Below are 56,005 nucleotides of genomic sequence, written 5' to 3' on the forward strand. Positions count from 1 at the left end.
TGACGATTATCTGCCGTCAACAGCGGACGGCGATTTCATCTCGTCGCTGATGGTGCCGGTGTCCGAGCCGGGCAAGTTCGCCAACTGGATCGCGGCGCCGAAGGTCGGCATCGACAACAAGCCCGGCGATTTTGAATATGTGAAGATCGCGGCGTGATGACGCCGCAGCCATCGAGCCTCATCCTGAGGAGGCCTGCGCAGCAGGCCGTCTCGAAGGGCGAGGTTCGATGACCGCGCAGGACATCTCATGGTTCGAGACGCCGCGAGTGCGGCTCCTCACCATGAGGCTTAGGTGGATGCCATGAACGCTCCCGTCACCGACCTCATCAAACAGCATCTGATCGACCCGGAAATCTGCATTCGCTGCAACACCTGCGAAGAGACATGTCCGGTCGATGCGGTGACGCATGACGGCAACAACTATGTCGTCGACGCCAGCATCTGCAATCACTGCATGGATTGCATTTCGCCCTGTCCCACGGGTTCGATCGACAACTGGCGCGTGGTGTCGAAAGCCTATTCGCTGGAAGAGCAGTACTCTTGGGAAGAGTTGCCGAAGCAGGAAGAAGTTGCCGCAAGCTCAGGCGAGGGCGGCGCTGTCGAGGCGCTCGAAGATGAGGTTTTGAGACTGCTGGAAGAAGCCCGCAAGGGTCTTGGCGGTAAGCCGGTCGCGCCGCATTCCGCCAGCAAGCCGACGGTCAATCTCTACAATCGCGGCAAGCTGGCCGTCGCCACCGTCACCGGAAATTTCCGGCTCACCGATGCCAATGCGGATTCCGACGTGCGGCACATCATTCTGGATTTCGGCGATCAACCGTTTCCCGTGCTGGAAGGCCAGAGCATCGGCATTGTCGCGCCGGGAACCGATGAGAACGGCACGCCCCATGTGGCAAGGCTCTATTCCGTCGCAAGCCCGCGCGGCGGCGAGAAGCCGAACACCAACAATCTCGCGCTGACGGTGAAGCGCGAAGATAAAGGCGTCTGCTCGAATTACCTCTGCGATCTTCCGCGCGGCGCGAAGGTCGAAGTGACGGGTCCTTTCGGCGCGACCTTCCTGATGCCGGATGATCCCGCTGCGAACATCATCATGATCTGCACCGGCACGGGTTCTGCGCCGTTCCGCGGCTTCACCGAACGCCGCCGCCGCGCGATGCCCGACGCACCGGGACGTTTGCTGCTGTTCTTCGGCGCGCGGCGACCTGAAGAACTGCCGTACTTCGGTCCGCTGCAGAAGGTGCCGGAAAAATTGCTGGGCAAGTATTTCTGCTATTCACGCGTGCCGGATCAGCCGCGCGTCTATGTGCAGGATCGGATTCGCGGCGAGATGGCGCAGATCGCCGCCTTGCTGCGCGACGACAAGACCCATGTCTATATCTGCGGCCTGAAGGGCATGGAGACCGGCGTCGATGAAGCCTTCGCGGACGCCTGCCGCGCGGCCTCGATCGACTGGTCGTCACTCAAGCCGCGAATGCGCGAGAGCGGGCGTTATCACGTCGAGACGTATTGAATTTGCTTTAACCCTCTCCCCTTGTGGGAGAGGGTGGTGAAGTTGAGCGAAGCGAAACTGAGCCGGGTGAGGGGCCCTTATCTCACGTAGCGTTCAACCCCTCACCCGCCCTCGTTTCACTCGGGCACCCTCTCCCACAAGGGGAGAGGGGAAATAATCACTCCCCCGCCACCGGCAGGCTGAGATTGGCGTAGACGATGCCGCCGTCCACCGCGATCGAATTGCCGACCACATAGTCGCCCGCGCGGGAGGCGAGATAGATCGCGATGCCTGCCATGTCTTCCGGCCGGCCGATCCGCTTCGACGGAATGCGCTTGGCGACGCTGTCGCCATGGTCGCGCGCCGCGGTGTTCATGTCGGACTCGAACGCGCCGGGGCAGATCGCGGTGACATTGATGTTGTCGTGGATCAGCTTCGCGGCCATGCGGCGGGTGAGGTGGATCACCGCCGCCTTGCTGGCCTGATAGGAGTAGGTCTCGAGCGGATTGACCGAGAGGCCGTCGATGGAGGCGATGTTGATTACCTTGCCGGGCTTGTCCTTGGTGGCTGCGGCGCGCAGCGGCTTGGCCAGCGCCTTGGTCAGGAAGAACAGCGACTTGACGTTGAGGTTCATCACCTTGTCCCAGCCGGCTTCCGGGAATTCGTCGAAGTTTGCGCCCCACGCCGCGCCCGCGTTGTTGACAAGGATGTCGAGCTTCGGCTCGCGCTTGATGATTTCCTCGGCGAGCTTGTTGCAGCCCTCGACGGTGGACATGTCGATGGGCAGTGCGATGCACTCGCCGTCATACGCCGCAGTCAATTCCTTGGCGGTTTCCTCGCACGGTCCGGCCTTGCGCGCGGTAATGTAGACCTTCGATGCGCCGTAAGCGAGAAAGCCGCCGGCGATCATCTTGCCGATGCCGCGCGAACCGCCGGTGACGAGGGCGACGCGGCCCTTGAGTGAAAACATATCCTTGAACATGGTGCCTCCCGTTGTGTTGGCGGCGATATAGCGCCAGCAACACGCGGCGAGTCAAGGAATGGCGGGATTGCAGAACGTGTTTGAAACGTGCTTACGCCGCGTCGACCCGGCGGAAACCGTTCCACATTGCGGTCGCGGCCCCGGAAGTCAGCACCGACAGGAACCGCGCGTTCTGATAGTTGCCGTTCAGCGAGATGCGCGGCAGCGCTGTGAGATGTTCGGCGTTCTCGGTGAAGACCATCCCCGGGCGCGTGGTCACTGCTGTTGAGAATCCGAGTTCGCGCGCCATCGCGAATTCGCGCGCCGCGGCGGCGGTCCTGTCGCCGTAAGGGTATGCGAAATGGCGCGCGCTTTTCTGCAGGTGGCTTTCGATCCGCTCGCGGCTGATGCGCATTTCGCAGGCGGCATTGATGTCGCTTTCCCGCGAAAGGTTGCAATGGCTGATGGTGTGCGCGCCGATGGTGACCAGCGGATCGCCGGCGAATGACCGGAGTTCTCCCCAGGACATGCAAAGCTCTCGCGCAATCGCCGCGTCGTCGACGCCATGGCGCACGCACAGATCGCTCACCGCGCGCTGAACCTCGCCATCATTGGGCAGGGTGCGCAGCCAGTCGTGGATCTGGGCAAAGGCCCGTTGTTTGGCGGCTGCGTCTGCGGCATCAATCGTTTGAACCGCGCCGTCGCGCGTGATCTCGATTGCGTTTGTCCGGGCGATGACGCGCTCCAGCGCCACCCACCACAACCGTCCGGTGCCTTCGGCGAAATCGCTGGCGACATAGACCGTGAGCGGCGCCCTGAATTCGCGCATCACCGGCAGGGCATAATCGCGATTGTCGCGATATCCATCATCGAAGGTGAAGCAGGCGAAGCGCCGGGCGAAGTCGCGTTCGCTCATCCGGCGATGGGCTTCGTCCATCGACACGATATCGACGCCGAGCGAGCGCACATGCGTCAGCACCTCGCGCAGGAAACCTGGCGTGATTTCCAGATGCCGGTTGGGCTGAAACATATCGTCGCGGGCGGGGCGGACGTGGTGCAGCATGAAGATGGTGCCGACGCCTGCCAGCAGCGGCCGCAGCACATGATGCGCGCCGGTGTAGTACAGCGCATCGAGGCCGGCGCGGATGACGTTGTTGCGAAGCTGCTTCATGGCGATGGCGTTTACCGGTCGATGGCCCGGGCCGGTCATTCAGGGTCCGGCTTGAAGATGTGGCAGAAACGGCTGAAGAAACGGTTATCCGGATGGGTGAAACAGCCGCCATGGGGCGCAGCGGACCGGAGGCCCGATGCCGCCCTGCGGCACGGCCGGTTTGTTCATTTCCAGTTTGACACCTTGGCAAGGGTTTGTTTTGTCTGCATTCCGTCAGGCAAAGGTCCGGGATGAGCCGTTTAGCGAGTTGGGCACGGAAGTGGTGGCCGGGGTTGATTCCCCTTGTGCTGCTGTGGTTCGCCGCGATGTGGAACGGCACCGCGCCCCTCGAGGCGGACCTGGCCGCCCGCGCCACCGCCGCGCTGAAGGACACGGTGCTGGACAAGACCAGTATTTCGGCCTCTGGGCGGGACATCCAATTGTCCGCCGAAGCATTTTCCGAAGAAGGCCGCCGCAGTGCGACATCGCTGGTCGAAACGGTCAGTGGCGTTCGGCTGGTGAACGACAACACGCGCCTGGTCCCGGAAGCCAGACCCTTCGTGTGGTCGATCGAGCGCGACGTGGTGCGGGTAACCCTCAGTGGTAATGCGCCTTTGCCGGCGATCAAGTCCAAGCTGATGGATGCCGCCCGCGCGTCGCTCAAGGGGACGGAAATCTCGGATCAGATGACATTGGCCCGGGGTGCTTCGTCGAAATTCGACAATGCGGCGCTGCTGCTGATCGAGCAGGTTGGCAGGCTCAAGGACGGGAAGATCACCCTCAGCGATAGCAGCGTCAGTCTCACCGGCATGGCGCGGGAGCTTGGCAACCGCGAGGCGATACAGGCCGCGCTGAAGAACCTGCCCGAAGGATTTTCCGTCGCGGAGAATGCCATCAAGGCGCCGCCTTATGTTTTCCAGGCGAACAAGGACCCGGTCGCGAACACGGTGACTCTCGCCGGGTATGTGCCGGACAACAATGTGCACGCTGCGATCGTCGCGGCCGTCGGGCGCAAGTTCTTCTCCGAGAAGCTGGTGGACAATCTCAAGGCCAGCATCGGCGCCCCGCCGGGATTCCAGAACGCGGCCATTGCCGCGCTCGGGGCGCTGTCGCGGGTCTCCACCGGCTCGCTGGTGATGTCGGATCGCGAGGTCAAGCTGTCGGGCGATGCGCTGTATGCGGTGGCGGCCGACCAGATCAAGGGTTCGATCGGCGGGGAATTGCCGCAGGGCTGGACGGCCAAGGCCGAGGTTTCGGTCAAGCCGGTGGCCAGCGCGGTCGATCCCACGGTCTGCCAGCAATTGTTCTTCGAGCTTCTGGGCAAGGCCAAGATCAGGTTCGACTCCGGGAAGGCCACCATCGACAAGGACTCCATGGGTCTTCTCGACCGGCTGATCGAGACGGCGCTGCGTTGTCCCACGGCCAACATCGAAGTCGCCGGCCACACTGACAGTGATGGCGACAACACGGCCAACATGGCGCTGTCCGAGAAGCGCGCGCAGGCGGTCGCCGACTATCTGGTCAAGGCCGGCCTGCCGACAGATCGTCTGAGAGCGGTCGGCTATGGCAGTTCGCAGCCTGTTGCAGCCAACGATACGGATGAGGGCAAGGCGAAGAACCGGCGCATCGACTTTGTGGTGAAGTGAGCATGATCTATCTTGCGACATTCAACTGGGGCTGGATGCTGGCATCGGGCGTGCTCGGGCTGGCCATGGGCTGGATCGCCGTCGTGCAGCACGGCGATGGCTGGCCGGTCGTCACGCTGCGCAAATTCATCGTGCTGATCGCGGGTCTGGTTCTCGCCTCGGTGTTTCACCTCCTGCCGGGCCGCTTCGGGTACTGGCTGGATCTCGGTCTCGCCATGCTGGCGGCCTATGTCGCGGGCTGTGCCGTCGGCTCATGGCTGCGCAACCTCGTGGTGTCGCGGCCTGCACCGGCCGCAGATAGATGAGCGGACGTGACGCGCGTTACCGGAACGATTTCCTATCGGCGCGGGGCCGCGCAGGCCAGATCGCCATCAGCCCCGGCATGACGCCTTCGTGACGCATTGCGGCGCGGAACGAAACAGTATTCTTAATGTGACTTCCCGCCCGTGAATGCGTTCAATTCGGCGTTGCCGGCCTCGCGATTGCTTGGCCGGTCTGCTAGGACAGATGGTCGGGAACAGTGCTTGCTGAATTTTGAGGTCTGGATGCTGGAGACACTGCGCGGGGCCATCGCGTATATGCGCGAGAAGCAAATCCTGCACAAACTTGGTGTCGCGATCAGCATCGCGATCATCGCGACAGCCTGCTACATCCTCTATCACATGCTGCAGGGGCTCGATATCGACGACCTCTATTCGGCCCTGCGCGAGACCGAAGTCCGGACCGTCGTCCTCGCCGGGCTGTGCGTCGCGGCGGGCTACTTCACCCTGACATTCTATGACCTGTTCGCACTGCGCGCGATCGGCCGCACCAATGTGCCTTACCGGGTGGCGGCCTTCGCCGGGTTCACCAGCTACTCGATCGGCCATAATGTCGGCGCCAGCGTCTTCACCGGCGGCGTGGTGCGCTATCGCATCTATTCCGCCTGGAATCTGTCGGCGGTGGATGTCGCAAAGGTCTGCTTCCTTGCCGGCCTGACATTCTGGCTCGGCAATGCGGCAGTGCTCGGTCTCGGCGTCGCCTACCATCCGGAAGCCGCCGCCTCCATCGACAAGCTGCCGGTGTGGCTCAACCGCCTCGTGGCGATCTGCATCCTGGTCTGCCTCTGCGCCTATGTGGCGTGGGTCTGGATGAAGCCGCGCGAGGTCGGCCGCGGGAGCTGGTCGGTTTTCCTGCCCGGCGGTCCGCTGACCTTGCTGCAGATACTGATCGGCATTGTCGATCTCGGCTTCTGCGCGCTGGCGATGTACATTCTCGTACCCGATGAACCCCATGTCGGGTTTGTCGTTGTCGCGGTGATTTTCGTGTCGGCGACATTGCTCGGCTTCGCAAGTCATTCCCCGGGCGGGCTCGGCGTATTCGACGCCGCCATGCTGGTCGGGCTGTTTCAGTTCGATCGGGAAGAACTGCTGGCCGGGATGCTGCTGTTCCGGGTGCTGTACTATCTGGTGCCGTTTATTCTTTCTGTCATCTTGCTCTCGCTTCGGGAGCTTATTGTCGGCCTTCGGGCGAAACGGGTATCGGCGGCTCTGAAGCGGCTGGATGAAGCCGCCAAGCCGGGTCCGGGATCTCCCCGTGGATCGGGATCTCCGGTTTCGTAACGGGAACGGGCGTCCTCTTGTGCCGGAACAACGGCGCGCGAAACAGGTGTGACGCATGGCGATGACATCATCGAATTCGGGCTTCGCGCCATGGACGGATCGCTTGCGGCGGTCCGCGATCATTCTGATCGCCACCGCGCTCGGCCTCACCGCTTCAGTCGTGTTCGGCGGGCTGACATTGTCACAGGCCGGGCTGATCTTTGTGGTGATCGGTGGCGCTGCGCTGGTGCCCTGGCATCTGCACCAGTCCGTTCCCGCCAGCGAAGACATGATTGGCGCGCGGCCTGCGGAAACGCCGGTGGTGCAGGCGCTGGTCGGCGGCATGCCGGACGCCGCGGTGCTGCTCGACCGCGCCGGGCGTGTCCTGCATTTCAACACTGCGGCATCCCAGCTCGCGCCAGCCCTGCGCAAGAATGAACTGGCGCTGTTCGCGCTTCGCTCGCCTGAAATCATCGCGGCTCTGCGCGAGGCCATCGCCTCGCGCCAGCCGCAGCGCGCCAGTTATGTCGACCATGTCCCGATCGACCGCTGGATGGAGTTGATCGTCACGCCGGTGTCGTTGCCGACGGCCTTCGGGGGCAGCGAGTACTGCATTCTGATGACATTCCACGACCAGACCGCACTGCGCCGTGTCGAGGAAATGCGCGCCGACTTCGTCGCCAATGCAAGCCACGAATTGCGCACGCCGCTGGCGGCGCTGTCCGGCTTCATCGACACGCTGCAGGGGCCGGCGCGCGACGATCCGAAAGCGCGCGAACGCTTCCTCGGCATCATGCATGCGCAGGCGACGCGCATGGCGCGGCTGATCGACGATCTGCTGTCGCTGTCGCGGGTCGAACTGAGCGCGCATGTCCGGCCGGAGAAACTGGTCGATGTGGTGCCGCTGATCCGTCAGGTGGTCGATGGACTCGAGCCGCTGGCGAGCGAGCGCCAGGTGGCGATCGAACTTCAGCTCCCGTCATCGCCGGTGATCATCGCAGGCGATACCGAGGAATTGCTGCGCCTGTTTGAAAACCTGATCGAGAACGGACTCAAATACGGTGCGTCCGGCGGTCGTGTCGTGGTGTCGCTGACCGAGCCGGACGCGGACGATGCATCCGGCGAAATGCGTGTCGCTGTGCGCGACTTCGGTCCGGGCATCCCGCCCGAGCATCTGCCGCGCCTCACCGAGCGGTTTTACCGCGTCGACGTCGGCGACAGCCGCGCGCAGGGCGGCACCGGCCTTGGCCTGTCGCTGGTCAAGCACATCCTCAACCGTCACCGCGGGCGTCTTCAGATCGAGAGCGTGCCGGGTCAGGGCGCGACCTTCACCGCGTGCTTCCCTGCGATGAAAACGGAGAGCGCCGAGACGGCGGTTGCTGCAAAGGAATAGCGCGGAACGGCACGCCACGGTTTCGCCGCAGGATCGCAAAGCCGCCTTTTGCGGCGAAGTTTGCAACAAAAAAGCCTCATCGAATGATGAGGCTTTTTGCGTCTGATGTGATCGCGAAATTACTTGGCCGGACGCGATCCCCGGCGCCGGTCGCTGGCCGGCTGATAGGCGACGCGCGAGTGATGCGCGCAGTATGGGAGTCCGCCGAGCGCCTTGCCGCCACAGAAGAAGAAGTCTGCGCTGCCCGGATCGCCGACCGGCCAGTGGCAGGTGCTCTCGTTAAGCTCCAGCAGGGTCAGGCGCTGGCTCATCGGCACCACGTTGTCATAGGCAACCGGATCGGGCTCTGCTTCGACCTCGAAGGCATGGGCGAGAGCGGTATTGCCGCGTGACACCGGACGGCTGATGCGCATCATGTGCTGTGCGGGCCGCGCCTTGCGCTGCCGTGGTGCGGCCGAGGACGGGCTCTTGGCGCGGCCGGACAGGCCGAGCCGGTGGACCTTGCCGATGACCGCGTTGCGGGTGATGTTCCCGAGCTCGGCGGCGATCTGGCTTGCCGACAACCCGGCTTCCCAGAGCTTCTTCAACTGTTCTACGCGATCGTCGGTCCAGCTAATTACCGTCATCGCACTTTTCCTTTTGGTCTCGCGCCGGCCAATCCGGACCCGGCGCCGCGATTGCAGATCGTCCAAAATCCCTGTCGGCAGAATCCCTTAGCCCCCGCCGGTTGCATGAAAAGCAACCGGACGTTTACGCCTTACCGAAAGACAAGCGAGGATCAGAACAGCCGCACGAGATATCGTACCCAACGGAAGAGAGGCTACAATATGCCGTGACTCACGCGCAAGAGTCGGGCCTTGTGCGTCCACATGTTCCGGCTTGAAAGCAGATAAATCCGGATTTTTTACGATCCCGGATCGGGCGGTTTTTCCGCTCCGGCGCGCTCGCCGGAGGCCCGAAAACGCAAAAACCACCGGATATTGCGCCATCCGCGCTGCTCTGCCTGGCCTTCAATCCGGGGCCGTGGATTGACACCAATCCCCCCACCAATAGAATGGCCGCAGCGTGCCGCCTTCCATGGGCGGCACGTTTTGTTTCCGGGGCACGCAACCGAGCGAAGACGCTTCAGCGATCGCGATGCTGTTGGCCCCTCAGCCATCAATCAGGTCGCCATGAGCCACACCGCCAAGCCGCATCTCGACTCTCACATGTTGCCGGTTTTTGCCCGCGCGGATGTCGCTTTCGAGCGCGGTGAAGGGCCCTGGCTGATCGCGACCAACGGTGACCGCTATCTCGATTTTACGAGCGGCGTGGCGGTGAACGCACTCGGCCATGCGCATCCGCATCTGGTCGCGGCGCTGCAGGAGCAGGCCGCGAAGCTGTGGCATGTCTCGAACCTGTTCACGATCCCGGAAGGCGAGAAGCTGGCGACGCGGCTGTGCGACGCGAGCTTCGCCGACGTCGCATTCTTCTGCAATTCCGGGGCGGAAGCGATGGAAGCCGCTATCAAGATGGCGCGCAAGTTTCAGGCGGTGAACGGGCATCCGGAGCGCTATCGGCTGATCACGTTTGAAGGCGCGTTTCATGGCCGCACGCTGGCGACGCTCGCCGCAGGCGGTCAGCAGAAATATCTGGAAGGCTTCGGCCCGCGGGTCGACGGGTTCGACCAGGTCCCGCTCGGCGATCTCGAAGCCGTCAAGAAAGCGATCGGCCCGAACACTGCGGGTATCCTGATCGAGCCATGGCAGGGCGAAGGCGGCGTGCGCGCAGCCGATCCGTCATTCTTCCGCGCGTTGCGCCAGCTTTGCGACGACAACAAGCTCGTGCTGGTGTTCGACGAGGTGCAGACCGGCATGGGCCGCGTCGGCTCGCTGTTCGCGTATGAAAAGACCGGTGTGACGCCGGATATCATGGCGCTGGCCAAGGGCATCGCCGGCGGCTTTCCGATGGGTGCGTGCCTCGCCACCGTCAAGGCCGCCGCAGGCATGACGCCCGGCACGCATGGATCGACCTTCGGCGGCAATCTGCTCGCCGCTGCCGTCGGCAATGCGGTTCTCGACGTCATGCTCGCGCCGGGCTTCTTCGCGCATGTGCAGAGGATGTCGCTGCTGCTCAAGCAGAAGCTGGCATCGGTGGTCGATCGCTATCCGGGCGTCGTGAACGAAGTGCGCGGCGACGGTCTTCTGATCGGCATCAAGGCGGTCGTGCCTGCCGGCGACGTGATCAATGCCTTGCGCGACGAGAAGCTGCTGACGGTCGCCGCGGGCGATAACGTGGTGCGCTTTCTGCCGCCGCTGATCGTCAATGAAACGGAAATCGAGGACGCGGTGATGCGTCTTGAACGCGCCTGCACACGCATTGCCCGCATGTCCGCGCAAAGCGAGGCCGTGTAATGACAAAGCTGTCCAATCAGCCGCGGCATTTCCTCGATCTGTTCGATGTTTCGACGCAGGATCTGCGGACTATTCTCGACGCCAGCCTCGCGATGAAAAAGCGGCGCAAGGCCGGTGAGGTCTCCAGCAAGCCGCTGGCCGACAAGACGCTGGCGATGATTTTCGACAAGCCGTCGACCCGCACCCGCGTATCGTTCGATGTCGGCATGCGTCAGCTCGGCGGCGAAGCCATCATGCTGACCGGCGCGGAAATGCAGCTCGGACGCGGCGAGACCATCGCGGATACCGCGCGGGTGCTGTCACGGTTCGTCGATGCCATCATGATCCGGATTCTCAATCACGAGGCGCTGACCGAGCTCGCCGCCCATGCGACGGTTCCGGTGATCAACGGGCTGACCCGCCGCTCGCATCCCTGTCAGGTGATGGCGGACGTGATGACGTTCGAGGAGCATCTCGGACCGATCAAGGGCCGCACCGTGTCCTGGGTCGGCGACGACAACAATGTGCTGGCCTCATGGGCTCACGCCGCGGAGCGCTTCGGGTTCAACCTGCGCGTGGCGACGCCGCCGGAACTGGCGCCGAACAAGATGCTGAAGGACTGGATCAAGTCCACCGGCGCACCGGTGGTACTCGGCACCAAACCCGATGAGATGGTGCGCGGCGCCGATTGCGTGGTCACCGACACCTGGGTCTCGATGGGCGACAAGGAAGGCGAGCACCGTCATAACGTGCTGAGGCCGTACCAGGTCAACGAGAAACTGATGTCGCTGGCCAATCCGAATGCGATCTTTATGCATTGCCTGCCGGCGCATCGCGGCGAGGAGGTCACCGACGCGGTGATCGACGGGCCGCAGTCGGTCGTGTTCGACGAGGCGGAAAACCGCCTGCATGCACAGAAGGGCATTCTGGCCTGGTGCCTGCACGCCATTTGATGTGGCCGGTGTGAGACCGGGCCGGTTTCCGCCGATCCCTTTTTTGTGAGCCGAGGCTCCCTATATGGGAGCGATACCTCAGCTTGACCCGCCACCCCCTTGGGCCGAAGCTCGAACCGAAAGGTTCCGGGCTCTCATTCCAATTCGCATTCCTGACGAAAGTACGTCCGCTATGACTTCCGAAAGCCAAATCCGTGCCCCCTCCGCGACGCCGGTCGATGATGCGGTGCTGCCTTTCGAGGTCAGCGCGCTGGATATCCGCGGCCGCCTGACGAAGATGGGTCCGGCGCTCGACGAGATTCTGACCAAGCACGATTATCCGGCCCCCGTCAGCAAGCTGCTTGGCGAGGCCATTGTGCTGACCACGCTGCTCGGGTCGGCGCTGAAGTTCGACGGCCGCTTCATTCTGCAGACCCAGACCGATGGCCCGGTGTCGATGATCATTGTCGACTTTCAGTCGCCGGACCGTCTGCGCGCCTATGCCCGCTATGATGCCGCGAGGCTTCAGGCAGGACAGGATTCGGCGGCGCTGCTCGGTCATGGCCATCTCGCCATGACCATTGATCAGGGGCCGGACATGAGCCGCTATCAGGGGCTTGTGAAGCTGGAAGGCGGCAATCTGGAGGATGCGGCGCATGAATACTTCCTGCGCTCGGAACAGATTCCGACCCAGGTGCGGCTCGCTGTTGGCGAGGAATTTCGCGGCGGCGACGGCCCGAAGCATCGCTGGCGTGGCGGCGGCATGCTGATCCAATTCCTGCCGAAGGCGCCCGAGCGCGCGCGGCAGGCGGATCTGCACCCGGGCGATGCGCCGGAAGGCACCGCTGCTCATACTGTGGAAGAAGACGATGCATGGACCGAGAGCCGCGCGCTGTTCGGGACGATCGAGGACGTTGAACTGATCGACCCCGATCTGTCCGGTGAACGGCTGCTGTTCCGGCTGTTTCACGAACGCGGTGTGCGGGTCTATCCAGTGCAGCCGATCCACGCGCAATGCTCCTGCTCGCGCGATGCGGTCGCGAACATGCTCAAGAGCTTCTCGGCGAAGGATCGCGCCGACATGGTCGAGAACGGCAGGGTGGCGGTGACCTGCGAGTTCTGCAGTTCGACCTATGAATTCACACCGGAAGAGGCGGAAGCTGTTCCGGCGGCTGAATAAGCGACATTCTCCGGATCACGGAGAATGTCAGTTCAGCGTGCGCCTGATGTTCGGACTGTCGAGCGAAAAGGCGGGGATGTCGATCTCGAACGGCTCTCCGCTTTCGGTCACCATCTGGTAGCTTCCGGTCATGAAGCCGGATGGCGTCTGCAGCGGCACGCCGCTGGTGTACTCGAAGCGTTCGCCCGGCTCGAGCACGGGTTGTTCCCCGACCACGCCTTCGCCGCGCACTTCCTGACTGCGTCCCGTGCCATCGGTGATGATCCAGTGCCGGGTCTTGAGCTGGACGGTCTCGGGCCCTGAATTGACGATCACAATCGTATAGGCCCAGAAGAACCGGCCGTCCTCCGCCGAGGAGCGCTCGGGCAGGAAGGCTGGTTCAACGATGACTTCGATGTGCCTGGTCACGGCGCGGTACATGGCATCCGTCCATATTCGGATCATACAATAACAGACTCCCGATTTCTTGCGTAGGCGCGAGACACTGCATTTCGGAGGCGTCGTCTTTTCAGGGCCGCCTGTTCAGGCTACGAAACCGCCCGATTGTGGTTTCAACATTCTTGTGATCCAGCATTCCCGGGGGCGGCGTGTCCAATGGAATACCTGCAATTTGCCGGCCGCTCCGATCTTCCCTAGAATTGAAGCGCTGGCGGTGGAACTGGACCGGACGGAATGACGTTTGTGACGACCGAGATGACCGATCAGGCTGTTGCAAAGGCGCCCGCCGCCAAAGCTGTGGTTCTTCCCGTTGCGGCGGGGGAGCGCGAGCTGCGGCTCGATCTGTTTCGCGGCATGGCGCTGTGGCTGATTTTTGTCGATCATCTTCCCCCGAACATTCTGACGTGGTTCACGATCCGGAACTACGGCTTCAGTGACGCCACCGAGATTTTCATTTTCATCTCGGGATATACCGCCGCGTTCGTCTACAGTCGCGCGATGCTCGATCGCGGCTTCGTGGTGGCGAGCGCGCGCATCTTCAAACGGGTCTGGCAGATTTACGTCGCGCACGTCTTCCTGTTCACGATCTATCTCGCGGAAATTTCCTATATCGCGACCAAGTTCGACAACCCGCTCTATGCGGAAGAAATGGGAATTCTGGATTTTCTCAAGCAGCCGGACGTCACGATCGTGCAGGCGCTGCTGCTGAAATTCCGGCCCGTCAATATGGACGTGCTGCCGCTCTATATCGTGCTGATGATCTTTCTGCCGCTGATCATCTGGCTGATGCAGCGCAAGGCGGATCTTGCGTTGGGGCTCTCGGTCGTGCTCTACGCGCTGACCTGGGAGTTCGATTGGTATCTTCCAGCCTATCCGAACGGAACGTGGTTCTTCAATCCGTTCGCCTGGCAGTTGCTGTTCGTGTTCGGCGCGTGGTGCGCGCTGGGCGGCGCCAGACGCATGACGCGCATTCTGTCGTCGCCGGTGACGCTCTGGCTTTGCGTGGCCTATCTCGTTTTCGCGTTCTGCGTGACGCTGACCTGGCATGTGCCGCGGCTGAATGTGTTCATGCCGCGCTGGCTGGAAAGCTGGATGTATCCGATCAACAAGACCGACCTCGATGTGCTGCGCTTCATCCATTTCCTGGCGCTTGCGGCGCTGACCGTACATTTCATTCCCGCGAACTGGCCGGGCCTGAAATCACGCTGGCTGCGCCCCGTGATCCAGTGCGGTCAGCATTCGCTCGAGATTTTCTGCCTCGGCGTGTTTCTCGCATTTGCGGGACATTTCATTCTCGCGGAAGTCTCCGGCGGCGCGTGGATGCATTTCTTCGTCAGCGTGGCGGGCATCGTCATCATGTCGGCCGCCGCCGCGCTGTTTTCGTGGTATAAGGGCGAGGTCAGCAAGAGCGGCAAACGCGCGAAAAGCGCAGACGGCGATGCCGACCTCGCCGGAGGCGGGTCATGAAAGCAACATGGGCGACAAGCCTGTTGGCAATCCTTCTGATCGCCGCGCCGGCGCGCGCGGAGGATACGCCCGGCTGCGCGGTACCGGCTTATCTTCTCACCACCGAGAGCGTGCTCCCGAAAGTCGCCGACGCGATCAAGATGCGAAAGCGGCTGGACATCCTTGTGGTCGGCAGCGGATCGTCGGCGCTGCCCGGAGCCGACGGCGTCAGCATGTCGTACCCGGCCCGTACCGAGGCGGCGCTGCGCGAGCAGCTTGCGGGAGTTGCGGTCAACATCAGGACGGACCTGCGGCCCAAGAAGACGGCGGCTGAGGCCGCGCAGAACTTCGGTCAGATCATCGACAAGCTGCCGCCGGACCAGAAGCCTGATCTTGTGATCTGGCAGACCGGCACCGTGGATGCCATCCGCTCGGTCGATCCGGACGATTTCCGCACCGCGCTGGATACCGGAATCGAGGCTCTGCAGAAGGCCGGTCCCGACGTGCTGATGATGAATCTTCAATACAATCCGCGCATGGAGACGATGCTCTCGGTCGGTCCGTACAACGATACGATACGTGTCGCCGCACAGCAGCACGAGGTGCCGGTGTTCGATCGCTTCTCGATCATGCGGCACTGGAACGACGCCGGTGACTTCGATCTGTTCGGTTCGGTCCATGGCTACGGCATGGCGAAGCGGGTGCATGATTGCATCGGGCGCGCGCTCGCAGCGATGATTGTGGAAGCCTCGCGCATCAATCCGGCGGAGCTGAGGATTCAGCGTTGATCCGATCCTGTTTTCGCTGCGCAGTTCTTGCCGCGACGATCTGTGGTTTCGCCGCGCCCTATTCCGCCTTGGGGCAAACCAACCCGCTTGGCGCTGCGCCGCCCCAGAAGGGGCTCGCCACCAAGGCCATCGAGGCCGCGAAAGGCGCGGCCAGTGCGGCGGGAGACATTCTCACCCGTGTGCCATGTCTTCCGGCCAAGGGCCTGAACGATGTCCCGGGATCGCTGCCGCGTGTGGCGCGGCGGATCGCGGCTGACGAGCCGGTGACCATCGTGGCGTTCGGCTCGTCGACCACCGTGGGATACGGGACATCCTCGCCGGCCTATACCTATCCGAACCGTCTGGCGGATCAGCTCCGCCGCAAGTTTCCGACATCCGACATCACGATCATCAATCGCGGGATGGGCGGGCAGGATGCGCCGGAAATGATGAAGCGGTTCGATGCCGCCGTTCTCGCCGCCGATCCTGATCTTGTGATCTGGCAACTCGGGACCAACACCGTCGTCAAGGGCAATGAGAGCGATGTCGCTGCGACAGCGGCGCTGCTGGAAGACGGGATTGCGCAGCTTCAGGCACGCGGCGTCGATGTGGTCCTGATTGATCCGCAATACGTTCCGGCGGTGACCGCGAAAACCGAGAATGCCAGCCGCATGGTCAAGCTGCTCGGCGATGTCGCCAGGTTGAAGAACATTTCGGTGTTTCCGCGTTTTGAAGTCATGCGGCAATGGCACGAGGACGAGAAGCTGCCGTTCGACAAGTTCGTCATCGGGGACGGATTGCACATGAACGACTGGGGCTATGCCTGTTTCGCCCAGTTGCTGGGCGACACCATCATCAAGTCGGTCGGGCAGGTGAAGGCGGGGGTCAACATTCCCGGCAACATCATGACCTATCGGCCGATGTGAGATAAACAAGACTTCGTCATTGCGAGCGAAGCGAAGCAATCCACTCCTGAAAAAAGGAACGGGATTGCTTCGTCGCTCCTCGCAATGACGGCGGAAGACCTCACGCCTTCTCGAGCGCAGCGGTCAGGTCCTCGATCAGGTCGTCCTTGTGCTCCAGCCCCGCCGAAAAGCGGATGAAGCCTTCGCTGATTCCGAGTTCGGCGCGCGCTTCCGGCGTCAGGCGCTGATGCGTCGTGGTCGCCGGATGGGTGACGATGCTCTTGGAGTCGCCAAGGTTGTTGGAAATCCGCGCCAGCTTCAGCGCGTTCAGCGTGCGGAACGCCGCCGCCTTGCCGCCCTTGACCTCGAATCCGATCAGCGTCGAGCCGGCGCGCATCTGCTTCTTCACAATGTCCGCCTGTGGGTGATCGGCGCGGCCAGGATAAACCAGCCGCGAAATTTTTGGATGAACGGCCAGCGCATCCGCGATCGCAGCGGCGCTTTCGGTCTGCGCCTTCACACGGATGCTCAGTGTCTCAAGGCCCTTCAGCAGCACCCAGGCGTTGAATGGCGACATCGACGGGCCGGTCTGGCGCAGGAAGGTGTGGATGTGCTCCTGAATGAACGCATCCGACGACAGGATGACGCCGCCGAGGCAGCGGCCCTGACCGTCGATATGCTTGGTGGCTGAATAGACCACAACGTCGGCGCCGAGCGCGAGCGGGCTCTGCCAGATCGGCGTGGCGAACACATTGTCGACGATCAACCGCGCGCCGACGCTGTGCGCGATGTCCGCGACCGCGGCGATGTCCACAACATCGAGAGTCGGATTAGTCGGGCTTTCGAGGAAGCAAGACTTGGTGTTCGGCCGCACAGCCTTCTTCCACTGGTCGAGATCGTGGCCGTCCACCAATGTGGATTCAATGCCGTAACGCGGAAGCAGGTCTTCGACGACATAACGGCACGAGCCGAACAGCGCCTTCGCCGCAACCACATGATCGCCGGACTTCAGCGGCGCGAGAATGGCGGTGGTCACGGCCGCCATGCCGGTCGCGGTAGCGCGCGCGGCCTCCGCGCCCTCGAGTTCGATCATGCGCTGCTCGAACATCGAAACCGTCGGATTGGAGAACCGCGAATACAGGAATCCGGGGTCGGCGCCGGTGAAGCGCGCTTCGCACTGTTCGGCGCTGTCGTAAACAAAGCCCTGCGTCAGGAACAGGGCTTCCGAAGTCTCGCCATACTGCGAGCGCAGCGTGCCGGAATGCACGAGGCGGGTTTCAGGGCGGTAATTGCGGGTCGGGGACAGCGGCTTGCTTGAGGACGTATTGGCCGCGGGTGTTTTGGTCTCGGACATGTGGACTCCATCGTGACCATCTTGCGATGGGCACAAAAAAACCGGCCTGGAAAATCTTTCCACAAGCCGGGATCACACTGTCCCCGGCCTGTTTAGCGAGTTATTTAACGTGGCTGCAAGCCGGCCGGCTCAAATGACCACGGGATAAGTCATAGGCCTACTCCTGCATGGTCTTTCCGTCAAGCACCCCATCGGATAACCGATAAAATGCCTATTTTGCTGGATCAGCCGGTCACCGAGGACAAATCTGTGCCCTTCACCCTGCCAAGCGACGCGACAGGAATTCTGCCCGACCGCATGATCGCGGCGATGGCCGATGCCGGGCTGATCCTGCCCGAATATCCCTTTGTCGAAAGCCAGATTCAGCCGGCCAGCCTCGATCTGCGTCTTGGCAGCATGGCTTATCGCGTGCGTGCGAGTTTTCTGCCGGGGCCGGATATCACGGTGGCCGAACGCATCGACGAATTGAAACTGCACGAGATCGACCTGTCCGACGGCGCGGTGCTGGAAACCAACTGCGTCTATATCGTGCCGCTGCTGGAAAGCCTTGCGCTGCCGCCGAACATTCAGGCTGCCGCAAATCCGAAAAGCTCGACCGGCCGTCTCGACGTATTCACGCGCGTGATCGCCGACGGCACCCGGCGTTTCGACATGATCGCGCCGGGCTATCACGGACCGCTCTATGCCGAGATCAGTCCGAAGACATTTCCGGTGTTGCTGCGCGAGGGATCGCGTCTGTCGCAGATCCGTTTCCGCACGGGCCATCCGTTGCTCGATGGTGATGAACTCGAAGCGCTGCATGCCACTGAGCGTCTTGTCGACAGCGATGACGCCGATCTCACCGGCGGCGTTGCCGTGAGCGTCGATCTGTCCGGCGAAGGATCGGACGGCTTTGTCGGTTATCGCGCCAAGCGTCACACCGGCGTGGTCGATGTCGATCGCCGCGCGGGTTATGTCGTGAACGAGTTCTGGGAGCCGATCCGCGCCCGCGCGGATCGCAGCCTGATTCTCGATCCCGGCGAATTTTACATTCTCGCATCCAAGGAAGCGGTGCAGGTGCCGCCGGATTTCGCCGCGGAGATGGTGCCGTTCGATCCGCTGGTCGGTGAATTCCGCGTGCACTATGCGGGCTTTTTCGATCCCGGCTTCGGTTATGCGGGCGCGGGCGGGCAGGGCTCGCGCGCGGTGCTGGAAGTGCGCTCGCGCGAAGTGCCGTTCATTCTGGAGCACGGCCAGATCGTCGGGCGTCTTGTTTATGAGAAGATGCTGTCGCGTCCCGACGCGCTCTACGGTCAGCGCATCGCCTCCAACTATCAGGGGCAGGGCCTCAAGCTGTCGAAGCACTTCCGCGTCTGACCTATCGCCTTGCTGGGCGCGTCAGTTGTTTTGCGCGAGCCAGTCCAGAAATGCGGCAAGCTGCGGATTGCCGGCCTTCGCCTTCGGGTAAACCAGATAGAACGAGTTGCGTGTCTGCCGGACGTGTTTGAACGGCTGCACGAGGCGGCCCTGCGCCAGTTCGTCCGCCACCAGCGCCTCGATTCCCATCGCCACGCCGATATCGTCCAGCGCGGCCTGAAGCGCGATGGTCTGGTTTTCAAAGGTGATGCCGCGCGTGCTGTCGACACTCTTGGCGCCGGCTTCTTCGAGCCAGCGCGGCCAGTCCTCCGGGCGTGAGGTGGCGTGGATGAGCTGGTGATGGGCGAGATCGCGCGGATGCTTCAGCGGCATCCGGCTCTTCAGCCGCGCCGGACTGCAGATCGGAAACACCGTGATCGGGCACAGCTTCACCGATGCCAGACCTGGCCAGCGTCCGTTGCCGACCATCACCGCGGCATCGAAGGGATCACGGCTGAAGTCCACGCTGTCGAGCGAGGTGGTGAGCTGGATGTCGATCTCGGGATGCCGGTCATGGAAGCTGCGCCAGCGCGGAAGCAGCCAGCGGATCGCAAAACTCGGATAGGCGCAGATGGCGAGCGGCCGGCGGCGTTCCGGCGTTCGCGCCCGCTCTGTCGCGGTGGCGATCGTCTCCAGTGCGTTCTGGATGTCCTGCATGTAGGCGCGGCCTGCATCGGTCAGTTCGACCATGCGGTTGGTGCGCCGGAACAGCGGCGTGCCCAAATGAGTTTCGAGATTCTGGATCTGCCGGCTCACTGCGCCGGGCGTCACGCCGAGTTCGTCCGCAGCCTGCAGAAAACTCATCCGGCGAGCCGCGGCCTCGAACACCGGCAGGCTGGAAAGCGGCGGCAGTCGCCGGGCCATGGCGCGCTCCAATTGAGAAATTATCAACTGAAGCCTACCGAAATCTCGTTTGCCACGCCACCGGAAAGCTCTCACTTTGATGCAGGAACGGACGCGGCGCATAAGCCATGATCCCAAGCAGCAAAAAATCAGGAAACGCCCGGAGGGATTGCCCATGAACATGCCGCTCAAGGCGAGCGCCGCGCAGCTCATCGCGCCGGACACCACGGGCCAGAATTTCTATCGCAACGATCAGGCCTTGGCCGATCTATTGCAGATACATCTTCCCGCTGCGTTGTTCCGTCACATCGAGCCGCATCTTGATCGCCTCGGCGCGCTGGCGGGCGGTCCTCTCGACGAGTGCGCGCGTCTTGCCGACAAGCACGGGCCGGTGCTGCATCAGCGCGACCGCTTCGGCAACGACCGGCAGTGGATCGAATATCATCCCGCCTATCGCGAACTTGAACGGGCGGCTTACGGCGAGTTCGGCATCCATGCGATGTCGCATCGCAAGGGCATTCTCGGCTGGAGTGAGACGTATCCCGCGGTCGCCAAGCACGCCTTTACATTCCTTTTCAATCAGGCCGAGTTCGGCATGGGCTGTCCGATCAATGTCACCGATGGCGCGGCGCGGTTGTTGTCGCGCTTCGGCGACGACGCGCTGAAGGCCAAGTATCTCGACGGCCTGACGCAGACCGACATGGCGAAGCTGACCCAGGGCGGTCAGTTCATGACCGAGAAGGAAGGCGGCTCCGACGTCGGCAAGCTGACCACCACCGCCGTGCAAGAAAGCAATCACTGGCGGCTCACGGGCGAGAAATGGTTCTGCTCGAACGCCGATGCCAAGATGGTGATGCTGCTGGCGCGGCCGGAAGGCGCGGTCGGCGGCACGCAAGGCGTCGGCCTGTTCCTGATGCCGCGCGAACTCGATGACGGCTCGCCGAACCATTACCGCATCGTCCGTCTCAAGGACAAGCTCGGCACCCGCTCGATGGCGTCCGGGGAAATCAAGCTGGAGGGCGCAATCGCGTATTCGGTCGGCCGTCTCGATCGCGGCTTTGTGCAGATGGCCGAGATGGTCAACTGGTCGCGATTGTCCAATGGCGTGAAATCGGCTGCCTTGATGCGCCGCGCGCATCATGACGCGAATACGGTTGCCAACAATCGCGTCGTGTTCGGCCGCCGCATTGTCGACATGCCGCTGGCGCGCCGGCAGTTGATGAAAATCATGCTTGCGACCGAGCAGGCTGTCTCGATGAGCTTCATGACCGCTGACGCGCTGGATCGCGCCGAAGCCGGAAGCCAGGATGCGGCCGCGTTGTTGCGCGTGTTGACGCCGGTGCTGAAGTATCGCGCCACGCGCGATGCGAGGAAAGTCTGCGGCGAGGCGATGGAGATGCGCGGCGGCATTGGTTACATCGAGGAATTCGCGACGCCGCGCCTCTTGCGCGATGCGCATCTCGGCTCGATCTGGGAAGGCACCGGCAACATCGTGGCCATCGACACGCTCAAGCGCGCGGTGGGGCGCCATGGGGCCGAAGCTGCGCTCGGTGCCGATCTTCATGCCAGGATCGACGACATGCCCGGCGTTCCACAAGGATGGCGTGACCGGCTGCACGGCTTCACCGACAAGGCCATCGGTTTTGCGCGCGAGGTTGCGGGCCGCTCCGAGAACGAGGCTGAAGCCCGCCGCGCGACCAGCACGCTCTACCATGTCGCCAGCGCTGTAACCTTCGCCTGGGAGGCCAGCCGAATTCATTCGATGCGCGGCGATGCGCGACGGCTGCTGCTGTCAAAGCTCGTGGTCGATCATCGGCTGACCGCGCAGGACCCGTTCGCGACCCTGCCGGGCGCCGGGGATGGCGCGATTGCCGAGCGGCTGCTCGGCGACAGGCCGGTGTCCATGGCGGATGCCGCCGGAATGCTCGGTTAGGCCCCCTTCGGGCCGATGACTGGATGCCATGCGCAAGGCGCGCATTGCGGGTCGCCGGTTTGATGGTAAGGGTCGACGGAGGGCGGCTGACAGCAAAGAGACTGCCCCGTTGGGGAGTGCATGTCCGAGCTAGGAGTTGCCGAAATTCCTGTGGTGCAGGCGGAGGAACAGCCGCCGCTGCCGCCTATCAGGAGCCCCCAGAAAAACCCCCTGCTTGATGGCCCGATCCTGCCGACGCTGCTGAAGCTGGCGGCGCCCAATGTCGTCGCGCTCACCGCCGGAACCTGCGTTGCGATTGCCGAGACCTCCTATATCGGCCGCCTCGGCGTGGAGCCGCTGGCGGCGATGGCGCTGGTGTTCCCGTTCGTCATTCTGATGATGACCATGTCGGGCGGTGCGATGGGCGGCGGCGTCGCTTCCGCCATTGCCCGCGCGCTTGGCGCCGACGATACCGAACGCGCGGCTGCGCTGGCCGTCCATGCCCTGATGATCGGCGTATGCTTCGGCCTCACTTTCATGATCGGAATGCTGGTGTTCGGGCCATATCTGTTTGCCGCGTTGGGCGGCAGCGGCCGCGTCCTCAGCGAGGCGATCGGCTATGCGCAGATTTTTTTCGGCGGCGCGGTGCTGCCATGGATCATGAACACGCTGGCGGCGCTGCTGCGCGGCACCGGCAACATGAAGCTGCCGTCCGCGATCATCCTCAATTCGGCATTCTTCCAGATTCTGTTCGGCGGCGTGCTGGGGCTTGGCTTCGGACCTGTTCCGCAGTTCGGAATGCGCGGCGTCGCCGCCGGCACGTTGATGGCGTTCTCCATCGGCGCGGGAATCATGGCCTGGTATCTGCTGTCGGGGCGCAGCCGGGTCAAACTGTCGTTCAAGCAGGTCCGGTTTCAGCGCGCGATGTTCTATGACATCCTGCAGGTGGGCGCGATTGCGTGCTTCTCGCCGCTGCAGATCGTTCTGACCGTCACGATCTTCACGCACCTTCTGGCGAATTTCGGCACCGAGGTGCTGGCGGGCTATGGCATCGGCGCGCGGCTGGAATTCATGCTGACATCGCTCGCCTTCGCGGTCGGCATTGCGTCGGTGCCGATGATCGGAATGGCCATCGGTGCAGGGCGTGTCGCGCGGGCGCGCCGGATCGCCTGGACCACCGGCGGCGTCTCGTTTGTCGTGGTCGGTTGCTTCGGCAGTTTCTTTGCGATCTTCCCCGACATCTGGGTCAATCTCTTCACGGATAATGCGGCGGTGCGGGCCGCGAGCCGCGAATATCTGTCGATTGTCGGGCCGTTCCTGTCGTTCGTCGGGCTTGCGATTGCGGTCTATTTCTCCTCGCAGGGGGCCGCGCGTGTGCTCGGGCCGGTGCTGGCGCAGACTGCGCGTTTGATCTTTGTGATCGTCGGCGGATCGGTGCTGATGGCGCAAGGCGCCGGAAGCACACGATTCTTCTGGCTTGCGGCCTCATCCATGATGCTGCTCGGAATCCTCGCCGCCGCCGCCGTCCGCCTGACCAACTGGGGGCCGCGCGAAGCAGCCTCGCAATAGCGCGCCGTTAGTCGAGGACGCTGACCGGCCGCGACAGCGCCGCGCGCGCGAATTTCCTTGCATTGGCCGGTTTTCCGAACAGGAATCCCTGCGCCAGATCGAATCCCATCTCGTGCGCGGCAATCAGATCGGATCGCGTCTCGACACCCTTGGCGACGGTGCGCGCGCCGACCCGGTCCGCGAGTTCGAGAATACTGCGGCAGACGGTCTGCTTGAGGCGGTTGTCTGCGCAGCCGGTGACGTATTCCCGATCGACCTTGATCTCGACGAACGGAAAGCTCTTCAGCTCCGAAAGCGACGGCCAGTCGACCCCCAGATCGTCGATGGAGATCGCGATGTTGTGGAAGCGCATCCGTTTGGCGGCCTCGATGGCGAGATCGAGATTGCGGATGATCTCTGCGCCTTTCACTTCGACGATCAGTCCGCTGAAGGCCGGATGATCCGGAATCTGGCGGCACAACCGGCTGACCGACGCGGTGTCCTCCAGAAAGCCGATCGGCAGATTGATCGAAATGTCGACCGGGCCGTGCTGGCCAATGAAGTAATGCCAGTCCTCGAGCGCGCGCGTCACCACGAAGTCCGACAATCCCTTGAATTGGGGGTCCTTTGAATCCGGAATGAAGGATGCGGGCGGCACGACGCCCCATGCCGGATGGCGCATCCGGATCAGGGCTTCCGCGCCGCGCGGTGCAAGCGTGCGAACGTCGATCTTCTGTTGATACCAAAGCTCGAGCCAGCCCGCCTTGAGCGCCTCGGTGACGTCGACGGGCGGGCTCGGCGGCGCCTTCTGCGGCAGCAGCGGCACAACGCTGGCGCGCAGGCCGTCCGCGCTGAACGGCGTCGCCAGCGGCGGAAGCATCGCGATGCCGGTTTCTTCCCCGAGCTGATGCAACGCATTGACGATGATCGAATCCTTTGGGCCGATCAGCAACACCTTGCCGTCGAACATCCTGGTGACGAGGGTTCGCAGGATATTCCCGGCCTCCACACCGTCGCTCGGCATGCCGAGAACCACAAGATCGGGCAACTGATAGTCGAGCAGCGTGGGTAATTCCGCCGCGGTTGCGCATTCGCCGGTGATGAATCCCAATTCATCCAGAGCTTCACTCAGGAACGTGCGAATGTGCCGTTTCGGATCGACGATACATGCGCGAGGCGCCAGTTTGCGCTGTCCGAATGTCGCAACTGCCTCGATTTCAGCAGCTTTGAAACCCCTCATCAGAATCACCTCCGTTGTCCCCGAGGCGGAAGTGATAGCGTTATGCAGTGGTCACAAATGTGGAATTATTGAATCATCCACCTGAGGTGTTGGGTAAGGTTAAGGGAGACAATGCAATTCAATATTGCCCGGCTTTTTATGTGATTTGCCCGCATCGGGCCTGAGGATGAAACAGATCACGCCGCGTTGTGAGCGCGGCGTGATGGTCAGGTGCAAGAATGTTCGCGACCGCGAGGGCTCAAGTGCCTCCGAGTTTCTTTTTCATCGCGTCGATCCCGAGATCCATCTGTGCGCTGATGTAGGGCGCGATGTCGTGCGGCATGACGTCGATGGTCCAGAGAAATCTCGTTGGCTTGTCGCCGTCCCCGGCGATTTGAACCACGGCGTTGTAATGCCTGATGCGTTCGTTCGTGATGGCGTAAACCAGCCGCCGCCGCGCATCGTCGCAATCCACCAGAACTTCGCGCGCCGTTACGCCGCTTGCAAATGTCACGATGCGCGCATCATCGTCCATTTTTGCATCGGTGACGAAGCCGGGCGCGAGACGGGTGTGCACCGCGCCGAAATCGCGAACCGCGTCCCAGACGGCATCGGCGGAGGTCGCCAGAACCATCTCCTTGTGAATTGATGCCATTACGGCCTCCCGTCTCTGCGATGACAGTCAGGTGCACACAGCCTCGATATTGTTGCCGTCCGGATCAATCAGGAACGCCGCGTAGTAGGTCGGGCTGTAATCCGCGCGCGGTCCGGCGCCGCCATTGTCGCGACCGCCGGCTTTCAGTCCCGCGGCATGGAATGCCTTGATGGCATCATGGTCGCTCGCGCTGAACGCCACATGAGCGCCGGAGCCTTCTGGCTCTTTCGACAGATGCAGCCACAGCGCCGGTGCGCCTTTCGGGCCGAATCCCGCGCCGCTGTCGTCCCGCGAGCACAGAACATGACCGAGCGGTGCAAGGACGGCGGTGTAGAACTTGATGCTGGCGTCGAGGTTTCTGACTTTCAGGCCGATATGATCGTACATGGGTGCTCTCCGTTGCGATGGAGATCACCTTAGGGCCGCCACCTTGAGCCGATCTTGGAAAATCTTGCGGTCGCCGCGCGCAGCCTCGCGGAAGCGGCGGGGCGAGACACCGGCGGCGCGATGGAACGTCCGCACGAAGTTCGACAGATCGCCGAAGCCGACATCGAATGCGACCGAGGTGATCGGCCGCGTGTCGTCGGCAAGAAGTTTCGCGGCGCGGCGCAGGCGCGCGCGAACCAGATACTGATGCGGCGTCACGCCAAGCACATTCGAGAACAGCCGTAGGAAGTGAAACGGGCTAATGCCGGCGGCTTTTGCAGTCGATTCCAGGTCAATGGTGCGGTCGGCATGGGCGTCGATCCACAGCGCGCTCTCGACCGCGCGGCGGCGGTCGCGTGCTGTCGCGCGGATGGCCTTCTGCGGTTTTCCCGATGTGGTCTCGATAAAGCGATTGACGAACAGCATCGCCGCCTCGTCGATCCCGATGTCGCTATCGCCCTTTCCGGCCGCCTGCGCCAGTTCGCCATAGACCATGAGTTCCGGCGTCGGCGGCACGCAGGCGATCCGCAAGGCGTTGTCGCGCAGGCCGATAGTGTCCGCAAGCGCCGGCGATAACTGGAACGACAGGCACTCATCGCCACAAATGTGATGCGGATGCGAGCAGGTGTATTCGTCGCCGGCATGGCCCACCATCACGGCGCCCGCAACCAGTTCGTGGAAACGCCCGCGGGTGTCGTAACCGAAGCTGCCCTTGCGGACGTAGGACAACGAATGGCGCGCGTGCTGTTCGGCAAACGGCTTGTCATCCGGTCCCATGGTGCACCGGTAGTCGAACACGCACAGCGATGCGCTTTCCAGCAGCGTGGTCTTCATGACGCGATGTTATCCCCGCCGCCGCCGCGGGGCAATCGACAGGCCAGGGTCGAACAGCATCGGGGCATCGCCGGATGCGCCGGCTGTTTTCGCGCGCTCGATGGTCAACATCCTGAACTTGGTGGTGACGCCGCCATTGGCGGAAAAGCCGCCGGTCTTGCCGTTCGCTGCCAGCACCCGATGACAGGGGATCACAATCGGGAGCGGGTTTTCACCCAGCGCCTTGCCCACGGCGCGCGACCGCAGCTTGTCGCCGAGCCGGGCGGCGATCTCGCCATAGGTCATCGTTTCGCCCGGCGGGATCGTGCGAGCGATGTCATAGACGCTGCGGTTGAAGGCGGGCAGATGATCCGTATCGAGCGCAATGAAGGACAGGTCGGTCGCTTTGCCGTCCAGCAGGCCGGTCATCGCGGCGCATGCGCGCCGCACCTCTTCCGGCGGCGCCGTTTCACGCGCGCCGGGCGCCTTCTGCAGCAGGCGCGCGCGGGTTCGCGCGTCGTCACCCTCCGGCAGTTGCACGCCGAGAAGGCCGCGCTCGCCCCAGGCGACGCCGCAGCGCCCGATGGCCGTATCGAACAAGGCAAGACCCGTCATCATCCTGCGTCCCAGACTGTCATAGGCGCGATTCCCGCAACTTGGAGAATCTTGCGCTTTTGGCGTCCCTGCGCCACCCGAAACCTGTGGCGGCTGCCATCTTGCGGCGGGATGCCGGGTATGGCTAAGGTCGGGCCTGCGCGGGCGTAGTTCAATGGTAGAACGGCAGCTTCCCAAGCTGCATACGAGGGTTCGATTCCCTTCGCCCGCTCCAGTTTTCCCGGAAAAATCCCAAATCCCAAATCCAAGAGGCCCGATGTCACAGCCCCGCCTGTTCACGCCTATTACCCTGCGCAGCGTCACATCGAAGAACCGGATCGTGATTTCGCCGATGTGCCAGTATTCGGCCGAAGAGGGCATGGCGAATGACTGGCATCTGGTTCATCTCGGCAAGTTCGCACAGGGTGGCGCCGGCATCGTGATGACGGAAGCTGCGGCGGTCACAGCGGAAGGGCGCATTACCCATGGCGACCTGGGCCTGTGGCAGGACGGACAGATCGCGCCGCTCAAGCGCATCACGGCGTTTCTGCGCGCCAACGGATCGGTGCCAGCGATTCAACTGGCCCATGCCGGGCGCAAGGCCAGCATGCAGCGGCCGTGGTATGGCAACGCCGCGCTGACCGCCGACGACGTTGCGCGCGGCGACAAGCCGTGGGCCATCGTCGCGCCGAGCGCGATCCCGATGGATGACGGCTGGCTGATGCCGCACGAATTGACCCTGAAGGATTTGGAGAGACTGCGCGAGGATTGGCGTCAGGCGGCGCTGCGCGCGGTGGAAGCGAATTTCGACGTGCTCGAAATTCATTGCGCCCATGGCTACCTGCTGCATGAATTCCTGTCGCCGCTCTCCAACCACCGCACCGATGCCTATGGCGGCCACTGCGCCGGGCGCATGAAGCATCCGCTCGAGATCATCGAAACCGTGCGCGCGGTGTGGCCGGCTGACCGTCCGCTGTTCGTGCGCATCTCCTCCGTGGACGGGATCGACGGCGGTATTGATATCGCCGACTCGGTGGCCTTCGTGAATGAAGCGAAAGCGCGGGGCGCGGACGTCATCGACTGCTCGTCCGGCGGCCTGATGGGATCCGCGACCGCGGCACGGATTCCGCGCGGTTACAGCTTTCAGGTGCCGTTCGCCGAGCAAATCCGCCGCGAGGCTCATGTCAAGACCATGGCGGTCGGTCTCATCCTGCATCCGCAGCAGGCGGAAGATATTCTGGCCGAGGACAGGACCGATCTGATCGCGGTGGGACGCGAGGCGCTGTTCGATCCGAACTGGCCGCTTCATGCCGAACTGGCTTTGAGTGAAACCAAGGGCGAGATCGGCGACGGCACCTTCGCGTCATGGCCGAAGCAATATGGCTGGTGGCTGGAACGGCGCGAGCCGGGCCTGCGCAGGCTCGACGGGCCGGCATTGCCATTCCGAAAGGTTTGAGCGACCTTCTGGTCAGTCAGACCGGGCGGCATCGACATGACGAGATCCATTTGCGTGGCAGGCGCGGGCAGCATCGGCTGTTTTGTCGGCGGCATGTTGCGGGTCGGGGGCCATCCGGTGTCGCTGCTGGCACGTCCGCGTGTGATCGACGATATCAACCGCAACGGGCTGAAGGTCACCAGCTTTGAGGGCATCGAACATCGGCTGACTCCCGCCGAGATTGCGTTGTCCGAGGACCCTGCGATCTTCAATGACGCGGATATCATTCTTGTCACGGTGAAGAGCGACGACACCGCCGCAGTTGCGGACCAGATCGCGCAGCACGCGCGGCAGGACGCCATCATCATCAGCCTTCAAAACGGCATCGGCAATGTTCCGGTGCTGCGCGAGACGCTGCCGGAGCACGACGTGCTTGCGGGCATGGTGCCGTTCAATGTGCTCTCGATGGGCGAGGGGCATTTCCACCGTGCCACCTCCGGCGACATCCTGCTCGAGACAGACGACGCCGAAACGGCGAAGTCGCTGTCGCAGCCTGAACTCAGGTTTCGCGCGGTCGATGACATCGAGGGCGTGCAGTGGGGCAAGCTGCTGGTCAATCTGAACAACGCGCTTAATGCGCTGTCGGGTCTGCCGCTGCGCGATCAACTGGCGCAGCGCTCCTGGCGTGTGCTGTTCGCGGACCAGATGCGTGAAGCGCTGACGGTGATCAAGGCCGAAGGCATCGCGCCGGTCTCGACCACGCCTTTGCCTGCGTCGGTCACGCCGTTCATTCTCAAGCTGCCCGATGCGCTGTTCACGCGCATTGCCGCGTCCATGGTGAAAATCGACCCGAAAGCCCGCTCCTCCATGTGGGAAGATCTGCAGCGGGGCCGCCGCACCGAGATCGGCCATCTGCAGGGCGTGATCGTGACGCTCGCCAAACGTCACGGATTGCCGTCGCCCCTCTCGGAACGGATCGTCGCGCTGATCCGCAAGGCGGAGGAGGCGGGCAAGGGATCGCCGGGCCTGAGTGCGGAACAGGTCCGGTCCGGCTAATTTCGCTTTGCACAGGCTGGCGAAGATGCCCGATGAGGATTACATTAGCGACGTTGATGCAAGCGCCGGGTGACGCCCGCAAATGTCTTGCCCGCGAGCCCCGGTGGACCAGCAACGTCTGGAGGCTCTCATGCATGCGGACACAATCAATCTGAAACCTCATCGTCTTGTCGCCAGCGATCGCGTCGAAGGCACGCGGGTCTTCAACGCTGACGGACGTAAAATCGGAAGTATCAAGCGGCTGATGATCGACAAGGTCAGCGGCAACGTCGCTTATGCCGTTCTGTGCTTCGGCGGTTTCCTTGGCGTGGGCGAAGACTATCGCCCGCTGCCGTGGGCCAGCATGAAATACAATCCCGCGATCGAAGCCTACGAACTCCTGACCCTGATGACCGACGAGGAGCTTTCCAAGGCGCCGTCGTTCGGCACCGACAAGGAATTCGACTGGGGCAACCGCGTGCGCGAAGTCGACGCCTACTGGATCGGCTTCTGACGCAGGCGGAGCCGGGTTGTCACACGCGGCACCGCCGCGGTTACAACACTGCCTTCGCCGCCGCGCGCCCGGCGTTGCGGCCCGAGAACAGGCAGCCGCCAAGGAACGTGCCTTCCAGCGCGCGATAGCCATGTACGCCGCCGCCGCCGAAGCCTGCGGCTTCGCCGACCGCATAAAGTCCGGGGATGATATTGCCGTCATTGCCGAACACCCGCGCATCGAGATCGGTTTCGAAGCCGCCGAGTGTCTTGCGGGTCAGGATGTTGAGCTTCACCGCGATCAGCGGGCCGTGGGCCGGATCGAGGATTTTGTGCGGTTTGGCGGTGCGGATCAGCTTGTCGCCGATATAGCGCCGCGCATTGTGAATGCCCATTACCTGGGTATCCTTCACATACGGATTGTCGATCTCCCGGTCGCGCGCCTCGATCTGCGTGCGGATGAAAGCGGGATCGAGCAGGTTGGAGCCGCCGAGCTTGTTCATGGCGGCCACAAGGTCTTCGAGATTGTCGCGGACGATGAAGTCGGCGCCCTTGTTCTTGAAGGCCTCGACCGGCTCGGGGCCGCCCTTGGCGCCGGCGCGGCGGATCACCTGCCGCCAGCTCTTGCCGGTGATGTCCGGATTCTGCTCGGAGCCGGAGAGACCAAACTCCTTCTTGATGATGCTCTGGGTCAGGATGAACCAGGAATAGTCGTAGCCCGTGCGCATGATGTATTCGAGCTGGCCGAGCGTGTCGTAGCCGGGATAGAGCGGCGAGGGCAGGCGCTTGCCGGTGGCGTCGAACCACATCGACGACGGGCCGGGCAGAATGCGGATGCCATGACCCGGCCAGATCGGCGCCCAGTTGCGGACGCCTTCGACGTAATGCCACATGCGGTCGCGGTTGATGAGGCGCGCGCCCGCGGCTTCAGTGATGCCGATCATGCGTCCGTCCACATGGGCGGGAACGCCGGCGACCATGAACTTCGGTGGCGCACCAAGACGCTTCGGCCAGTTCTCGCGGACCAGATCGTGGTTGCCGCCGATGCCGCCGGAGGCGACGATCACGGCCTGCGCCTTGAGCGAAAAATCGCCGGTCTCGACACGGGAGGAGCTTTCGCCGCGCGCCTCGGAAGACGGTTCGAGCAGCTTGCCGCTGACGCCGGTGGCCGCGCCGTTCGTCATGTCGAGGGCATCGACCCGATGCCGGAACTTGAAGGTGATGCGGCCGGTTTTTGCATGTTCCCGCGCGCGGCGCTCGAACGGTTCAACCACACCGGGGCCGGTGCCCCAGGTGATGTGAAAGCGCGGCACCGAGTTACCATGGCCCATGGCATCGTAGCCGCCGCGCTCGGCCCAGCCGACCACCGGAAACAGCCGGTGGCCCATCGCCTGCAGCCAGCCGCGTTTCTCACCGGCGGCGAAGGCGACATAGGCTTCCGCCCATTTCTTCGGCCAGTGATCTTCCTCGCGGTCGAAACCAGCCGTTCCCATCCAGTCCTGTAATGCCAGATCGTGGGAATCCTTGATGCCGAGCCGCCGCTGTTCCGGGGTGTCGACGAGGAACAGACCGCCGAGCGACCAGAACGCCTGCCCGCCAAGGTTCTGCTCACCTTCCTGATCGACAACGATGACACGCCTGCCGGCGTCGGCCAGTTCGGTCGCGGCCACAAGGCCCGCGAGGCCGGCTCCGACAACAATGACGTCCGCATCGTTCGACATTTTGTTCCCTCCACCCTGCGGGAATAGAAGCGCGGCGCGCGAAGCCGGGTCAACGGAAATCGCGGCGGAGGATTCTGGACCAGTGGTTCAATGAACCATATCGCGCTGTTCCAATTCGGGATCGACCGGTGCAAGTGCAGCAAGCCAGCAACACTACGGCAGAATCCATTCGCGCGTCGCAAGGCGAACTGGACAAAAAACCAGACTCGCAACACGCTGACATTGCCCCGATTGAGACAGGCAGGGGGCGACGGGGCCGGCAATGAAGATTGTGACGGGGTTACTTGCGGCAGTCCTTCTCCTTTTGGGAGTCGGAGCGAGCCAGGCTGTGGTCCGGATTTCCGATGACCGCGGCGGCCGCATCGGGACCTATGTCGACAAGTATCAAAGCCTCAAGGGCTCCGGAGAGACGGTGGTGATCGACGGGCTGTGCGCATCGGCCTGCACCATCGTGCTGGGCGCTGTTCCGCATGACAAGATTTGCGTCACTTCGCGCGCCAGCCTTGGCTTTCACGCGGCGTGGGATTTTGGCGCGGGCGGCCGGCCGGTGACCAACCGCGAAGCAACCCGGATGCTCTATGAGATGTATCCGTCGTCGATCCGGAGCTGGATTTCCCGGCGTGGCGGGCTGAAACCCCGCATGATCTTCCTGCGCGGCCGCGAGCTCGCGAGCATGTACCGCCCGTGCTATATGGACGCACAGGCGTCCGCGCACCTGCGCTAGCCGAAAAGCCGCGATTTACCCGAGATTTGCTCGCCGTCATGTGATCGGACATGGCGGCGCTGCGCTTGCCCGCGCGGGCTGCGCCCTCTATCCCATCTCCAGCCCGGAACAGGCCGCAGGATCGCCGGCGGCAGAAGATCAAGGAACGGATTGCGATGGACAGGACGACCCGGCCGCTTGTGATTATCGCGGCATTTGCCGCAAGTCTGGCGATGGGACTTCTGGTGACGCTCTGGCTGATGGGCGGGCTGCCGCGCGCCGCGGCGCCTTCGGCGATCGGAGGGCCGTTCCGGCTGACCGATCAGGCCGGCCAGACGGTGACGGACAAGAACCTGCTTGGAAAGCCGAGCATCGTGTTCTTCGGCTTCACCCATTGCCCGGATGTGTGTCCGACCGCGCTGTTTGAAATGTCCGAAGTGCTGCGCGCGATGGGGACCGATGCCGACAAGGTCAATGCGTATTTTGTCTCGGTCGACCCCGAGCGCGATACGCCCGCGGTGATGAAGGACTACCTGTCCAGTTTCGATCCGCACCTCAAGGCGCTGACCGGAACGCCCGATGAAGTCGCCAAGGTGATCTCGGCCTATCGGGTCTATGCCAAGAAAATCCCGCTGAAGGATGGCGATTACACGATGGATCACACCGCGCTGATCTATCTGATGGACCGCAACGGACATTTCGTCCGTCCGTTCAACCTTAAGCGTACGCCTGAAGAGGCTGCAACAGAGTTGAAACGCTATCTCTGAACCCCGCTTCGCCGGGCTTTCTGGCCTTCACTCAAGGCCGCGATGCGGGAATGACGCGCGAGCCCGTGTTCGGTTTTCTCCCAGCGGTAGGGTTCGGTGAGAAACTGATAGAGCGCGCGCCACGCCGCGATGGACAGGCAGATCCAGTAAACGGGCGTGAGCGCGAGTATCCATGCTTCCGACAGCAGGCCTCGCTTCGCCAGTCCGATCAGGCCGATGATTGCCGTGGTCAGATAGCCTGCTGCAATCGTTGCGAGATACAGCCCGATAAACGGCTTCGCCAGGAACGGCGTCACGTTGCCGTCACACAGGCCTATCGCGCCGCGCAGAAGAATCTCGCCAAGCAGAAGCGGATGCGCGAGCGCCGTCAGGACATTTCCGCCGACGACGATATTGAGTGTAAAGAAGCCGCCGGGTCCTGCATCGCGCCACAAACGCCGCGGCCAGCGCATATGCACGCTCCATGTCTGCATCCAGCCCTTCATCCAGCGTGAACGCTGGCGCAGCCATGCGCCGAACCGTGCGGGCGCTTCCTCGTAGGTGGTCGATGGAAACATCACGGCGCGATAGCCAAATCGCGCGAGACGGAAGCCGAGGTCGGCATCTTCGGTGACATTATAGGGATCCCAGCCGCCGACCTCGCGCAGCACGCTTGTGCGGAAGTGGTTGGACGATCCGCCGAGCGGCAGCGGCATCTCGAAGTTGGAAAAACCCTGCAGGAAGACGTCGAACTGTCCGGCATATTCGGCAGTGAACATCCGCGGCAGCAAGCCGTCGGCGGTATTGTCGATGCACAGGCTTGCCTGCGCGCACACGACGTCCGGTTCGTGTGTGTCGAAGACCTCGAGAGCGCTGCGAAGCTGATCCGGATCGGGCCGGTCTTCCGCATCGAACACCGTGACGAAGGTGCCGCGCGCGAAGGTCAGCGCACAGTTGAGCGCTTTGGGTTTGGTCTTGGGTCCGGCGACCGGTGCGATTATGACCTGGACATGCGGCATCGGGCCGAGCCTTGCGATCGCCGCGCGCGTCTGCAGGTCGTCGGCTTCGATAACGAGTTTGATGTCGAGTTTTTCCGGCGGATAGTCGAGTTCATTGATGTGTTTCATCAGCGGCGCGACGGACGATGCTTCGCGGTAAAGCGCGGCGACTATCGTATAGACGGGGAGCTGGCTGTCGTGCAGGCGTGGCCGGCGCGGCCGGCGCGGCCGGCGTTTTGGCCGCGAGAGGCATCCGGCCAGCCGCAGGCTGGTGAACAGCAGAAACCAGATGGCGAGGATGACGCCGCAGATGTCGATCATCAGCATCGGGGCCAGCGTGAACAGCGCAGCGGGGCCGGCGAGCCGCAGGAGATAACGAAAGGCCCCGGATGCGCGGCGTTGCGACAGTGCGGCAGGCGCTGCCGACAAATCGGGGAAGCGCGCGGCGAGGCCATCTGCCGCGACTTGTGCCAGCACGTCACCGGCGCGGGTTTCGAGGAATGCGTTGAAACGCGGGATGGACACAAGGCGGAGACGCGGGCGCAGTGACGGATATTGCGCGATCAGCCGCGCAATGCGCCGTGCGCTGTATCCATGCGGCGCCGAGACATAGATCAGCTCGCCGTGTTGACGGATCGGCAAGAGTCCGTGCCGCGCGCACAGGTGAATTTCATTCAGGGGCAGCAGGCAGTCATCGGAAGTGATGTGTTCAAGGGCTTCGATGGCCACACCGGTGCCCGCGGCAAGGTAATCGAGATAGGCCTCTTCGCTGATCACGCCCGATTGAATCAGAACTCTATCGGCGCCGATACCGACATCGTCGCTGCGCCGCTCGGCCGCAGCCAGAACGCCGGGCGCCAGAACATGCTGCAGGCAGTCGAGTTCGGCGGCCGGGCCGGGCTCAAAGTAGCCGGGCCGGTTGTCGTTCTGCGATCGTGGAAATCCGAGAAAGCCGGCGAGCGATGCGGTCAGCGCTCGCGCGGTCGCGGTCAGGCTGGCAAATCGCTGCAGCCTCGGTTCACCGGCATCGTCCGCTTGCCCAGCCACGGTCATTTGACCGTTACCCCACGCCACAAACGCACTCGAATCGTCCCGCAGATGGTCTATAAGACCCGGCACGCGGAACCCCCAGCCAATGCAACCACAGATGGTACCTGTCTTCAATGTCCGATTGCGCCGAGCTGCCGGTGCAGCTTTGGGTATTGCTATGGCTGCGGCTGGATATCTGTTTGCGGCACAGGCATTGGCGCAGGGAACGGCACCGGCTGCTGCGGCCAAACCGGCGCAGGCCGCGATCCCGCAGCCTGCCGCGCCTCAGGCCGTGCCGGGGTTCTGGGATCCGCGGCGACGGCCCGACCGGCCGGATTTATCGCGCCTCACCGTCATTCGCTTTCTCACCGAAACGGACTATCCGCCGTTCAACTTTACCGGGCCTGACGGCAATCCCGCCGGCTTCAATGTCGATCTGGCGCGGATGATCTGCGAAGAGATCAAGGTGGCCTGCACCATCCAGATGCGCCGCTTCGAGACGCTGGTGGACGCGATCAACGGTAACCGCGGCGATGCCATCATTGCCTCGCTGGCGATCACGCCGCAGCTTCGCGCCAAGCTCGATTTCAGCGATCCTTACTATCGTTCTCCGGCGCGTTTCGTGTCGCGCAAGGATGCGGTGATGGCGGAAGTCCGTCCCGAATATCTCGAAGGCAAGAAGGTCGGCGCGATCGCAGGCTCGTCGCACGAGGCGTATCTGAAAGCCCTGTTTACCGACGCGCAGCTTGTCAGTTTTCCGAATGACGAGGCGCTGCGCCTTGCGCTGCGCCGGGGCGAGGTCGATTTCATCTTCGGGGATGCGATTTCGCTGGCCTTCTGGCTCAACGGCACCGATTCCGGCGACTGCTGCGCCTTCAGCGGCGGACCTTTCATCGAGAGCCGCTATTTCGGCGAAGGCGTCAGCATCGGCGTCAAACGCGGCAATGATGTGCTGCGCCAGGCGCTGAACTGGGCGATGTTCCGGCTCTGGGAAAAGGGCCGTTACACCGATTTGTGGCTGCGCTATTTCTCGGTCAGTCCGTTCTAACTTTCCGGATATCGGTCATGACTGTGACGCGAACGGCGAAACTCAAGCGGACCGCCGCGGCGCTTCTTGCGCTGCTGGGCTGGGCGACTCTCGTGTTTGGGTACGCGCGTTTCACGGGCGCCATGGGCGATCAGGGGATCTCATCCACAGAAGCGACGCTGCGCTTCTTCTCCTTTTTCACGATCCAGACCAACATTCTCGCCGCCCTGGTGCTGACGGCGTTCGCGATCAAGACCGGTCCCGAGGAGTGGCTGGTGCATCCCTTCGTACGTTCGGCGGTCGCCGCCTATATCGTGATGGTCGGTCTTATCTACGTCATGGTGCTGCGCCCGATCGAGCCGCCGCAGAATGCGACGTCGCTGACCAATATCGTGATGCATTACCTGATGCCGGTCGCCTATCTGCTGTTCTGGCTGACCTGCGTCCGCAAGGCGGGCCTGCGCTGGTACGATCCGCTGCTCTGGACCATCTATCCGCTGTTCTATCTCGGCTTCGTGCTCGTGCGCGGAAAGATGTCGGGGTTCTATCCATACCCCTTTATCGACGCCAAGACCTTGGGTTATGCAAGCGTTGCGGCTAATACAGCCGGATTGCTGGTCGTCTGCGCTGCGATCGGCATGTGCCTGGTGTTGATCGGCTGGTGGCTCGCGCGCCGCCAACCGGTCTGAACTGATCCCCGCGCGGAGATTCCTGATGTCCACTGAAATGCCCGTCACCGCGAGCGACCTGCGGGCGCTTGCCGAACAATCCAACGCCTGGCCGTTCGAGCAGGCGAAGCAGATTGTCGCGCGGTTGAAGAAAAATCCGAAGGACGAGGTGCTGTTCGAGACAGGTTATGGACCGTCGGGCCTGCCGCATATCGGCACCTTCGGCGAGGTGGCGCGCACCACCATGGTGCGCCATGCCTTCCGCGTGCTGACGGAAGACAAGATCAAGACGCGCCTTCTGGCGTTCTCCGACGACATGGACGGTCTGCGCAAGGTGCCGGACAACGTGCCGAACAAGGAGATGCTGGAGCAGGATCTCGGCAAGCCGCTGACGCAGGTGCGCGATCCGTTCGGCACGCATCCTTCTTTCGGCGAGCACAACAATGCGCGGCTGCGCGCGTTTCTCGATACGTTCGGTTTCGATTACGAGTTCGCCTCGTCGACGCAGTATTACAAGTCCGGCCGCTTCGACGCGACGCTGCTGAAGATGCTGCAGAACATCGACAAGGTGATGGCGATCATGCTCCCCTCGCTGCGCGAGGAGCGTGCGGCGACCTATTCGCCGTTTCTCCCGATCTCGCCGCGTACCGGCGTCGTGCTGCAGGTGCCGATTGTCGAGCATGACGCGAAGGCCGGCACGGTGTCTTACGACGATCCGGAGACCAGGGAGCGCGTCACCGTTCCGGTCACCGGCGGTCACTGCAAGCTGCAGTGGAAGCCGGACTGGGCGATGCGCTGGGTCGCGCTCGGTGTCGATTATGAAATGGCAGGCAAGGACCTGATCGACTCGGTCAAGCTGTCTGGCAAGATCTGCACCGCGCTCGGCGGCGTGCCGCCGGAAGGCTTCAACTACGAACTGTTCCTCGACGACAAGGGTCAGAAGATTTCCAAGTCGAAGGGCAACGGCCTCACCATCGACGAATGGCTGCGCTATGCCTCGCCGGAATCGCTCTCGCTGTTCATGTACCGCGAACCGAAGGCGGCCAAGCGGCTCTATTTCGACGTCATCCCGCGCAACGTGGACGACTATCAGCAGTTCATCGACGGCTATCCGCGTCAGGACGGCAAGCAGCGTCTGAGCAATCCGGTCTGGCATATCCATGCTGGCAACCCGCCGCTGGGCGACATGCCGGTGACGTTCCAGCTTCTGCTGACGCTGGTCTCATCGTCGAACGCGGAGAACGCCGAAACCCTGTGGGGCTTCATCGGCCGCTATCGTCCCGGCGTGACGCCGCAGACCCATCCGAAGCTGGATGCGATGGTCGGCTATGCGATCAACTATTATCGCGACTTTGTTGCCCCAACGAAGACCTTCCGCGAGCCGACCGAGAGCGAGCGCGTTGCATTGACTGATCTGCGCGATGCGCTCTCGCAGCTTCCGCCGGATGCGTCCGCCGAGGATATCCAGAACGTCGTTTATGAGATTGGCCGCCGCGAGCCGTTCCTCGATCACAAGAAGGCCGGCAAGGATGGCCGTCCCGGCGTGTCGCTGGACTGGTTCAACATGCTCTATCAGGTGCTGCTCGGTCAGGAGAAGGGTCCGCGGTTCGGCTCGTTTGTCGCTGTGTATGGTGTCGCGAATGCCATTGCGATGATCGACGGCGCGCTGGCGCGGAGCGCCGGCTGACATCCGCCAGGAGCACGGCATGTCCAGGGCGACGCGCGCCACGAAAATGCTGGAACAGGCCGGTGTCGCGTTCACGGTGCATACCTATGATTACGACGGCGATGCCGATCGGATTGGGCTGCAGGCCGCGGAGGCGCTCGGCGAACAGCCGGCGCGCGTGCTCAAGTCGCTGATGGCGCTGGTCGACGGCAAGCCGGTCTGCGTGATCGTTCCGTCCGATCGCGAAGTCTCGATGAAGAAACTCGCGGCGGCGTTCGGCGGAAAATCCGCGCAGATGATGAAGCCGGCCGACGCCGAGCGGCTGTCCGGCTACAAGGTCGGCGGCATCAGTCCGTTCGGACAATCGAGGCCGCCGCGCGCCGCTATCGAAGAGCAGGCGGTGGCGCATGATCTGGTTTACATCAATGGCGGGCAGCGCGGTCTGCAGGTGCGGCTCAATCCGCGCGATGCAGCGAAAGCGCTGAATGCGATTGTGGCGCCGCTGGTGGCGTGAGGCAGCTTCTTACTGGCTCGCCCACACAATACGCGCGATCCACTCCACGTTCTTGGCGTCGATGGTGCGGTCCTTGTGCGCCGGATTGAGCGACTGCAGTTCGATGACTTTCGCCGTGCGCCGCTTCAGTTCCTTGACCGTGACTTCTCCATCCTTGGTCTTGACCACCACGCGGTCGCCGCGGCGGATCGGCGAGCCGGGTGACACGATGATCACATCGCCATCGCGATAGGCGGGCTTCATCGAGTCGCCGGAAATCTCCAGCGCGTAGGCGTGTTCGTCGTTGACCGACGGAAGGCCGACCTCGTCCCAGCCCTTGCCGACCGGAAAGCCGCCATCGTCGAAATAGCCGCCCGCGCCAGCTTCGGCGAATCCGAGCAGCGGCACGGCCTGCACCGCGCGCGCGGTGTCTTCGATCAATTGCACGAACGTGTCGACGGTGGTGCCGGTCGCGGCCAGAGCCTTCGCGACCGACTCGGTCGAGGGCCAGCGCTCGCGCCCGTCCGGCGTGATGCGCTTCGACTTGTTGAAGGTGGTGGGATCGAGTCCCGCGCGCTTGGCCAGCGCGGATGCTGAAAGTCCTGCGCGTTCGGCGAGGCGATCGAGCGCATTCCAGATTTGATCGTGGGTCAACATGAGGGGGCCGGATGTCTGGCCCAGCCGACCGGACCGGGCAGTGAATTTTATCGGAAACTAGGAATTATTACCTTGAATCTCGCAACTCTGCAATGCATGGCGATCCTCTCAACGCTGCCCTTGAAGTGACCGGGCTGCGCCGATACGGTCTGTCGCGTATCCGCCCGAATATCAGAAAATCATCAACGATTTCAATAGCTAGCGAGAGTCATCCGCCGTGCCCGTGATTTACAAGATTTGTTCGGCCTCGGCCTGGCGCGAGGCCGAGCGGCAGGGCGCCTTTCGCGGCAGCGCGGACGACAAGCGCGACGGCTTCATCCATTTTTCCACGGCGTCGCAGCTCCCCGGGACGGTTGCGAAGCATTTCGCCGGCCAAAGCGGACTGTTCCTGATCGCGGTGGATGCGGATGCGCTGGGCGATGCCTTGCGATGGGAGCCATCGCGCGGCGGCGAACTGTTTCCACATCTCTATGGTGAACTCGACACCGGCGAAGTGACCGCAATTCATGATCTGCGAATGCGCTCGGACGGTTCGCACGACATTCCGGAGTTGGCCTCGTGATCCGCGCTTTCGATTCTCTCACCTTGCCGCTGTTGCGCCGTCTCGATCCGGAAGACGCGCACCGGCTGGCGATCGGCGGATTGCGGCTGTTGCCGCCGGGCAAGCCGCGCGCGAGCGATCCAAAACTGGCGGTGCGGGCCTTCGGCCTGAATTTTCCAAATCCTGTCGGCATGGCGGCGGGCTTCGACAAGAATGCCGAAGCGCCGGATGCACTGCTGAAACTCGGCTTCGGATTTGTCGAGATCGGCTCGGTAACGCCGAAGCCGCAGGAGGGCAATCCCCGCCCGCGCCTGTTCCGGCTGGAGCAGGATTCCGGCGTCATCAACCGGATGGGCTTCAACAACGATGGCGCGGAAGCCGTGCTGCGCCGTCTCGCCGCGCGGGCGCGCCTCGGGGGCATTGTCGGCGTCAATGTCGGCGCCAACAAGGATTCGGCGGACCGCACGGCGGACTATGTCCGGCTGATCGAACTGTTCGCGCCGGTGGCGAGCTATTTCACGATCAATATTTCGTCGCCGAACACGCCCGGCCTGCGCAATCTTCAACAGGCGGCGGCGCTGGACGACCTTCTCGCGCGCGTGATCGACGCACGCGAGCGCGTGCGCAAGAACGCCGGCGATTCGCCGCTGCTGCTCAAGATCGCGCCCGATCTCACGCTGCAGGAACTCGACGATGTGGTTCACATCGCGCGCTCGCGCCGCGTCGACGGCATGATCGTCGCCAACACCACGCTGTCGCGGCCCGCGTCCTTGCGTGAAACGGTGAAGGCGAAAGAGCAGGGCGGCCTGTCCGGGCGTCCGCTGCTGCGGCTGTCGACGCGCATGGTGGCGGAAACTTATGTGCGCGCCGAGGGCGCGTTCCCGCTGATCGGTGTCGGCGGCATCGACTCCGGCGGCGCAGCGCTGATGAAGATCCGCGCAGGCGCAACCCTGATCCAGCTTTATTCATCGCTCGTCTACAAGGGTCTCGGTCTTGTCGAGGACATCAAGGCCGATCTCGTGTCCACACTGCGGCGGACCGGGCGCGACAGTCTCACCGAAATCGTCGGCGCAGACGCCGCGACGATTACGGCGGAGCCCTGGCCGGAGTAAGCTGCGGCGCAGCCTCCCTGAAGGTGATCCGGGCCAGCGCAGGATAGCGCCAGGCCTGCAGCAGGCCGCGCGCCATGAAAAACACCAGAAGCGCACCCCATAATCCGCTGTTGCCGAACGGCAGCAGCAGCCACCATGCCGCAAGATAGATCGCGAAGGATGCGACCATCAGGTTGCGCATGTCCCGTGCCCAGGTCGCGCCGATATAGATCCCGTCAAAACTGTAGGCCATCACGCCGCACACCGGCGCCAGCGCGGCAAGCCACATGAAGTTGCGTGCGGCGACGCGGACCTCGGGGCTGGTGGTGATGGCGTCGATCAGCGGCGCACCAGCGACAGCGAAGATCAGCGTTACCGTCGCCCCGAATACAAAGCCCCAGAGCGTCACGAGTTTGACAGCCTGCGCGAAGCCTTGCCGGTCGCGCGCGCCGACGCTGCGCCCGCACAACTGTTCGGCGGCGTTCGCAAGACCATCGAGAAAGAACGATCCGATCAGGATAAAGTTGTTCAATACCGCGTTGGCGGCCAGCACGTTGTCGCCGGCGCGTGCGCCCTGCGCGGTGAAGAACAGGAAGGCTGCGATCAACGCCGCGGTGCGGATCATGATGTCGCGGTTGATCGCCAGCATGTGCAGGAGTTTGGTGCGATCAAGCAGCACATCGCGCGGCACATTCAAGCGTCCGCCGAGGCTGCGCCACGCCACAACAGCGCCTGCAAGCAACCCGACGGTTTCCGCGATGACGGCCGCGATTGCAGCGCCCGCGATACCCGTCCCGAGGCCGAGCACCAGCCAGGCCGTCAGCGCCATGTTGACCACGTTGATGATGACCTGAAGCGCCAGCGCCGTTCCGGTGCGCGCCTGTCCGACCAGCCAGCCCAGCAGCACATAGTTCGCCAGCACGAAGGGCGCGGACCACAGCCGGATCGCGAAATACTGGCGTGCCGCGCCGGTGACGGCGTCGCTGCCGCCCATCAGGCTGAAGATTAGCGCGGAGAGCGGCGCGTGCAAAACGATCAGCAGGATACCGACAAGAACTGCGATCAGCAGGGCGCGGGCGAGGACCGCGCGGATCTCGAGCCGGTCATCAGCGCCGACAGCCTGCGCGGTGAAGGCCACGGTCCCCATGCGCAGGAAACCGAACAGCCAGAACATGCAGTCAAAGACGATGGAGGCGATGGCGACGCCGCCGAGCAGATACGGCTCGCCGAGACGGCCCACGGCCGCGGTCGCGACGACGCCGAGAAACGGCGTCGTCAGATTGGCCAGCATTGCCGGCGCGGCGATGGCGAAGACGCGCCCGCTGGTGACCTGAAACGATCCGCTCAATCAGCGCGGCCGCTGGCTGCTGAACAGACGCGAGATCAGCCAGATCGGGATCACGATCACGGCGCCGAGCAGGAAGTAGCGCCACACGCCGTTGACGAAATCGAAGCCGAGATTCCAGACCCAGTCGATCAGGCGGCGGATGCTGTAGACGATGTTCCACGGATCGAAACCGATCGCGGCCAGCACGACGCCGACCAGCAGCGACAGCAGCACCAGCCGCAGCAGCACCGACAATGGCGAACCGCCCAGGAAGCGCGACAGGGCGTCGTCGTTTCTGGCTGGCAATTCCTTCACCTCGTCGGGCATCGTGGTCTCCTGCGTGAGTGCGTTATCGCACAATAGCACGCCAGATGGGGGACTGTCTTGTCGCCGTCAATGCCCGCCGGCAGCGGCGGATGAGAGAATTTTGCTCTCGGAGATTAACATCCGTTCAAGTGTGTCCAGCCGGTCGGCGTCGCGCGGCGGTTTGTCCCAGCGCAGGCGGCTGATGCGGGGGAAGCGCATGGCGACTCCGGATTTATGCCGCGCCGAACGTGCCAGCCCCTCGAATGCCACCTCGAACACCAGTCCCCGATCCGGCTCATGCACCACATGGCGCACCGGACCGAACTTCTCGGTGGTATGACGGCGCACGAAACGGTCGATTTGAATCAACTCCTCGTCTGTAAATCCGAAATAGGCTTTACCGACCGGGACGAGTTGTTCGACACCATCAATGCTGGTCCAGACGCCGAATGTATAATCGGAGTAGTATGACGAGCGTTTGCCGTGGCCGCGCTGCGCGTACATCAGTACAGCGTCGATAATGTGCGGGTCACGTTTCCATTTCCACCATTGTCCTTTCGGGCGGCCAGGCAGATAGGGTGCATCGCGCCGTTTCAGCATCACGCCCTCTACGGCTTCCGAGTTCTCTCCCGCCCCGGCGCTGGCTGGATTAGCGCGCGCGGCGGCAAGTTCATCCCAGCTTGTGAAGGGCACGCGCGGCGAGAGATCGACGCGCGGATCGGCAAGCTGTGCGACAAAGGCTTCGAGCTTTTCGCGCCGTTCGCTGAAAGTCAGCATGTGCAAATCATTCTCGCCGTCACTGAGCAGGTCGTAAGCGCGCAGATGGATCGGATAATCCTTCATCAGCTTCGGCGTCACGGATTTGCGGTTGAGCCGCTGCTGCAGGATGTTGAATGTCTGCACACGCCCCTCACGCAGCACCAGCAGTTCGCCGTCGAGTGCGCCGGGAAGGCGCAGCGACGGGAGAAGATCGGGAAAGCTTTTGGTGATGTCTTCGCCGGTCCGCGAATAAAGCCGCGTCACGGTGGTGCCGTTCTCGTCCAGCCCGCTCACCGCCTGTACGCGGATGCCGTCCCACTTCCACTCGGCGGTGAAATCCTCCGGCGCGAGATTGGCGAAATCGGTGTCCTCGATGGCATGCGCCAGCATCACCGGCCGGAACGGCGCAGGATCGCGATTGACCGGCTTGTCGGCGCGGCCCTCAAGCCATGCGAACAGGTCGAGATAGGGCGGCGCAAGCCCCGGCCAGATCAGTTCGACATCGTGGGCATCCTTGTCGCCGAGAGCCGCTGCCGCGGTTTTCGCCAGCCGCGCCGAAACACCGATGCGCAGCCCGCCCGTCACAAGTTTCAGAAGCGCCCAGCGTCCGGTCTCATCCAGTTCGTCCAGCCAGCGCACAAGCTGTGCAGGGATTTCCGTCTTTCCGAGCGTATTGAAAGTCGTGACGACTTCGGTGAGCGTCGGTGGCGGCGGCGAGTTGGTCGCGCGCCGGTCCGCCGGCCACATCAGCGCGACGGTTTCCGACAGGTCGCCGACATAGTCATAGGACAATGCAAACAGGGTCGGATCGGTGCGTGCAGCAATCAGGTCGCGAATAAGCCCGGCCTTGGCATGGCGAAACGACAGAGCGCCAGTCAGTGCAGCCAAGGCCCAGCCGCGATCGGGATCGGGCACCTCGCGAAAGTAGCTCGTGATCAGCCGCAGCTTGTTGTTGCGGCCGGGTTCATATGCGAGACGATCGAGCAGATGTGCGAAGCGGTTCATGACGCCGCCTCGTCAACGGCTACGCCTTCGTCTTCATCGCCATAGCCGACCAAGGCGAGCGGGCGTGCTTTCAGGCCTTTCGACTGGCACCAGTGGACCAGTGCATCTTCCTGGCCGTGGGTGACCCAGATTTCGCCTGCGCCGGTTGCATTAATGGTGGCGCAGAGGCCGTCCCAGTCGGCGTGATCGGAAATCACCAGCGGCAGTTCGATGCCTTTCTGGCGTGCGCGGGCGCGCACACGCATCCAGCCCGAGGCGAATGCGGCGACGGGATCGGGAAATCGTCGCGTCCAGATGTCGGTAATGGCCGAAGGCGGTGCGAGCGTGATCGTTCCCGCGAGATCGGCCTTCTTCATGCCCTTTGCCAGCCGCAACGCGCCAAGATCAATGCCGCGGCTTTCATAGTAGCGCGTGATTTTCTCCATCGCGCCGTGCAGGTAGATCGGCTCGTCGTAACCGGCTTCGCGGATCAATGCGATGACGCGCTGCGCCTTGCCAAGCGAATAGGCGCCGACCAGATGCGCGCGCTCGGGAAACAATGCGACCGACGCCAACAGTTTCTCGATCTCACCAACCGGATCGCTGTGACGAAAGACAGGAAGCCCGAAGGTCGCTTCGGTGATGAACACGTCGCAGGGCACGATCTCGAAAGGTGCGCAGGTCGGATCCGCCGTGTCCTTGTAGTCGCCCGACGCAACGATTCTGGTTGTGCCGTCGGTCACCGCGATCTGCGCCGATCCCAGCACATGGCCTGCCGGATGAAACGTGACGCTGACGCTTCCCAGTTTGACCGTTTCGCCATATGCAATGGCTTGCGTGCTGCCGGCGAAATTGTCGCCATAGCGCAGCCGCATCATGTCGAGGGTTTCCTGCGTCGCCAGCACCGCACCATGGCCGGGACGGGCATGATCCGAATGGCCATGGGTAATCAGCGCCCGCTCCACCGGCCGCACCGGATCGATATGAAAGCCGCCGGGCTTGCAGCACAGGCCGGCGGCAACAGGCATCAGGATGTCGTGCGGGCGCATATGCGGTATATAGTCACTCTCGAGCCGGGGAGGAGTCTGTTACATCCCGCGTGGCTCATTGCCGAGGTTCATTTCAAGTCCATGCCCGCCGCGTTGTTCCTGTCCTCCGGAAACCTGATTGCCGATCGCCGCTATGATTTCGGGCGCGACCTGCAGTTGCGCGGAGACCTTGCCGCCGCTGCCGACCTGATGGCGCAGGCCATTGAGCTTGAGCCGGGTTTCGCTTCGGCCTGGTTCGCGCTCGGCGATCTGCGCGAGCAATTGGGCCAGCGCGATGACGCGATTGCCGCTTTCATTCGCGCGCGGGATTGCGATGCGGAAGACCGCCATGGCGCCAAGGTGCGGCTGATGCGGCTCGGCGCGGAAAATCTCTCCACCATGCCACAGGGTTATGTGCGGGCGCTGTTTGACCAGTACGCGCCGCGCTTCGACAAGGTACTGGTCAACGATCTGGATTATCGCGGACCCGAGGTGCTGCTGAAGGCCGTGCTGGCGGCACGTCATGCGGCGAGGCTGCCCTCGCATTTCGCGCGCGCCATCGATCTTGGCTGCGGCACCGGACTGGTCGCGCGCGAGTTCGCTTCGCTGGTGGACGAGTTCATCGGCGTCGACCTGTCGCCAGGCATGATCGAGCGTGCCCGTGCCACCGGCCTCTACGTACGTCTCGATGTCGCCGACATGCAGCAGGGACTGTCCGCCGAAGCGGATTCCGGCGCAGACCTGATCCTCGCGGCGGATGCCTTTGTCTACGTGCCGGAGCTGGATGCGTTGTTGCGCGAAGCGGCGCGCGTCCTGAAGCCGAAGGGCCTGCTCGCGTTCACGGTGGAAACGCACAGCGGCGATGGCGTCATTCTCGGGGCCGGGCTGCGCTATGCCCATGGCGAGGCCTGTCTGCGCGGCGCTTTGGCCGATGCCGGACTGGTGTCCTGCGCCATTGCCTCGGCTTCAACCCGCATCGAGGCGGGGGAGGATGTTCCGGGCCTCGTGGTCACGGCGAGCAAGGCATAAGCCGCCATTCCGCATCCGCAACATCAGCGTAGCGACAAAACGCAAGACAGGCGCGGAAGGCCTGCCAGCATCCGCCCCGGCCGCGCGGTCCGGCGGATCGCCGATCCCGGCTGCAAAAGGCCCCAAAAACAGACCCGACGAAGGCCTTCGGAACAATCGAGGAGACAACATAAAAATGAAAACCACATCTTTTGCCATTGCGGCGGCTTTCGCGGCGACCGTTTTGATGGGTACTTCCGGCGCGCAGGCCCAGAAGAAATACGATCCGGGCGCGAGCGACACCGAGATCAAGCTCGGCCAGACGGTGCCGCATTCGGGACCAGGATCGCTCTATGGCGTGATCGGCCGCACCCAGGCGGCGTATTTTCAGATGCTGAATGAAAAGGGTGGCATCAACGGGCGCAAGATCACCTTTCTGACGCTGGACGATTCCTACAGCGCACCGAAGACCGTCGAGGCGACGCGGCGGCTGGTCGAACAGGAAGAAGTGCTGGCGCTGTTCGGCTCGCTTGGCACCGGACCGCAGACCGCCGTGCAGAAATATCTCAACAGCAAGAAAATCCCGCAGCTTCTTCTGAACACCGGCGCGGGACGCTGGAACGATCCGAAGAATTTCAAATGGACCACGCCGGGTCTGCCGCTCTATCCGACCGAGGGACGTATTCTCGCGCGCTATCTGTTGCAGAAGAAGCCCGAGGCAAAGGTTGCCATCCTGTACCAGAACGACGAGTTCGGCCGTGATTACATGAATTCGTTCAAGGAGATTCTGGCGGAAGCCGGCGGCAAGGCGAAGGTGATCGCGGAAGCATCCTACGATCTCACCGATCCGACCATCGATTCGCAGATGATCAATCTGTCGAAGTCCGGCGCCGATGTTTTCTACAATATCTCCACCGGCAAGGCGACGTCGCAGTCGATTCGCAAGGTGGCGGAACTCGGCTGGAAACCGCTCCATCTGCTGGTCAGCACGTCGAGCGGCCGATCGATTCTCAACGCCGCCGGCACTGAAAACGCCGTGGGCATCGTCGCTGCGAGTTACACCAAGGAGGTCGGCAGCCCGAAATGGGCGAACGATCCCGACGTGAAGGGCTTCCAGGAACTACGGACCAAATATCTGTCGAACGTCGATCAGGACAACACCATCGCGTTCCAGGGCTATTCGCAGGCCGTAACGATGGCGCGGATCCTCGAGAAATGCGGCGATGAACTGACCCATGAGAACGTCCTGAAGCAGGCCACCAATCTGGCCGGTTACAAGGCGCCGATCTTCCTGCCGGGCATCACCTACGCCACGTCGCCGGACGATTACTCGCCGATCAAGACGCTGTTCATCGGTGTCTTCAATGGCAAGGACTGGGATCTGTCCGACAAGCCGGTCAGCCAATGAGGGATCGCGGCGGAGACGGATCATCCGTCTCCGCTCTCGACCCGAGGCCTGCGACGTCTTACCTCTAGGGCGTGGACACCAAGGCCCCGACATCGCCCGATCTTTTGCCCGAGATTTTCCGCGACTGGTTTACCGCGCGGGGCTGGTCGCCGCGCGCGCATCAGCTCGATCTGCTGGCCAAGGCGCAGCAGGGCAGGTCCGCGCTGCTGATCGCACCCACCGGCGCGGGCAAGACGCTGGCGGGATTTCTGCCGACACTGGTGGAACTGGGCAGGCCACAGCCGAAATCCGCAAAGATGCTTTCGACCGGGCGCAGCATTGCGCGCACCGGCGGTTTGCATACCCTTTATATCTCGCCGCTGAAGGCTCTGGCGGTGGACATCGCGCGCAATCTCGACAAGCCGGTTGCCGACATGAAGCTGCCGGTTCGGGTGGAAACCCGCACCGGCGACACGCCGGTGTCGCGGCGCCAGCGCCAGCGGCGCGATCCGCCGGATATTCTGCTGACCACGCCGGAGCAGCTTGCACTGCTGCTGTCATCGGATGATGCGCCTTATCTGTTCTCGTCGCTCAAGCGCATCGTGCTCGACGAACTGCATGCCCTGGTGACATCCAAGCGCGGCGATCTCCTGTCGCTCGGTCTTGCGCGGCTGTGGCGGCTGGCGCCGCAGGCGACGACGGTCGGATTGTCCGCGACGGTCGCGGAGCCGGACGATCTGCGGCGCTATCTGATGCCCCAGGCGGATGGCATCGCGCGGATGGCCGATCTTGTGATCGCGGATGCCGGCGCCGCGCCCATTGTCGAAATGCTCGACACAAAAGAGCGGCTGCCGTGGGCGGGGCACATGGCGCGTCATGCGCTCGGCGAGATTTACGATCTGGTCAAGGCGAACAAGACCTCGCTGATGTTCGTCAACACCCGCGCGCAGGCCGAGATGCTGTTTCAGGACCTCTGGCGCATCAACGACGACGGTCTCGCGATTGCGCTCCATCACGGCTCGCTCGATGTGGCGCAGCGCCGCAAGGTCGAGGATGCTATGGCGGCGGGAAAGCTGCGCGGCGTGGTCTGTACCTCGTCGCTCGATCTCGGCATCGACTGGGGCGATATCGACCTCGTCATCAATGTCGGCGCGCCCAAAGGTGCGTCGCGCCTGATGCAGCGGATCGGCCGCGCCAATCATCGTCTCGATGAACCGTCACGCGCTGTCATGGTGCCGGCCAATCGTTTCGAGGTGCTGGAATGCCGCGCGGCCATCGACGCGGTGGCGGAGAATGCGCAGGACACCCCGCCGCAGCGCACCGGCTCGCTCGACGTGCTGGCGCAGCACATTCTCGGCTGCGCCTGCGGCGAGCCATTTCTGGCCGATGCGCTTTATGAAGAGGTGCGCAGCGCGGCGCCGTACATGGACCTTTCGCGAAGCGATTTCGACGATGCCGTCGATTTCGTCGCGACCGGCGGCTACGCGCTGAAAAGCTATGAACGCTTCGCGCGCATCAAGCAGGACAAGGCTGGCCGCTGGCGGGTGACCAATCCGAAGGTGCGCCAGAGCTATCGCCTCAATGTCGGCACCATTGTCGAAGAGCCGATGCTGAAGGTGAAGCTGGTGCGCGGGCGCGGCAAGAGTTCGGGCTCGACCGGCGTGATCGCGCGGGGCGGACGGATGCTCGGGCAGATCGAGGAGTACTTTATCGAAGGGCTGGTGCCCGGCGACACCTTCGTGTTCGGCGGCGAGGTGGTGCGTTACGAAGCCCTGATGGAAGACGAGGTTTATGTTTCGCGTAGCAACGACGCCAATGCCAAGGTTCCGTCATACATGGGCGGCAAGTTTCCGCTCTCGACCTATCTTGCCGAGCGCGTGCGGCTGCTGCTCGCGGATCAGCGGGCCTGGAAGGGATTGCCGGATCAGGTGCGCGAATGGCTGTCGCTGCAGGCGGCATTTTCCCGCGTGCCCGGGCCGCGCGAACTGATCGTCGAAACATTCCCCCGCGCGGATAAGCATTACCTTGTCTGCTATCCGTTCGAGGGCCGCCTTGCCCATCAGACGCTTGGCATGCTGCTGACGCGGCGGCTGGAACGTGCGCGGGCCAAACCGCTCGGGTTTGTGGCCAATGAATATGCGCTGGCGGTGTGGTCGCTCGGCGACATGTCGTCGATGATCCGGGGCGGGCGGCTCAATCTGGACGCGCTGTTCGATGCCGACATGCTGGGCGACGATCTCGAAGCCTGGCTTGCGGAATCGGCGCTGATGAAACGGACCTTCCGCACCTGTGCGGTGATCTCCGGCCTGATCGCGCGCCGGTTCACCGGCGAGGAAAAATCGCGGCGGCAGGTGCTGTTCTCGACGGATCTCGTCTACGACGTGCTGCGCAAGCATCAGCCGGACCATGTGCTGCTGCGTGCGGCGCGCGCAGACGCTGCGACCGGCCTTTTGGATATTCGCCGTCTCAGCGATATGCTGATCCGGATCAAGGGCCGAATCACACACAAGGAACTCGACCGGGTGTCCCCGCTCGCGGTGCCGGTGATGCTGGAAATCGGCCGCGAAGCGGTTTATGGCGAAGCATCGGACGAGTTGCTGGCGGAGGCCGCCGAGGAACTGGTCAAAGAGGCGATGCCGCCCAATTGAGATCGAAACGAAATGCAAGGCACACAGGCGGCAGAGCAGGTTCCGGAAGTGACTGTCGCCGGCGTGACCTTCACCGCTGACCTTGTGGGCGCGTTGTTCTGGGAAGAGGAGCGGCTGCTGGTCGTTTCCGATTTGCATCTGGAAAAGGGATCGAGCTTCGCACAACGCGGCGTGCTGTTGCCGCCGTTTGACACCGCTGCGACGCTGGCGCGATTGGGGGCGGTGATCGCCCGGCATGATCCCCGCACCGTCATCGCCCTTGGCGACAGTTTCCATGATCGCGAGGCGCATCAGCGACTGTCGTCCGACGATCGCGACGCGCTCGCTGGACTGCAGGCGCGGCGTGACTGGATCTGGATTTCCGGCAATCACGATCCGGCCCTGCCGCGCGATTTCGGCGGCACCGTCGCGGACGAAGTTGCCATCGGGTCGATTGTGTTTCGCCATGAGCCGACCGGTGCGGTCGGCGAAATCGCCGGTCATCTTCATCCCAAGGCACGGGTGTCGACGCGCGGACGTTCGGTCGAGCGGCGGTGTTTCGCCAGCGACGGGGAGCGGGCTGTGATGCCGGCATTTGGCGCGTATACCGGCGGTCTCAGCATTCGCGACGTGGCTTTCGCGGCGATCTTCCAGACGCTGGCCTTCACCGCGCATGTGCTGGGCGACCGCAAGGTCCACAGCATCGCGGCGGCGCGGTGTTATTGAAAACCCGGATTTGATCTGCGCCATGGATGGCCGACGCCGGTTCTGTCAGATGTCACGGAACCGCAGCGGATGAAGGCGGTTGTCGGTCGCGGCTGGGCACAGGCATGACACGCCACAAGGTCGACCATCGAAAGACAGCGCCCGCGGACAGCGGGGCGCACCATGAGAAGAAGCCCGAGCCGTTCAGCGTGCGGGGGTTTCTCAAAACCCTCGGCCCCGGGCTCGTCACCGGCGCGTCGGACGACGATCCCTCCGGCATCGGCACCTATAGCCAGGCGGGCGCGCAGCTCGGCTATGGCATCGGCTGGACCATGCTGCTGACATTCCCGCTGATGGTGGCAATTCAGGAAATCTCCGCGCGTGTCGGGCGCGTTACCGGGCGTGGCATTGCCGGAAATGTCTGCCGGCTCTATCCGGCCTGGGTTCTAAACGTCATCGTGGCGCTGCTGTTCATCGCCAACACAATCAACATCGGGGCCGATCTCGCCGCGATGAGCGACGCGCTGAAACTCCTGATCGGCGGCCCCGGCTTTCTGTACGTGCTGGTGTTCGGCATGGCCTCGACCGCGGCGCAAATTTTTCTCGATTACCGGCGCTACAGCGCGGTGCTGAAATGGCTGACCCTCAGCCTGTTCTCCTACGTGGCGGCGCTTGCCGTGACGAAAGTCGCATGGGCCGATGCGTTGCGCGGCATTGGCATTCCGCATGTGCAGTGGACCTCCGCATTTCTGACCACACTGGTCGCCATCCTCGGCACGACTATCTCGCCCTATCTGTTCTTCTGGCAGGCGTCGCAGGAAGTCGAAGACCAGAGGGTTGATGCCAGAAAGCAGCCTCTGGCGGAAAAGCATTATGGCGCGCAACGGGAGTTTCACCGCATCCGCGCCGACACCATTGTCGGAATGGCCTTCTCGAACCTGATTGCGATCTCGATCATCATCACGGCGGCGGCGACGCTGAATGCAACCGGAAAGACCGATATCGAGACCTCGGCGCAGGCTGCTGAAGCACTGAAGCCGATTGCGGGAAATTTTGCCGAATTCATTTTCGCTTTGGGCATCATCGGCACCGGCCTGCTGGCCGTGCCCGTGCTTGCCGGGTCTGCTGCCTATGCCATCGGCGAAGGCCGCAGATGGCCTGTCGGACTTGCGCGCAAGCCGCGTGAAGCTGCCGCGTTTTATGGCGTGCTGGCACTGTCGGCGGGCATCGGCATTGTCGTGAACCTGACACCGATCGACCCCATCTCGGCGCTCTACTGGAGCGCAGTGATCAACGGGGTGCTCGCGGTACCGGTGATGATCCTGTTGATGCTTGTCGCCCGCCGCCGCGATGTGATGAGCAAGTTTGTCGTCAGCGGGCCGCTCTACTGGCTGGGATGGCTGTCGACAGCGACGATGGGCGCGTGCGTGATCGCGATGGCTGCCGGATTTATCCTCTAGTCCCTGCGGAAGATGATGGAGGCGAGCCATCCGGTCATGATCGCCATCATCGCGGTGGCAAGTCCGTAGAGCAATCCGTGGTAGCGCGCCGAATTGGCGACGAACTGTTCAAAGCCGACCTTGACGATCTCGAAGGCGGTTTCCGTCTTTGCGATGAACGCGCCATTGGCGAACAGCTTGATGTCGATGGTGTAGGTTCCGGTCGTCACTTCGGCAGGCAGCGGAATGCCGGTGCGGAACAGGGTCGGCGTCAGGAAGGTCAGCGCGCTGGTCTGCTCGCGGTAAAGCCCGTGCTCGGTGCGCAGCCGCACGAAGGATGAGCGAAACGGATCGCTGGCGACCGTGTTGGCGATATCCGGCCCCATGCGCTGCGGCAACTGATAGTTCGCCAGCCCCAGTTGCTGCCGCCGCTGCACGTCGGCGGCGGCGATATCGTCGATCGGGCGGTTGGCAAAAATGCCGAGATAGGACGGGACCTGGATGAACTCGCGCGAATCGACGTTGACCCAGATGCCGAGCTTGCGCTCCTTGCGGCGGGTGACCATGTCGGCGCGGGGGCCGGTGACGGTCACCACGATGTCATAGGCGGTGCCCGGCGGCTTCGATTTGCTGTCGCGCTCGATGGAGCCGAACAGCACCAGTTCCTCGCCGGAATAATTCGGCGTCACGGTGATGCGATGGTTGGACACCGAGACGATCAGGTTCTCCGCCCGTGCGGATGGCTCCGCCCCGGGCAGGAGCAGTAGCATCGCGGCGAGAATGAGTGCGCGCCGGATCATCCGCCGATTCCCAGATCGCGAATGGAATAGAGTTCGCCCGGCCGGATCACCAGTTCGACGGCAAAGCGGATGCCGACCGACAGAACCAGAAGTCCGAGCAGCAGCCGCAGATGTTCGCCGCGGATGCGCTGGCCGGCCCGCGCGCCGAACTGGGCGCCGAACACGCCGCCGACCATCAACATCAGGGCGAGCACGGCATCGACCAGATGATTGGTGAGCGCGTGCAGGATCGTTGCCACCACCATCGTCACCAGCGTCAGGACCATCGCCGAGCCGATGACGGTGAAGGTCGGAACCCGCAGCACGTAGATCATGATCGGGATCAGAAGAAAGCTGCCGCCCACGCCCATGATCGCGCCGAGAAAGCCGACAAAATAGCCTACCGCGATCACCGGAATGACGGACAGGTAAATTTTCGAGCGCTTGAAGCGCATCTTCAGCGGCAGGCCGAGGATCCATCCCTGCGCCCGCACGCGGCGCGTGACGGACGTGTTGCCGCCCCGTGAGCGGAGAATGGCGCGCAGGCCTTCCAGAAACATCAGCGAGCCGACGCCGGTCAGCAGCACGACGTAGGAGAGTGCGATGATCAGGTCGAGTTGTCCGACCGAGCGCAGCAGCGAGAAAATCCAGACGCCCGACGCGGTGCCGGCCACGCCGCCGCACAACAGCACCAGACAGAGAGCGGGGTCGATTGCCCGCTTGCGCCAGTACGACAGCGCGCCGGAGAACGAGGAGGCGGCCATATGGCTGGACACCGAGGCCACCGCCACGGCGGGAGAAATGCCGAGGAAGATCAGGAGCGGCGTCATCAGGAAACCGCCGCCGATTCCGAACATGCCGGACACGAATCCGACCGCAGCGCCTAGCCCCAGGATGAGGAACACGTTGATCGGGATATCGGCGATCGGGAGGAAAAGCTGCACGCGGGTTCGCTTGATTTTGGCGCGAGGTCCGGTGCGCCCGCGCGGGTTTGAGCTGCCGCGCCGCGGATGAAGCGCCGCGTCTCTGCTTACCCGAAAACGCCGCCGGTGGGGTTAAAGATTTGGCCTGCGGTCCGCAATGCCTGGTGATTTGACGGCGGTGTCGGCTGTTAATCTTAACACCGCGATATGGGAAGCTGCCGCCGTCGCGGCGCATCGGCGCCGTCACCGGGCTTCAGTAGGACGCGCTCTTGATGGCGTTTTTCGCGGCGGCCCTTGCCCCGGGCTTCGCGGCGGGCTTGGCCGTTTTCGCCGGCGCCGCGGCATCCCATCCGCCAGCAGGCGCGCCGTTGGCTGTCGCCTCGTCGGGCTGCGCCTCGGCGACGAAGGTCTGTGTCGCGAGCTTTGCCGCAGCCAGCGACTGGGCATCGAGACGCTTGGCGATATCGTCGCGCTTGCGGCCTGAATCCGCATCGCCCTGCGCGGCGGCCAGGCTGAACCACTTGTAGGACTCGGCAAGATTCTGTTCCACGCCGATCCCGCGGGCGTAGAGAATGCCGAGATTGAACTGGCTGTCGGCGATGCCCCGTTCGGCCGCCTTGCGGAACCATTGCGAGGCGCTCTTGTAGTTCGGGCCGGCGCCGCCGCCATCGGCGTCGAGCACCGCGAGATTGTGCATGGCCTTGGCGCTGCCCTTCTCGGCGGCATCAAGGTAGTACCGGCGTGCCGTGTCGATGTCCTTCTTGAGGCCGAGGCCCTTTTCGTAAAGCGTTCCGAGCCGGAAGGTCGCCGGAACGATGCCATTGTGGGACGCGCGTTCGTACCACTTCGCAGCAGTCGCATAATCCTGCGCGACCCCTCGGCCTTCGGCATAGCGGATGCCGATCTCGAAGGCCGCGCCGGGATCGCCCTTGTTGGCGGCGGCGCGCAACGTGGTGCTGCCGATCGACTCGGGCAGCGCGTCGTTGACCGGCGTGAACTTGATCTTCGCCTTCTCTTTCACCGGAGCAGGCAGCGCGGCGGGTGCGGGTTCCACCGGCGTGGCGATCGAACCCGTGACGTCGGGGGCAACGGGCGCTGCCGCAGGGAGAGGCGCGGCGACCGGCTCAACCGGTGTTGCAGCCGGAATCGCAGGCATCTGCGGCACCGAAATGATCTGCGGTCCGCTCATGGGCGACTGGCGGGTCAGCAGCGTCGGCGACGTCATCGACGGCGTGATCGCAGGCGAGGCATCGGAGCGCGGTCCGTTTTCCGGCGCAGGCGGCGGAGCCGGTGCGACATTGGACTCCGCCGGAAGCGAGCTGTTGTCGCCGCTGTAGTTGTTGAGCAGGTTCATGCCCATCTTGACCGTGCCGAGCACGATCACCACGACGCTTGCGCCCACCAGCAGGGCGCGAA

At 63.3% G+C, this 56,005-nt stretch carries 52 protein-coding genes, 1 tRNA gene and 1 riboswitch (2 of these 54 running past the window's edge); of the genes, 32 read left to right on the top strand and 21 right to left on the bottom strand.

Annotated elements, in window-relative coordinates:
- Together boxB and boxA are read left to right on the top strand one after the other, a co-directional pair.
- Positions 1-157, top strand: the 3' end of a protein-coding gene (gene boxB, locus HMPREF9696_RS16665; protein ID WP_002714210.1) for a benzoyl-CoA 2,3-epoxidase subunit BoxB. The gene continues 1,289 nt to the left of window position 1, outside the view; only the last 157 of its 1,446 coding nucleotides appear in the window; its start codon lies beyond the left edge, outside the window; its stop codon occupies positions 155-157.
- Positions 158-301: 144 nt separating this feature from the next.
- On the top strand, positions 302-1,507 hold the full coding sequence (gene boxA / locus HMPREF9696_RS16670) for a benzoyl-CoA 2,3-epoxidase subunit BoxA (RefSeq protein ID WP_002714211.1): 1,206 nt from the start codon (positions 302-304) through the stop codon (positions 1,505-1,507).
- Between the two features lie 157 nt (positions 1,508-1,664).
- Here boxA and HMPREF9696_RS16675 read toward each other — a convergent pair whose 3' ends face one another.
- Together HMPREF9696_RS16675 and HMPREF9696_RS16680 are read right to left on the bottom strand one after the other, a co-directional pair.
- Positions 1,665-2,468: an SDR family NAD(P)-dependent oxidoreductase gene (locus HMPREF9696_RS16675; RefSeq protein ID WP_002714212.1), complete on the bottom strand. Its 804-nt coding sequence runs from the start codon at positions 2,466-2,468 to the stop codon at positions 1,665-1,667.
- Positions 2,469-2,559: 91 nt separating this feature from the next.
- The gene (locus HMPREF9696_RS16680) at positions 2,560-3,618 is read right to left on the bottom strand and encodes a polysaccharide deacetylase family protein (protein WP_040302125.1); all 1,059 of its coding nucleotides are present in this window, start codon (positions 3,616-3,618) and stop codon (positions 2,560-2,562) included.
- Positions 3,619-3,848: 230 nt separating this feature from the next.
- Between HMPREF9696_RS16680 and HMPREF9696_RS16685 the strand changes: the two genes are divergently transcribed.
- The 4 genes from HMPREF9696_RS16685 (at position 3,849) to HMPREF9696_RS16700 (ending at position 8,216) form a co-directional block, all read left to right on the top strand.
- Entirely contained in the window at positions 3,849-5,243 is a 1,395-nt protein-coding gene (locus HMPREF9696_RS16685) for an OmpA family protein (protein WP_002714214.1), read from the top strand.
- Between the two features lie 2 nt (positions 5,244-5,245).
- Entirely contained in the window at positions 5,246-5,548 is a 303-nt protein-coding gene (locus HMPREF9696_RS16690) for a hypothetical protein (RefSeq protein WP_002714215.1), read from the top strand.
- Positions 5,549-5,788: 240 nt separating this feature from the next.
- Entirely contained in the window at positions 5,789-6,844 is a 1,056-nt protein-coding gene (locus HMPREF9696_RS16695) for a lysylphosphatidylglycerol synthase domain-containing protein (RefSeq protein WP_002714216.1), read from the top strand.
- A 55-nt stretch (positions 6,845-6,899) separates the two neighbouring features.
- Complete coding sequence (locus HMPREF9696_RS16700) at positions 6,900-8,216, top strand: ATP-binding protein (protein WP_002714217.1); 1,317 nt, start codon at positions 6,900-6,902, stop codon at positions 8,214-8,216.
- A 119-nt stretch (positions 8,217-8,335) separates the two neighbouring features.
- Here HMPREF9696_RS16700 and HMPREF9696_RS16705 read toward each other — a convergent pair whose 3' ends face one another.
- The gene (locus HMPREF9696_RS16705) at positions 8,336-8,842 is read right to left on the bottom strand and encodes a GcrA family cell cycle regulator (protein WP_002714218.1); all 507 of its coding nucleotides are present in this window, start codon (positions 8,840-8,842) and stop codon (positions 8,336-8,338) included.
- 546 nt (positions 8,843-9,388) lie between these two features.
- Here HMPREF9696_RS16705 and HMPREF9696_RS16710 point away from each other — a divergent pair.
- The 3 genes from HMPREF9696_RS16710 to HMPREF9696_RS16720 all read left to right on the top strand — a co-directional run bounded on the left by HMPREF9696_RS16710 (position 9,389) and on the right by HMPREF9696_RS16720 (position 12,700).
- Positions 9,389-10,609, top strand: coding sequence for an aspartate aminotransferase family protein (locus tag HMPREF9696_RS16710; RefSeq protein ID WP_002714219.1), 1,221 nt, complete (start codon positions 9,389-9,391; stop codon positions 10,607-10,609).
- On the top strand, positions 10,609-11,541 hold the full coding sequence (argF, locus tag HMPREF9696_RS16715; RefSeq protein ID WP_002714220.1) for an ornithine carbamoyltransferase: 933 nt from the start codon (positions 10,609-10,611) through the stop codon (positions 11,539-11,541). Before HMPREF9696_RS16710 ends, argF begins: the two co-directional genes overlap by 1 nt.
- A 172-nt stretch (positions 11,542-11,713) precedes the next feature.
- Positions 11,714-12,700 (top strand): Hsp33 family molecular chaperone, encoded by a 987-nt coding sequence (locus tag HMPREF9696_RS16720; RefSeq protein WP_009734971.1) that lies wholly within the window; start codon positions 11,714-11,716, stop codon positions 12,698-12,700.
- Positions 12,701-12,727: 27 nt separating this feature from the next.
- Here the strand turns inward: HMPREF9696_RS16720 and apaG are convergent, their stop codons facing one another.
- The gene (apaG, locus tag HMPREF9696_RS16725; protein WP_002714222.1) at positions 12,728-13,120 is read right to left on the bottom strand and encodes a Co2+/Mg2+ efflux protein ApaG; all 393 of its coding nucleotides are present in this window, start codon (positions 13,118-13,120) and stop codon (positions 12,728-12,730) included.
- A 252-nt stretch (positions 13,121-13,372) separates the two neighbouring features.
- Between apaG and HMPREF9696_RS16730 the strand changes: the two genes are divergently transcribed.
- The 3 genes from HMPREF9696_RS16730 to HMPREF9696_RS16740 are packed head-to-tail and all read left to right on the top strand — an operon-like array spanning position 13,373 to position 16,277.
- Positions 13,373-14,605: an OpgC domain-containing protein gene (locus HMPREF9696_RS16730; protein WP_002714223.1), complete on the top strand. Its 1,233-nt coding sequence runs from the start codon at positions 13,373-13,375 to the stop codon at positions 14,603-14,605.
- Positions 14,602-15,372: an SGNH/GDSL hydrolase family protein gene (locus HMPREF9696_RS16735; protein WP_002714224.1), complete on the top strand. Its 771-nt coding sequence runs from the start codon at positions 14,602-14,604 to the stop codon at positions 15,370-15,372. The genes HMPREF9696_RS16730 and HMPREF9696_RS16735 overlap by 4 nt, the downstream gene beginning before the upstream one ends.
- Positions 15,369-16,277: an SGNH/GDSL hydrolase family protein gene (locus tag HMPREF9696_RS16740; protein WP_002714225.1), complete on the top strand. Its 909-nt coding sequence runs from the start codon at positions 15,369-15,371 to the stop codon at positions 16,275-16,277. Before HMPREF9696_RS16735 ends, HMPREF9696_RS16740 begins: the two co-directional genes overlap by 4 nt.
- Positions 16,278-16,377: 100 nt before the next feature.
- On the opposite strand, the gene HMPREF9696_RS16745 is transcribed toward HMPREF9696_RS16740, so the two are convergent.
- Positions 16,378-17,610: an O-succinylhomoserine sulfhydrylase gene (locus HMPREF9696_RS16745; protein WP_002714226.1), complete on the bottom strand. Its 1,233-nt coding sequence runs from the start codon at positions 17,608-17,610 to the stop codon at positions 16,378-16,380.
- A gap of 71 nt (positions 17,611-17,681) precedes the next feature.
- A riboswitch (SAM riboswitch) is annotated at positions 17,682-17,761 on the bottom strand.
- A gap of 56 nt (positions 17,762-17,817) precedes the next feature.
- Between HMPREF9696_RS16745 and HMPREF9696_RS16750 the strand changes: the two genes are divergently transcribed.
- Entirely contained in the window at positions 17,818-18,966 is a 1,149-nt protein-coding gene (locus HMPREF9696_RS16750) for a 2'-deoxycytidine 5'-triphosphate deaminase (protein ID WP_002714227.1), read from the top strand.
- A gap of 21 nt (positions 18,967-18,987) precedes the next feature.
- Here the strand turns inward: HMPREF9696_RS16750 and gcvA are convergent, their stop codons facing one another.
- Positions 18,988-19,869 (bottom strand): transcriptional regulator GcvA, encoded by an 882-nt coding sequence (gene gcvA / locus HMPREF9696_RS16755; RefSeq protein ID WP_002714228.1) that lies wholly within the window; start codon positions 19,867-19,869, stop codon positions 18,988-18,990.
- A 154-nt stretch (positions 19,870-20,023) separates the two neighbouring features.
- Between gcvA and HMPREF9696_RS16760 the strand changes: the two genes are divergently transcribed.
- Positions 20,024-21,781 (top strand): acyl-CoA dehydrogenase family protein, encoded by a 1,758-nt coding sequence (locus HMPREF9696_RS16760; protein WP_002714229.1) that lies wholly within the window; start codon positions 20,024-20,026, stop codon positions 21,779-21,781.
- Positions 21,782-21,901: 120 nt separating this feature from the next.
- The gene (locus HMPREF9696_RS16765; RefSeq protein WP_002714230.1) at positions 21,902-23,329 is read left to right on the top strand and encodes an MATE family efflux transporter; all 1,428 of its coding nucleotides are present in this window, start codon (positions 21,902-21,904) and stop codon (positions 23,327-23,329) included.
- Positions 23,330-23,336: 7 nt separating this feature from the next.
- Here HMPREF9696_RS16765 and HMPREF9696_RS16770 read toward each other — a convergent pair whose 3' ends face one another.
- From HMPREF9696_RS16770 to HMPREF9696_RS16790, 5 genes are all read right to left on the bottom strand, one after another.
- Positions 23,337-24,548, bottom strand: a complete 1,212-nt coding sequence (locus HMPREF9696_RS16770) for an EAL domain-containing response regulator (protein ID WP_002714231.1) — start codon at positions 24,546-24,548, stop codon at positions 23,337-23,339.
- A 238-nt stretch (positions 24,549-24,786) separates the two neighbouring features.
- Complete coding sequence (locus tag HMPREF9696_RS16775) at positions 24,787-25,182, bottom strand: SRPBCC family protein (RefSeq protein WP_002714232.1); 396 nt, start codon at positions 25,180-25,182, stop codon at positions 24,787-24,789.
- Between the two features lie 27 nt (positions 25,183-25,209).
- Positions 25,210-25,569, bottom strand: coding sequence for a VOC family protein (locus HMPREF9696_RS16780; RefSeq protein ID WP_002714233.1), 360 nt, complete (start codon positions 25,567-25,569; stop codon positions 25,210-25,212).
- A 24-nt stretch (positions 25,570-25,593) separates the two neighbouring features.
- The gene (locus HMPREF9696_RS16785; RefSeq protein ID WP_002714234.1) at positions 25,594-26,442 is read right to left on the bottom strand and encodes a helix-turn-helix transcriptional regulator; all 849 of its coding nucleotides are present in this window, start codon (positions 26,440-26,442) and stop codon (positions 25,594-25,596) included.
- 9 nt (positions 26,443-26,451) lie between these two features.
- Positions 26,452-27,039 (bottom strand): methylated-DNA--[protein]-cysteine S-methyltransferase, encoded by a 588-nt coding sequence (locus tag HMPREF9696_RS16790; protein ID WP_002714235.1) that lies wholly within the window; start codon positions 27,037-27,039, stop codon positions 26,452-26,454.
- Positions 27,040-27,176: 137 nt separating this feature from the next.
- On the opposite strand from HMPREF9696_RS16790, the gene HMPREF9696_RS16795 reads away from it, so the two are divergent.
- From HMPREF9696_RS16795 to HMPREF9696_RS16810, 4 genes are all read left to right on the top strand, one after another.
- Positions 27,177-27,250: transfer RNA gene (locus HMPREF9696_RS16795), tRNA-Gly, on the top strand.
- Positions 27,251-27,292: 42 nt separating this feature from the next.
- On the top strand, positions 27,293-28,471 hold the full coding sequence (locus HMPREF9696_RS16800; protein ID WP_002714236.1) for an NADH:flavin oxidoreductase/NADH oxidase: 1,179 nt from the start codon (positions 27,293-27,295) through the stop codon (positions 28,469-28,471).
- Between the two features lie 36 nt (positions 28,472-28,507).
- Complete coding sequence (locus HMPREF9696_RS16805) at positions 28,508-29,506, top strand: 2-dehydropantoate 2-reductase (RefSeq protein WP_002714237.1); 999 nt, start codon at positions 28,508-28,510, stop codon at positions 29,504-29,506.
- 130 nt (positions 29,507-29,636) lie between these two features.
- Positions 29,637-29,999, top strand: coding sequence for a PRC-barrel domain-containing protein (locus HMPREF9696_RS16810; RefSeq protein ID WP_002714238.1), 363 nt, complete (start codon positions 29,637-29,639; stop codon positions 29,997-29,999).
- A 40-nt stretch (positions 30,000-30,039) separates the two neighbouring features.
- Here the strand turns inward: HMPREF9696_RS16810 and HMPREF9696_RS16815 are convergent, their stop codons facing one another.
- Entirely contained in the window at positions 30,040-31,698 is a 1,659-nt protein-coding gene (locus HMPREF9696_RS16815) for an FAD-binding dehydrogenase (RefSeq protein ID WP_002714239.1), read from the bottom strand.
- 262 nt (positions 31,699-31,960) lie between these two features.
- On the opposite strand from HMPREF9696_RS16815, the gene HMPREF9696_RS16820 reads away from it, so the two are divergent.
- Positions 31,961-32,422, top strand: coding sequence for a hypothetical protein (locus HMPREF9696_RS16820; RefSeq protein ID WP_002714240.1), 462 nt, complete (start codon positions 31,961-31,963; stop codon positions 32,420-32,422).
- Positions 32,423-32,577: 155 nt separating this feature from the next.
- Positions 32,578-33,168, top strand: a complete 591-nt coding sequence (locus HMPREF9696_RS16825) for an SCO family protein (protein WP_002714241.1) — start codon at positions 32,578-32,580, stop codon at positions 33,166-33,168.
- Here the strand turns inward: HMPREF9696_RS16825 and HMPREF9696_RS16830 are convergent.
- Positions 33,159-35,198, bottom strand: coding sequence for a glycosyltransferase family 2 protein (locus HMPREF9696_RS16830; RefSeq protein WP_040301549.1), 2,040 nt, complete (start codon positions 35,196-35,198; stop codon positions 33,159-33,161). The genes HMPREF9696_RS16825 and HMPREF9696_RS16830 overlap by 10 nt on opposite strands.
- A gap of 154 nt (positions 35,199-35,352) precedes the next feature.
- On the opposite strand from HMPREF9696_RS16830, the gene HMPREF9696_RS16835 reads away from it, so the two are divergent.
- From HMPREF9696_RS16835 to ybaK, 4 genes are read left to right on the top strand one after another with little or no spacing between them, the layout of a single operon-like run.
- The gene (locus tag HMPREF9696_RS16835) at positions 35,353-36,222 is read left to right on the top strand and encodes a transporter substrate-binding domain-containing protein (protein WP_002714243.1); all 870 of its coding nucleotides are present in this window, start codon (positions 35,353-35,355) and stop codon (positions 36,220-36,222) included.
- A 17-nt stretch (positions 36,223-36,239) separates the two neighbouring features.
- Positions 36,240-36,890 carry a Pr6Pr family membrane protein gene (locus HMPREF9696_RS16840; protein ID WP_002714244.1) on the top strand — a complete coding sequence of 217 codons (651 nt, stop codon included), beginning with the start codon at positions 36,240-36,242 and terminating at the stop codon, positions 36,888-36,890.
- A gap of 25 nt (positions 36,891-36,915) precedes the next feature.
- Entirely contained in the window at positions 36,916-38,556 is a 1,641-nt protein-coding gene (locus HMPREF9696_RS16845) for a lysine--tRNA ligase (RefSeq protein ID WP_002714245.1), read from the top strand.
- Positions 38,557-38,575: 19 nt separating this feature from the next.
- Positions 38,576-39,049 carry a Cys-tRNA(Pro) deacylase gene (ybaK, locus tag HMPREF9696_RS16850; RefSeq protein ID WP_002714246.1) on the top strand — a complete coding sequence of 158 codons (474 nt, stop codon included), beginning with the start codon at positions 38,576-38,578 and terminating at the stop codon, positions 39,047-39,049.
- A 9-nt stretch (positions 39,050-39,058) separates the two neighbouring features.
- On the opposite strand, the gene HMPREF9696_RS16855 is transcribed toward ybaK, so the two are convergent.
- Positions 39,059-39,685, bottom strand: coding sequence for a S24 family peptidase (locus tag HMPREF9696_RS16855; protein WP_002714247.1), 627 nt, complete (start codon positions 39,683-39,685; stop codon positions 39,059-39,061).
- Positions 39,686-39,902: 217 nt separating this feature from the next.
- Between HMPREF9696_RS16855 and HMPREF9696_RS16860 the strand changes: the two genes are divergently transcribed.
- The gene (locus tag HMPREF9696_RS16860; RefSeq protein WP_002714248.1) at positions 39,903-40,247 is read left to right on the top strand and encodes a DUF952 domain-containing protein; all 345 of its coding nucleotides are present in this window, start codon (positions 39,903-39,905) and stop codon (positions 40,245-40,247) included.
- On the top strand, positions 40,244-41,338 hold the full coding sequence (locus HMPREF9696_RS16865) for a quinone-dependent dihydroorotate dehydrogenase (protein ID WP_002714249.1): 1,095 nt from the start codon (positions 40,244-40,246) through the stop codon (positions 41,336-41,338). Before HMPREF9696_RS16860 ends, HMPREF9696_RS16865 begins: the two co-directional genes overlap by 4 nt.
- Here HMPREF9696_RS16865 and HMPREF9696_RS16870 read toward each other — a convergent pair.
- The 4 genes from HMPREF9696_RS16870 to HMPREF9696_RS16885 all read right to left on the bottom strand — a co-directional run bounded on the left by HMPREF9696_RS16870 (position 41,313) and on the right by HMPREF9696_RS16885 (position 45,742).
- Positions 41,313-42,608, bottom strand: coding sequence for an MATE family efflux transporter (locus HMPREF9696_RS16870; RefSeq protein ID WP_002714250.1), 1,296 nt, complete (start codon positions 42,606-42,608; stop codon positions 41,313-41,315). The genes HMPREF9696_RS16865 and HMPREF9696_RS16870 overlap by 26 nt on opposite strands.
- Positions 42,609-42,665: 57 nt before the next feature.
- Positions 42,666-42,971 (bottom strand): DUF6460 domain-containing protein, encoded by a 306-nt coding sequence (locus HMPREF9696_RS16875; RefSeq protein WP_002714251.1) that lies wholly within the window; start codon positions 42,969-42,971, stop codon positions 42,666-42,668.
- 66 nt (positions 42,972-43,037) lie between these two features.
- Entirely contained in the window at positions 43,038-44,714 is a 1,677-nt protein-coding gene (locus HMPREF9696_RS16880; RefSeq protein WP_002714252.1) for a cisplatin damage response ATP-dependent DNA ligase, read from the bottom strand.
- Entirely contained in the window at positions 44,711-45,742 is a 1,032-nt protein-coding gene (locus tag HMPREF9696_RS16885; RefSeq protein WP_002714253.1) for a ligase-associated DNA damage response exonuclease, read from the bottom strand. Before HMPREF9696_RS16885 ends, HMPREF9696_RS16880 begins: the two co-directional genes overlap by 4 nt.
- Positions 45,743-45,823: 81 nt before the next feature.
- On the opposite strand from HMPREF9696_RS16885, the gene HMPREF9696_RS16890 reads away from it, so the two are divergent.
- The 5 genes from HMPREF9696_RS16890 (at position 45,824) to HMPREF9696_RS16910 (ending at position 52,908) form a co-directional block, all read left to right on the top strand.
- Positions 45,824-46,750 carry a class I SAM-dependent DNA methyltransferase gene (locus HMPREF9696_RS16890; RefSeq protein ID WP_040301554.1) on the top strand — a complete coding sequence of 309 codons (927 nt, stop codon included), beginning with the start codon at positions 45,824-45,826 and terminating at the stop codon, positions 46,748-46,750.
- 175 nt (positions 46,751-46,925) lie between these two features.
- The gene (locus HMPREF9696_RS16895) at positions 46,926-48,137 is read left to right on the top strand and encodes an ABC transporter substrate-binding protein (protein WP_002714255.1); all 1,212 of its coding nucleotides are present in this window, start codon (positions 46,926-46,928) and stop codon (positions 48,135-48,137) included.
- A gap of 71 nt (positions 48,138-48,208) precedes the next feature.
- Positions 48,209-50,764, top strand: coding sequence for a ligase-associated DNA damage response DEXH box helicase (locus tag HMPREF9696_RS16900; protein ID WP_002714256.1), 2,556 nt, complete (start codon positions 48,209-48,211; stop codon positions 50,762-50,764).
- Between the two features lie 12 nt (positions 50,765-50,776).
- Entirely contained in the window at positions 50,777-51,469 is a 693-nt protein-coding gene (pdeM, locus tag HMPREF9696_RS16905; RefSeq protein WP_002714257.1) for a ligase-associated DNA damage response endonuclease PdeM, read from the top strand.
- 104 nt (positions 51,470-51,573) lie between these two features.
- Complete coding sequence (locus HMPREF9696_RS16910; RefSeq protein WP_002714258.1) at positions 51,574-52,908, top strand: Nramp family divalent metal transporter; 1,335 nt, start codon at positions 51,574-51,576, stop codon at positions 52,906-52,908.
- On the opposite strand, the gene HMPREF9696_RS16915 is transcribed toward HMPREF9696_RS16910, so the two are convergent.
- From HMPREF9696_RS16915 to HMPREF9696_RS16925, 3 genes are all read right to left on the bottom strand, one after another.
- Complete coding sequence (locus HMPREF9696_RS16915; RefSeq protein ID WP_002714259.1) at positions 52,905-53,687, bottom strand: TIGR02186 family protein; 783 nt, start codon at positions 53,685-53,687, stop codon at positions 52,905-52,907. The two genes, HMPREF9696_RS16910 and HMPREF9696_RS16915, sit on opposite strands and share 4 nt — an antisense overlap.
- Entirely contained in the window at positions 53,684-54,610 is a 927-nt protein-coding gene (locus HMPREF9696_RS16920; protein ID WP_002714260.1) for a sulfite exporter TauE/SafE family protein, read from the bottom strand. Before HMPREF9696_RS16920 ends, HMPREF9696_RS16915 begins: the two co-directional genes overlap by 4 nt.
- Positions 54,611-54,842: 232 nt before the next feature.
- Positions 54,843-56,005: the 3' portion of an SEL1-like repeat protein gene (locus HMPREF9696_RS16925; RefSeq protein ID WP_002714261.1), read on the bottom strand. The gene runs 2,131 nt beyond the window's last position; the window shows 1,163 of its 3,294 coding nt (coding positions 2,132-3,294); the start codon falls outside the window, past its right edge; its stop codon occupies positions 54,843-54,845.

Origin of the sequence: Afipia clevelandensis ATCC 49720, assembly GCF_000336555.1 — a bacterium.
GTDB lineage: Bacteria > Pseudomonadota > Alphaproteobacteria > Rhizobiales > Xanthobacteraceae > Afipia > Afipia clevelandensis.

Bases quoted from the DNA above. Each gene is read 5' to 3' on its own strand.
- boxA (WP_002714211.1), top strand. From the start codon at position 302: ATGAACGCTCCCGTCACCGACCTCATCAAACAGCATCTGATCGACCCG.
- HMPREF9696_RS16675 (WP_002714212.1), bottom strand. From the start codon at position 2,468: ATGTTCAAGGATATGTTTTCACTCAAGGGCCGCGTCGCCCTCGTCACC.
- HMPREF9696_RS16680 (WP_040302125.1), bottom strand. From the start codon at position 3,618: ATGAAGCAGCTTCGCAACAACGTCATCCGCGCCGGCCTCGATGCGCTG.
- HMPREF9696_RS16685 (WP_002714214.1), top strand. From the start codon at position 3,849: ATGAGCCGTTTAGCGAGTTGGGCACGGAAGTGGTGGCCGGGGTTGATT.
- HMPREF9696_RS16690 (WP_002714215.1), top strand. From the start codon at position 5,246: ATGATCTATCTTGCGACATTCAACTGGGGCTGGATGCTGGCATCGGGC.
- HMPREF9696_RS16695 (WP_002714216.1), top strand. From the start codon at position 5,789: ATGCTGGAGACACTGCGCGGGGCCATCGCGTATATGCGCGAGAAGCAA.
- HMPREF9696_RS16700 (WP_002714217.1), top strand. From the start codon at position 6,900: ATGGCGATGACATCATCGAATTCGGGCTTCGCGCCATGGACGGATCGC.
- HMPREF9696_RS16705 (WP_002714218.1), bottom strand. From the start codon at position 8,842: ATGACGGTAATTAGCTGGACCGACGATCGCGTAGAACAGTTGAAGAAG.
- HMPREF9696_RS16710 (WP_002714219.1), top strand. From the start codon at position 9,389: ATGAGCCACACCGCCAAGCCGCATCTCGACTCTCACATGTTGCCGGTT.
- argF (WP_002714220.1), top strand. From the start codon at position 10,609: ATGACAAAGCTGTCCAATCAGCCGCGGCATTTCCTCGATCTGTTCGAT.
- HMPREF9696_RS16720 (WP_009734971.1), top strand. From the start codon at position 11,714: ATGACTTCCGAAAGCCAAATCCGTGCCCCCTCCGCGACGCCGGTCGAT.
- apaG (WP_002714222.1), bottom strand. From the start codon at position 13,120: ATGTACCGCGCCGTGACCAGGCACATCGAAGTCATCGTTGAACCAGCC.
- HMPREF9696_RS16730 (WP_002714223.1), top strand. From the start codon at position 13,373: ATGACGTTTGTGACGACCGAGATGACCGATCAGGCTGTTGCAAAGGCG.
- HMPREF9696_RS16735 (WP_002714224.1), top strand. From the start codon at position 14,602: ATGAAAGCAACATGGGCGACAAGCCTGTTGGCAATCCTTCTGATCGCC.
- HMPREF9696_RS16745 (WP_002714226.1), bottom strand. From the start codon at position 17,610: ATGTCCGAGACCAAAACACCCGCGGCCAATACGTCCTCAAGCAAGCCG.
- HMPREF9696_RS16750 (WP_002714227.1), top strand. From the start codon at position 17,818: ATGCCTATTTTGCTGGATCAGCCGGTCACCGAGGACAAATCTGTGCCC.
- gcvA (WP_002714228.1), bottom strand. From the start codon at position 19,869: ATGGCCCGGCGACTGCCGCCGCTTTCCAGCCTGCCGGTGTTCGAGGCC.
- HMPREF9696_RS16760 (WP_002714229.1), top strand. From the start codon at position 20,024: ATGAACATGCCGCTCAAGGCGAGCGCCGCGCAGCTCATCGCGCCGGAC.
- HMPREF9696_RS16765 (WP_002714230.1), top strand. From the start codon at position 21,902: ATGTCCGAGCTAGGAGTTGCCGAAATTCCTGTGGTGCAGGCGGAGGAA.
- HMPREF9696_RS16770 (WP_002714231.1), bottom strand. From the start codon at position 24,548: ATGAGGGGTTTCAAAGCTGCTGAAATCGAGGCAGTTGCGACATTCGGA.
- HMPREF9696_RS16775 (WP_002714232.1), bottom strand. From the start codon at position 25,182: ATGGCATCAATTCACAAGGAGATGGTTCTGGCGACCTCCGCCGATGCC.
- HMPREF9696_RS16780 (WP_002714233.1), bottom strand. From the start codon at position 25,569: ATGTACGATCATATCGGCCTGAAAGTCAGAAACCTCGACGCCAGCATC.
- HMPREF9696_RS16785 (WP_002714234.1), bottom strand. From the start codon at position 26,442: ATGAAGACCACGCTGCTGGAAAGCGCATCGCTGTGCGTGTTCGACTAC.
- HMPREF9696_RS16790 (WP_002714235.1), bottom strand. From the start codon at position 27,039: ATGATGACGGGTCTTGCCTTGTTCGATACGGCCATCGGGCGCTGCGGC.
- HMPREF9696_RS16800 (WP_002714236.1), top strand. From the start codon at position 27,293: ATGTCACAGCCCCGCCTGTTCACGCCTATTACCCTGCGCAGCGTCACA.
- HMPREF9696_RS16805 (WP_002714237.1), top strand. From the start codon at position 28,508: ATGACGAGATCCATTTGCGTGGCAGGCGCGGGCAGCATCGGCTGTTTT.
- HMPREF9696_RS16810 (WP_002714238.1), top strand. From the start codon at position 29,637: ATGCATGCGGACACAATCAATCTGAAACCTCATCGTCTTGTCGCCAGC.
- HMPREF9696_RS16815 (WP_002714239.1), bottom strand. From the start codon at position 31,698: ATGTCGAACGATGCGGACGTCATTGTTGTCGGAGCCGGCCTCGCGGGC.
- HMPREF9696_RS16820 (WP_002714240.1), top strand. From the start codon at position 31,961: ATGAAGATTGTGACGGGGTTACTTGCGGCAGTCCTTCTCCTTTTGGGA.
- HMPREF9696_RS16825 (WP_002714241.1), top strand. From the start codon at position 32,578: ATGGACAGGACGACCCGGCCGCTTGTGATTATCGCGGCATTTGCCGCA.
- HMPREF9696_RS16830 (WP_040301549.1), bottom strand. From the start codon at position 35,198: ATGACCGTGGCTGGGCAAGCGGACGATGCCGGTGAACCGAGGCTGCAG.
- HMPREF9696_RS16835 (WP_002714243.1), top strand. From the start codon at position 35,353: ATGGCTGCGGCTGGATATCTGTTTGCGGCACAGGCATTGGCGCAGGGA.
- HMPREF9696_RS16840 (WP_002714244.1), top strand. From the start codon at position 36,240: ATGACTGTGACGCGAACGGCGAAACTCAAGCGGACCGCCGCGGCGCTT.
- HMPREF9696_RS16845 (WP_002714245.1), top strand. From the start codon at position 36,916: ATGTCCACTGAAATGCCCGTCACCGCGAGCGACCTGCGGGCGCTTGCC.
- ybaK (WP_002714246.1), top strand. From the start codon at position 38,576: ATGTCCAGGGCGACGCGCGCCACGAAAATGCTGGAACAGGCCGGTGTC.
- HMPREF9696_RS16855 (WP_002714247.1), bottom strand. From the start codon at position 39,685: ATGTTGACCCACGATCAAATCTGGAATGCGCTCGATCGCCTCGCCGAA.
- HMPREF9696_RS16870 (WP_002714250.1), bottom strand. From the start codon at position 42,608: ATGCTGGCCAATCTGACGACGCCGTTTCTCGGCGTCGTCGCGACCGCG.
- HMPREF9696_RS16875 (WP_002714251.1), bottom strand. From the start codon at position 42,971: ATGCCCGACGAGGTGAAGGAATTGCCAGCCAGAAACGACGACGCCCTG.
- HMPREF9696_RS16880 (WP_002714252.1), bottom strand. From the start codon at position 44,714: ATGAACCGCTTCGCACATCTGCTCGATCGTCTCGCATATGAACCCGGC.
- HMPREF9696_RS16885 (WP_002714253.1), bottom strand. From the start codon at position 45,742: ATGCGCCCGCACGACATCCTGATGCCTGTTGCCGCCGGCCTGTGCTGC.
- HMPREF9696_RS16890 (WP_040301554.1), top strand. From the start codon at position 45,824: ATGCCCGCCGCGTTGTTCCTGTCCTCCGGAAACCTGATTGCCGATCGC.
- HMPREF9696_RS16895 (WP_002714255.1), top strand. From the start codon at position 46,926: ATGAAAACCACATCTTTTGCCATTGCGGCGGCTTTCGCGGCGACCGTT.
- pdeM (WP_002714257.1), top strand. From the start codon at position 50,777: ATGCAAGGCACACAGGCGGCAGAGCAGGTTCCGGAAGTGACTGTCGCC.
- HMPREF9696_RS16910 (WP_002714258.1), top strand. From the start codon at position 51,574: ATGACACGCCACAAGGTCGACCATCGAAAGACAGCGCCCGCGGACAGC.
- HMPREF9696_RS16915 (WP_002714259.1), bottom strand. From the start codon at position 53,687: ATGATCCGGCGCGCACTCATTCTCGCCGCGATGCTACTGCTCCTGCCC.